Raw genomic sequence first — 57,671 nt, 5'->3', positions numbered from 1 at the left:
CCGTAAGAGCGTTTTTAAATATTTGCTCAAAACCTAAGAACTTGATAACACCGGCATTTACACTTGGATGAAATCTCAAACCGCCTTTATAGGGTCCAAGTGCGGAGTTAAATTCTATACGATAACCTTTGTTTACTTGAATCTCGCCATTGTCATCAACCCAGTTTACACGAAAGAGTATCTGTCTCTCAGGCTCAACAATTCTCTCTATAATTTTGTGATCTCTATATTTTGGATATTTAATCATTAAAGGTCGTAATGACTCAAGTACCTCTTCAGCAGCCTGATAAAACTCTTTTTGAGACGGGCTAGATCTCTTTAAATATTCAAATACTTCTTTAACATACGGCATACAGTTTCCTTACTTTTAAAATATGTAGGGATAATACTCCAAAAATCATTAAAAAAACGTAAATATATGTATGAATTGGGTAGTTTTTATTGACTAAACCTCTATTTTTTAGATAGGCTAGCAGCAAACTGTATTGAATGGGAAGTTATAATAATGAATATATCCAAAGATAGAAAAGATAGATTACAAGAGGCAAAAAGTATTGCAAAAGAGTGGCAATTATACATAGATGAGCATAGAGATTCGACTGAGCATAAGTTTCATGACACTATGGGAAGAATGTTAAAAGATCCAATAAATAAGATATTTTTAATCGAGCTTTTAGATCAGAGCTTTCGTTCAAACAACCCAAGAAGAGTAGCAGATCAGATAGAGTATATTTTTAAGAAGTATAAAGATGCGAGTTTTTTTAGCACTTTTGAAGAGCTTCTTGTACTCTCATTTCGTAAGGTCGGCATATATATGACAAATATCTCTATTCCGATTTTTATAAAATATTTAAGAAACGATATAAAAAATGTAGTAATCCCTGGAGAAGAGAAGTATCTCATAGAGCATATAAAAAAGAGGAAAAAAGAGGGAACAAGAGTAAATGTAAATATAATCGGCGAGATAGTTTTAGGTGAGATAGAGGCGGATGAGAGAGTAAATAAATATATAAAAACTTTGCAAAATCCGCACATAGACTATATCTCCATAAAGATATCTACAATTTTTTCTCAGATAAATCCTCTAGCTCATGATTGGAGCGTTGAGCATGTTTCAAAGAAGCTTGAAAAAATATATAGTGTAGCAATGCAAAACAGGTTTATCGATGTTGATGGTAGAGAAAAAGATAAGTTTGTAAATCTGGATATGGAAGAGTATAAAGATGTTCATTTAACAATCGATGTATTTAAAAAGACACTCTCATTAGAGCAGTTTAAAGATCTTCATGCGGGAATTGTTCTTCAAGCATATCTTCCCGAAGCTTTTGAGCTGGCGAAAGATTTGGTTATTTGGGCCAAAGAGAGAGTAAAAGATGGTGGTGCACCTATAAAGATTCGTCTGGTCAAAGGTGCAAATCAAGAGATGGAGCTTACCGAGGCAAGCCTTAGGGGATGGGAGTGCGTTACATATAGAAAAAAATCTCAAAGCGATGCAAGCTTTAAGCTGATTATGGATTATCTTTTAGATCCAGATATAGCACCGTATGTGCACCTTGGAGTTGCTTCGCACAATCTTTTTGATCATGCGCTTGGAATGCTTATGGCAAAAGAGAGAGGTGTTGAGGAATTTTATAGTGCAGAGATGCTAGAGGGAATGAGTGAGACGGCTTACAGAGTCTTAAAAAAGGAGGGAGTCGATGTCATACTTTATGCTCCGACTGCAACTAAAAAGACCTTCACAAATGCAATAGCTTATCTTGTTAGAAGATTTGATGAAAATACGGCACAGCAGAACTTTTTACGCCATAGTTTTGGGCTTAAAGTAGGTTCAGAGGCTTGGGATACCCTTATAAAAAGTTATGATGATGCGATAAAAGAGATAGCAGATTTAAGATTAACTCCATATAGAACACAAGATAGAAATATAGAGCCGATAAAGCCTGAGGTTGATTTTGATAGCTATGTTTATAATGGTGAGGCAGATACGGATTTTACTCTTCTTCAAAATAAAAAGTGGGCTGACTCTATTGCAAATAAGTATAAAAATATAGCAAAAGAGGGTGGATACCATGTACAGCCCGTAGTCGCCTCAAAAGAGGTAAAGAGTGGTGATGTTGTAGAGGTGATAGATAAATCGCAATATTATGATGGAATAGTAGTCGGTTCATACATAAAAGCAGGTGCAAAAGAGATGCAAGAAGCCGTGAGGGTAGCAAAAAAAGATCCCGATGGGTGGCGAAAACTAGCTTTAAATGAGCGCCAGAGAATACTTATGGACGCCGCACATGAATTTAGAAAGAGAAGGGGTGACCTTATCGGGATTGCAGCTGCAGAGGTAGGAAAGGTTTTTACAGAAACAGATGTTGAGGTTTCAGAGGCTGTAGATTTTTTAAACTTTTATCCATATAGCGCTAGAAAGATAGAGGAGCTAGAGGGTGTACAAACAGCTCCAAAAGGAGTGGGGCTTGTAGTGAGTCCTTGGAACTTCCCTATAGCGATTCCGGCAGGCGGTGTTGCTGCAGCACTTGCAGCTGGAAACACCGTTATACTAAAGCCTGCATCAGATGCGGTTCTTTGCGCACATATGGTTTGTGAATGTTTTTGGAGTGCGGGTGTGAGTAAAAATACGCTTCAGTTTCTTCCATCAAGCGGAGCTTTAGCAGGAGAAGAGCTTGTTACAAATAGAGATATAGATTTTACAATATTTACAGGAGGCGAGCAGACAGCATACGACATGATAAAACTGCGTCCTGATATTCACCTTAGTGCAGAGACAGGCGGTAAAGATGCGACTATAGTCACATCTATGGCAGATCGTGATCAGGCTGTTAAAAATGTCGTAGCTTCCGCATTTAACAACTCCGGACAGAAGTGCTCTGCAACATCACTGCTTGTTTTAGAAGAGGAGTTGTATAGTGATGAGAGTTTCAAAAAAATGCTTATAGATGCAACGTCTTCTCTTGAGGTAGGCTCGGTTTGGGATTTTAAAAATAGAATCGGAACACTTAGCTCAAAACCTTCGGGTAATTTGGAAAAAGCTTTAAGCTTTTTAGATGAGGGCGAAGAGTGGCTTATAAAACCAAGCTACGCAAACAACGACAACCCTTATATGTTAAAACCCTCCATTAGATGGGGAACAACAGTCGGTGACTTTTGTCATATGAATGAACTTTTTGGACCTGTTCTTAGTGTAATGCGTGCAAAAGATTTAAATGATGCTATCAATATTGTAAACTCGACAGGCTACGGTCTGACATCCGGTATAGAGAGCCTTGATAATAGAGAACAGGAGATTTGGAAAGAGTCTTTAAGAGCAGGGAATCTATATATAAATCGTGGTACAACAGGCGCAATAGTGATAAGACAGCCTTTTGGCGGAATGGGCAAATCTGCAATAGGAAGCGGTAAGAAAGCCGGCGGATTTAACTATGTAACGCAGTTTATGAATATAAGAGCAACAGATACTACAGCGAAATCTAAAATACCGGATGAATTAGAGAGGGCAAAAAGGATAGAAGAGGAGTTTAGTTGCTGGTATGAGGAGGAGTTTAGTAAAGAGCATGACTATTCAAATATAAGAGGCGAGAGCAATGTAATTAGGTACTTGGGTGTCAAATCTGTTTTGCTTAGATGTGAAAATAGTGATTTGCTCCATGAGATATTATCATCAATCTCTGCGGCAAAGATTGCAGGTGCAAAGCTTCACATCTCACTCCCTAAAAAGATAGATAGCGATGAGCTTGCATGGCTTATAAATAACTCTAAAGATATTTTGGAAAAAGAGGATATCTTAGAGCTTCAAAATGAGCAGGAGCTGATAGAGTCGATAAAAAAAGTACAAAGAGTTAGATTTTTAAACCCTTCACATGTAGGTAAAACTATCTATGATGCTATAAAAGATGAAGCAAAACAGATAATAAGTGAGCCTTTTGTCTCTCATGGCAGGGTAGAGCTACTTCACTACTTTATAGAGCAGAGTGTTACAGACTCATATCACAGGTATGGTAATTTAGGAGCTAGAGGGTTAACAGAGGAGGCTAATGCCCCTGCCTAAATTTAAAGCCCTCTTGGACAAGAAGAGCTCTTAGTTTATCTCTGGGCTCTCCTTGAAACTCCATCCAACCATCTTTTATAGTGCCGCCGCAGCCTAGTTTTTTCTTTAGCATTTTTAATATAGCTTCAGAATCACTCTCTTGGAGTTGAAACTCCCCAACAATGGTAACAACCTTGCCGCGCCGCTTCTCTTTTTTAAATAATAAAGAGTGCTTGGATGGTTCTAGTATCTCATTTGCAACTACTGTTTTTCGTGGTGACTCTATTTCTGCCCAGCCATCTTCTATATCTGCACCAATAAAGATGTCAAGCTTCTTTCCTCTGCTCATGATATAACAGTTTGCCTCAAGATGCTTATATCTGCACTGTTTAAAGTGTTGTTTTTTACATTTTGTAAAATCTCTTTATAAGATAAAGTCTTGCTGTTATAAAGTATTACAAAAACTTCATCGCCCTCTTTTAAAAAAGTGTTCTCCCCATAAGAGGTGTATCTTGTCGCACCTATGCTAATTATCGCGTCAGTTGGGTATGCACATGCACTTATGTACTCGCTAAGCGGCTCAAGTGGACCAAAATCCTCTTGAGTATTTATCTGCTTTATCATCCAATCAAGCAGTTTCTCATAAAAGTAGCTATAGCCGCTTAGCTCAACATCCTCTCCATATGCATGAACTTCGCCGTCTCTTTTTAAAAAACTGCAGATGGAGTAGCTGTCCATTATGGAGCCTTCACTAAAGCTCTCTATGGCGATTAAGTTATCACTTATGCCCTTAGAGTCAGCTCCCCAGTTCTTTTTATCACTGATTTTGCTGGCACCTGCAACCCTTATGGAGCAGTCGTTATAGGCTCCAAAATGAGTAGGTGTTATTCTAAAGAGCTTGTTCTCTTTGTACTCAAGTTTACATATAAGAGCAACTTCAGGTTCTGCTTGTATATTGAGGCTCTCGTTTGGATGTTTGATAGTAGAACTAGATAGAGGATATGTGTTTAAGATAGCTTTTGCCTCTTTAACAGGTAGAGGCAGGTAAAAAGGGAACATCCCTTTAGGTGCTGCTTCATCTGCGGTAATCACATCTTTAAAATCTTCAAGCTCACCGGCTTGAGCTAAATGAAGCGCAAAGTTGCCGGCAATCCCAAGTCCTAAAAAATTTTTATATTTCACCTTTTTCCTTAGCCTCTGCAAACTCTTCGTAGCTCCCTTTAAAGTCTACATAGCTGCCATCTTCTCTTAGCTCAATTATGCGATTTGCAAAAGCATCTAAAAGTTCACGGTCATGAGAGACACATATAACATTGCCTTTGAAGTTATAAAGAGCTTCTCCGAGTGCGATGATTGCTTCTAAGTCAAGATGATTTGATGGCTCATCTAAAACTAAGAAGTTTCCGCCCTCAAGCATCATCTTGCTAAGCATCATTCTATGTTTTTCTCCACCTGAGATGCTTACAACTGATTTTTCTTGCTGTTCACCGGAAAAGAGCATTCTCCCCAAACAGTTTCTAATCTCTGCAATATCGCGTTTTGGGTCGAACCCTCTTAGCCAATCATATAGAGTTCCATCGCCTTTGATAATGTCAGCCGTATCTTGTGGAAAGTAGCTGCTCTCAATAGTTGCACCCCAGTGAACCTCTCCACTATTAGGTTTTATCTCTTCCATTATTATCTTTAAAAGAGTTGTTTTACCCACACCGTTTGGACCGATTAGTGCAACTTTTTCATCCGGGTCAAATTTGAGATTGATATTTTTAAGAACTTCGTTATCACCATAAGAGTGGTTTATATCAATCAAATTTAGAGCCTCATCGCCCATAACTCTTTTTGCTTTAAAAACAATACTCGGGTCACGGCGAGATGATGGTTTTATATCTTCTATATTTAATTTTTCAAGTTGCTTCTGTCTTGAGGTAGCCTGTTTTGCTTTTGATGCATTTGCAGAGAAACGGCGAACAAAAGCTTCAAGCTGCTCTTTCTCTTTTTGTTTTTTTGCATTATCAAGCTCTTGCTGTTTAGCCATAACATTTGCAGCAATATACCAATCATCATAGTTGCCTGTAAATTCGCGGATTTTTTGATAATCAACATCAAGAATATTTGTGACAACAGCATTTAGGAAGTGTCTATCATGAGAGATTACTACCATAGTCCCCTCATGACGCTGTAGTTCATCCTCTAGCCAGCTGATTGTTTGGATATCGAGGTTGTTTGTAGGCTCATCTAAGAATAGTACGTCAGGTCTTGGATATAGAACCTGAGCTAGAAGTACTTTGAACTTATCGGCACTATCAAGTGTGCTCATAAGTTCATTATGTTTAGTTGCAGGAATCCCTACATTCTCAAGAATTTTTGCTATGTTTACATCATACTCATAAGTAGGGTCTTCTTCAACACAGATAGTCTCAAGCTCTGCAAGCCGATTGTTTACGGCATCATCTTCAAAGTCTCCTGTTGCGTAGATTTCCTCTTTTTCTTTGATTGCATCATAGAGTCTTTTATTTCCATAAAGAACCGCATCAGCAATAGTGAAATTTTCATAAGCGTATTGATTTTGTTCTAAAACCCCAACCTTATTTGTTTTTGGGATTATAACTTCACCCTCATACTCCTTAATCTGACCGCTTAGTATTTTTAAAAAGGTTGTTTTTCCGGCACCGTTTGCACCGATTAGTCCATATCTTTTGTGACGATCTAGTTTAAGGTTTATATCTTGAAATAGAACTCTATTTCCATAACGCATTATTAAATTTTGTACTGTTACCATTGTTCACTCTCGCTTAGGCAAAAAATCTATCTCTGCCTCTTATTTTTCGCGATTATAGCTGATTGTTGTTTAAAGCTTGATTATTGCTAGTCTGTGGATTTGTCTTTTCCGGCATCAAAAGCATTTGTTATATCGCTAGTAATGCTATCTACACCATCATTGAACTCTTTTGCACTACATCCAGATAGTAACAAAAGAGTGATAACTAAAAGAGATAAAAATTTCATATATTTGCCTTATATTTTACTGTGTGGTTTATCCCAAAAATCAGCATCAGGTTTATTTTGATAAGTATCTTTGAGATACTTCTCTTCTGTTCTTTGAATCTCTGCTCTGATGAGATTTACTATAGCTTTTTGAGATGCAATAGGTTCAGGAAGCACGCAATATTCACCATCTGTAAGCTCATCATTAAATTTTTTTTCATCAAAATTTTTCCCTAGATATTTAACGATATATTTTAAATCTCTCTCTGCATTTCCAAGACAAGATGTCGCACCCGGGGATGGTGTCATGTTAAATATTAAACCCTCTCCCGTATAGATAGAGGCTTCCCCAAGCAGGAGTTTTTGCTCATCTTTGTTTAGAACTTGTGGACGAACACCGCCAAAGCCTTTTGCATATCTAAACTCATCGAGTTTTAGAGAGGGAACAATTTTTCTGGCATCTTTTAAGAATAGATATTTATTTAAGAAAGGGATTTCAAAAAGAAAGTTTCTAAAGATATATCTGCGTATATCGCGCTCTTTTAGAAGTTTCCAAAGAGCAATGGCTATATTTTTATCAAATCTTAAAGTTTTAAAGAAATCTAAGTAAGTTCCTTTTTTGTAACGCTCTAGTTTTGGAAGCATTAAAGCAGTCGGACCAAATCGTGTATTTGAATCTGCTAAGACATCAGGATCACCATGAAGAGCCGCAAAAGGGAGTTTTGGATTTTGGATCATATAGACTTTACCATTTAACATCTTTTCATTAGTAATATAAAAACTCCCCGCTACCGGAAGACATCCGAGGTTTAAGCCAAAGCCCATTTTGTGTGCTAAAAACAGAGAGTGCGCACCTGCATCTACAACTACAAAATCAGCATAGAAGGTATCGTTTTTTGTTTTAACGACATACCCGCGTTTTTTACTCTTTTGAATTTTTTCTACTTTTGTATTTAAAAAAAGCTCTAGTTCTACATCTTTTTCTTTTTTTGCATTTTCTATAAATGAGGTTGAGAGTTTTCCAAAATCAACAGTAGTCCACTGATCTTTAGCGCCTATACCTACTATATCCTCTTTGCGTTCATTGCCATCTTCATCAAATACGACACGAGGTTCAAGCTCTTTTAATCTCTCCTTGTCCCAAACTTCAAGATATGGAAAGAGTTCAGAAAACTCTTCATAACGATGCAGTAGAAACTCAACCTCTTTTTTGCCTACTCCCAGAGCCATTTTTTGATGTGAAAATATTATCTTGTTTTGATAGCGGTGTCCTAAGCAGTACTTCTCAACCATCTTTGCCGTACGTTTTGTAATTGCGGCTTTTTGAAGCGTATAGTTTGTCTCAATATCCCCTACATGTATAGTTTGAGAGTTGCTAGTCCCAGAGGAGTTAAGGGTGGCTATATTTTCATATTTTTCTAAAATAGCTATGGATTTTATATCTGTATATCTTGCTAACTCATATGCTAGTGCCGTTCCTGATATTCCGGCTCCGACAATTATTACTTCAAAATTTTTTGTTGCCATTTTATAAATCACCGTTCATTGTTTGACTCTTTTTTAGTTGTATTGTAGCGAATTTAGTATAATATTTTATAATTTTTTAAGCACGAGGTATATATGCAGATTAGAGAGTTGGACTTAAAAGAGCTACTTAGTGTTTATGATGTTGTATCACAACTTCGAACGGAATTAACTTATGATGAGTTTGAAGATCTTATATATGAGATGAGAAGCATAGAGTATAAAATGATAGGAGTTATGGATGATGAAATATTGATAACTTATGCCGGTGTTGCTATTCAGACAAATCTTTATCACAAAAGGCATCTTTTTGTTTTTGATTTAGTTACAGATAAAAAGTATAGAGGTAGCGGATATGGAAAAATGATACTTGAGTACCTACATGACTATGCAAAGATGGGAATGTGTGAAAATATAGTTCTATCTTCGGGGTTTAAAAGAGAAGGTGCACATAAATTTTATGAGCAAAATGGTTTTGAGAAAAAAAGTTTTGTTTTTTTAAAGAGAGTTTGAGTTAGATTTCTTTAAAGATCTAGATTAGAAGATTTACAGGTCCATCACAAGGATGAAACCTGCAAAGTAAAACCTATAACGGAGTTACGTTCTCAGCTTGAGGACCTTTTTGTCCTTCTCCTAGTTCAAAAGTTACCCTTTGACCTTCAGATAAAGAGACGCGACCTGGACCCGTTCTGTTTACTTGGCGAAAGTGTACAAATACATCTTTACCGCCATTTTCTTGTTGAATAAAACCATAACCTTTTTCTTCATTGAACCATTTAACTGATCCGTCTAGCAATTCTGCCATGTTGGAGTACCTCTTTGGTAAAAATTCACTTCTTTTTGGAAGTGGAGTCAAAATATAGGGGAGTCGTTTGTCTAGCAGAATATACTAATAGATGAACTCACACAAATCTTTCATCAAAAACATTATATCAAAAGTTTTTATTTTTACATACAAATTTTTAAACTTTACACAATAAATGGATTTAGCCGATTTATAATGTGTAAATAATGCAAAGGAGTTTGCAATGCAAATATCTTCAAATAGTCAGGTTTTTGAGCCTGCAAAAAAAAGTATAGAGATTAAACCTCTTTTTACCCAGAAGCTTACAAAAGATGAGGCATCAGAGATTAGAGAACAGATAAGACAAAATGCAAATGCTGTAGCTTTTAATTCGACTGCTATACAAGGTGGTATCTCCAAAGAGGATGACCTTTTTAAAAAACAGCATGAGGAGTTTGGAAATTTTTTAACAAGCATTGGATATGATGGAAAACCGATTGCTCAACTCTCAAAAGAGGAGGCATCAGAGCTTGTAAGCGAAGATGGTTTTTTTGGCATAGATAAGACCTCTACTAGAATAGCTGAGTTTGTCATAAACGGGGCAGGTAATGATGAGAGTAGATTTCGTGCAGGGCGTGAAGGGATGATTCAGGGGTTTAAAGAAGCAGAAGCTATGTGGGGAGGGGAACTTCCGGAAATTTCACAAAAAACTATGGCAAAAGCTATAGAGATGGTTGACAAAGCTATGTATGATCTTGGATTTTCAATAATAGATGAGGGTGTTTAATGCTGATTTTGTGTTGAAATATCAGAGTTGTCTGATACTATTTCACACAAAAAAGGAAAAAGAGCATGAAGTATGAGTTAAAAGATGAGTTCATAGAACTCTACAAGCTTCTAAAAGTTTTGGATTTAGTTGACAGCGGAGCAGAGGCAAAAATGATTATAGCTGATGGACATGTAAAAAGAAACGGTGAGATTGAACTTAGAAAAAGAGCAAAAATTGTTTGTGGAGATACTATAGAGATAGCCGATGTAAAGATAGAGGTTGTTTAAATCGTTGTAATAGATTTGATTTTCGTCGTTAAATATTGATATATAAATGGCTCCGGATACTGGATTCGAACCAGTGACCAAGTGATTAACAGTCACCTACTCTACCGCTGAGCTAATCCGGAATATTTGAAGAGTCTTAAAAAATGGTGTCAAAGGAGAGACTTGAACTCTCGACCTCCGGCTTATGAGACCAGCGCTCTAACCAGCTGAGCTACCCTGACATCTTTTAAGAGGCAGAATTATACTTCTTTAAAACTTTAAATAAGCTAAGAAGTTAAAAAAGCCAATCAAAAAGTACAAAGATAATCCAAAAAGTAAAAAAATAGATTAATATCAAAAACATTGACTATAATTAATAAGAAAAGTTTAGTGTAGTCAACTAAAGATGTTGACTTTGTTACCTTTTTTTTGTAATATTGCGCTCGTAAATCATATTATTTAAGGAGTTTAAATGAATTTTCAACCATTAGGCAAAAGAGTCCTAGTAAAAAGAGTAGAAGAGGCAAATACTACGAGTAGTGGTATTATTATTCCTGATAATGCACAAGAGAAGCCTTCAAAAGGCGAAGTGGTGGCTGTTAGCTCCGAAGTAAGCGAAGTTAAGTGCGGGGACTTAGTCGTTTTTGGAAAGTTTTCCGGTAGTGAAATTTCGCTTGATGGCGAGAAGTTTCTAGTTTTAGAGACTGAAGATATTTTTGGAATCATAAAAAAATAAACTAAGATAAGGAAGACAAAATGGCAAAAGAGATAATTTTTTCAGACAATGCAAGAAATTCGTTAGCTCGCGGTGTTGCAAAACTAACAGATGCGGTAAAAGTGACAATGGGCCCTCGCGGACGTAACGTACTTATACAAAAGAGTTACGGTAACCCTGTAATCACAAAAGATGGAGTTTCAGTTGCAAGAGAGATAGAGCTAAAAGATAAATTGGAAAATATGGGTGCTTCACTTGTAAAGGATGTTGCTTCAAAAACTGCCGATGAGGCGGGAGATGGAACTACAACTGCGACAGTTTTGGCAAATGCAATCTTTTCTGAAGGTCTTAGAAACATTACTGCAGGTGCGAATCCTATCGAAGTTAAACGCGGTATGGACAAGGCTTGCGAAGCGATTTTAGCAAATTTAAAAGCATCTAGTAAAGCAGTAAGCGGTAAAAAAGATATTGCACAAATTGCAACAATCTCTGCTAACTCAGATACAGCAATAGGAGACATGATTGCCGAAGCTATGGAAAAAGTAGGGCAAGATGGTGTTATAACTGTTGAAGAGGCTAAGGGTATAGCTGATGAGCTTGATGTTGTAGAGGGTATGCAGTTTGATCGTGGATATTTAAGCCCATACTTTATTACAAATACTGAGAAGATGACAGCTGAGATTGAAAACCCTTGGATTTTACTTGTTGACAGCAAAATCACTTCATTAAAAGATTTGCTACCTGTTTTAGAGCAGGTTCAAAAGAGTTCACGCCCGCTTCTCATAATTGCAGAAGATGTAGAGGGTGAAGCACTCTCAACTCTGGTTGTAAACAAACTTCGCGGTGTTTTAAATATCTCTGCGGTAAAAGCTCCTGGTTTTGGAGATAGAAGAAAAGCGATGCTTCAAGATATTGCTATCTTAACAGCAGGAACGGTTATCTCTGAAGAGACAGGACACACTCTTAGTGGAGCAACAATGGAACAACTAGGTCAAGCTTCACGTGTTGTAATAGATAAAGACAATACCGTAATAGTAAATGGAGCAGGAGAAGCTAGCAACGTACAAAAAAGAATCTCTGAAATCAAAGTTCAGATAGATGCTACTTCAAGCGAGTACGACAAAGAGAAACTTCAAGAGCGTCTGGCAAAACTAAGCGGCGGTGTTGCGGTCATCAAAGTAGGTGCGGCAAGCGAGACTGAGATGAAAGAGAAAAAGGATAGAGTTGATGATGCACTATCTGCTACAAAAGCTGCTGTTGAAGAGGGCATCGTTATCGGTGGCGGAGCTGCTCTAGTACGCGCTGCTTCAAAAGTAAAACTAGACCTTACTGGCGATCAAAAAATCGGTTGTGAGATAATTCTTCGTGCTATAAAAGCTCCACTAAAGCAGATAGCGACAAATGCGGGTTACGATGCAGGTGTGGTTGTTAATGCTGTTGAGAGCGCTACAAATGAAAACATCGGTTTTAACGCAGCAACAGGCGAGTATGTAGATATGTTTGAAGCGGGCGTTATTGACCCACTTAAAGTGGGACGCGTAGCTCTTACAAACGCTACTTCTATCTCAAGTCTGCTTTTAACAACCGAAGCGGCTATATATGAGTTACCTGAAGAAAAACCTGAAATGCCTGATATGAGTGGCATGGGCGGAATGGGCGGCATGGGTGGAATGCCCGGTATGATGTAGTCACTCTTTGACTATGTTATAAATTTTCTATTAATCGTACCCTAAATAGGGTGCGATTTTTAAACTACGATTCTCTAATCACGAGTCAATTTTTCCACAAAATTTTTGTATAAAAAATCTGCATCATCTTCATTCAAAGAGTAATTAAAGTCTGATTCTAATATATATTTAAATTTATCAACACTATCAATAATCAGTTCCTCTTTTTTATCTTTAGATAGTTTTTGAAAACTATTGTTTCTCAATGAAAGTATCTCATTTTCTTTAATGAGTGACAACACTAAATTATTCACAAAAACTGCCTCCGGATGCTTATGGGAATAAAAATGCCCTACTTCAAAATCAATTTCATTATAGTTTTGAAGATCAAATGAATAAAGGATATAGGGAGCATTTTCAGTTATTATCTGAAGTTCATATGATGAATTATTTATATTTTTTATAATGTATGATTTATCTAAAGTTGCTTTTGTGGGAGTATTGCCAAATTTTATAGGTTTTGATGGGGACATATATCCAAACCCAACATCAATAATGTACTCTTCACCTCTATACTTTAAAAGATTAAAGCGATGTGTCTTAGGGGGAGTAATATCTTTTCTGTTGTTTAGGACTCTACCAAAAATAGATTTAACTTCAAACCCATGTGATTTAAGTGTTTCATACATGATTTTGTTGTGCTCAAAACAGTAACCGCCTGCCTTCTTATCAATGAATCTTTGTAAAATATCAGATAAATCTAATGAGAGCTCTTTTTTAAGTAGTACAGAGATACTACTAAACGCAAATGTACTAATATGACTTTTAATTAACAACTCTATGTCACTAAGAGTTTCTATTTTATTCTCAATACCAATGGATGATAAATATTTTTTACTATTCATACTAAGAATGATAACACATATGTGTTTATGCAATACAACGATGAAGGATATAGAATCATTTTTTATGTGCTACAATTAAGAAAAATATTATTTTAAAGTGAGAGTATGATTTGCAAAGAGTGGAATAAGATAGTTATCGTAATCTTTAGCATTGTAATTATGATACTAGCCTTTACTTTTGCCATAGATATAAAAGCAAAAGAGCTAATAGATGAGTCTTTGGCTCAGGCAATAGTAGTATTTGGTAGCGCAAAAGCTTTAAATGCGGTTATATCGCTCGCTCAGGGAACAGAGGTTAATCTCCCTTTTTTAACGGTAACTATTGGTGAAATATTAGATCCCATTAACGATCTTATTGAGCAGTTTTCTGTTGTAATGCTCGCTAGCATGACTTCTTTGGGTATTCAAAAAATATTGATGGCAATTGTGACAAGCAAACTCTATAATATAATCTTGGCTACTTCTCTAATTATTTTAAATATCTGGCTTTTTTTTAGATTCAAAAAGGATGAGAAGGCAAGGTCTCTGTTCTTTAAGGTAACAATAGTTTTGATTTTTTTGAGATTTGCTATACCGTTTATGGGATTTGTAAATGAACTAGCTTATGATAACTTCGTCAAGCCTCAATATAACATAGAGATACTAAACCAAAATATCATTAAGACAAAAGAAGAGGTAAGTAGAGTAACAAACGAGACCATTGGACAAAAGCAAGAGAGCTCTTTTTTTGATAAAGTAGTTGAAAAATTCGGCTCAGATTATTATGATAAAAAAATAGCGGAGTATCAAAATGCAGCTGATAGTTCTAGTGAATATATTGTTGACCTTATAACCGTATTTATATTTCAGACAATGCTTCTGCCACTTGCCTTTTTATTTGTTTTGTACTACTTTATAAAAGGGATATTTAATATCGGAAAAGATTGATTTATTTGTTGTGATTGGTGGAGCTGTGGAGGATCGAACTCCAGTCCGAAACCACGCTACTCCTAACGTCTACATGTTTAGTAAAGTCGTTAAAGTTTAATCTTGCTTCACACAACTTGCAAAGCTACACAAGACGAGCCTCTTAGGTTCGCTTTACGCTCGAGACAGACGTAAAATATATCTACATAAGGGTTATACTTCAAATCCTAGCTATCTAGAGTCACTAAGTGAAGCAGCCCACCTCTTGCGAGGGGTTGAAACTTATGCTACTGCGTAAGCTGGGCGGTAATTTGTATTGTTTGCGTTTAAGCAAGTTGAGCCGCGTAACGGAAATGCTCAGTCCGACATGCAGTTAGAAGCTACTTGATCCCGTCGAAACCAGGTCAGCCCCATGAGTGTAATTATACCAAACTTTTATATACAGACAGTAAAGAAAATAAACTACACGATTACTACACGCCAAAGAGTATATACTTCAAAAAAAAGGAGTAAGAGTTATGAAAAAGTTTATAGCTTCAATGCTGTTATGTGCAAGCCTCTCTTTTGCAGGCGGATTTATGGATATGGGAATGAGTGGTGACTTACATGTGATGCTCTCAAGTGATAAGGTGCTTAGCCAAGGACAAAACAAAATCAAAGTAGAGATAAAAAAAGGCTCTCATGATGGAGCAAGTGTTGCGGCTAATGATGTTCGTATTAAGTTTTTTATGCCTGAGATGCCCGGAATGCCTTACATGGAGTCTAAAGATATTTGTAAAAAAGTGCAAAATTATTTTGAATGTGATGTAAACTTTGCTATGGATGGAACTTGGCAGTATCAAGTATTTATCAAAGATGAGCAGGGTAAAGATTATAAATACAGAGGCAGTGCTAATCTAGGACAGGCTTCTTCGGCGCATCATCATTAAGGGGATTTGCATGAGGATTTTAACTCTTTTTTTAGCTCCGCTACTATGTTTTGGTGCCGAGTTTAGCGAAGTTTTCCAAAAGGCAGTGCTTAAGTCGCCTCTTTTGCGTGCAAAGCAAGAGAAGATTTTAGCCTCACATGAGGCTATAAGAGGCGAAGCGGTATATAAAAACCCCGTTATCTCAATAGGAGCTAATGATTTACTTTTAAATGAGAACTTTTTAAAAAGAGATGTTGAATCTATGCAGACACTATTTGTAGGAATCTCGCAGGAGTTTGAAACCTTTGGCAAGCTTGAAATTAAAGAGGCAATACTTAGAGCTGATACTCTTATTTTGGAGTATGAGTTAGAAGATTTGAAGCTCGATTTATATAAAAAGATGGCTTTAGCTGTGGAGAAGGTGGCTACATTTTCAACTCTTTTAGACTCTTTGGAGCAAAAAAAGGCAAATCTCGAGATATTGCAAAACTACTATGAGAGTAGCATTGACACTCAAGATGGGTTTAAAAAAAGCGTCTTACTGCAAAAGGATATTTTTTTAGTAGAAGATAGAATTTTAGAGCTTCAAGAGAGTGTGCAAAAGGCTAAAAATGAGTTTAAATATCTGGCAAATCAGGATTTTACTGATGTAAAAAAAGTGCAAATTAGTGAAGAGTTTGCCAAAGAAGAGATAAAAAAATCCCCAAAATATAAGATTTTAGAGTTAAAAAGCAGGCAGTTAGAGATTATTGCAAAGCTTGAGCAGAGAAGCAAATACTCAAACATAACCCTCTCTGCTAGCTACAACTATCGTGAAAAGTTTGATGACTACCTCTCTGTATCAACATCTTTTGCACTCCCGATTTACGGCACGGAAGATGCAAAAGTTAGAAAAACACGCTACCTAAAACAAGAGAGCCTTCAAAACACGCAAAACTATCTGCAAAATAGCATTATGGTTTTTGATAACAATCTTGAAAGAGTAGAGCACTTAAGTAAAAGAGTCCAAAATCTTGATGCTATTATAAAGAGGTATAGGGAGCTGCGAGAGTATGAAAATGCAAATATCAAAAACAGCATTACGCTTGAAAAAAATATAGAAAATGAGAATCTACTGCTTGATTTAGAGATAGAGAGACTAAAATATAAACTAGAGATAAAAACTGCTCTCTTGGAGCTTTTTTATATCACGAAAGAGAGTATATGATGAAAACGCTACTTTTAATTCTTTTGATATCTACTTTAGCGCACTCAAAAACATTTGAGCAGGCTTTTAATGTTGAGATTATTAAGCCTAAAATGCAGATGCAAAAAATAACTAAAAGCTACTATGCAACAACCGCTTATGATGAGCAAAAAATCTATGAGGTTGTATTGCGATTTGATGGAAATATTGAGAATCTTGAGGCAAATGAGCTCTATAAGAGCGTTAAAAAGGGGCAGAGACTCTTTGATATCTACTCCAAAGAGATATATACCTTAAAAAAAGAGCTTGAGAGTACAAAAAATCTCCAAACGCTAAATGCAACAATTTTGCAGAAGTTAAAGCTCTATGAAGTTGAAGAAAAAGCAATCGCTTCAAAAGATGCGGCTATCCCTTTTTATAGCAAATATAGCGGAAAAATCATCCAAAAAAATATTTATGAAGGCTCTTATGCAAAAGCCGGCACAACACTCTTGCGTATCGTAGATGACTCCTTGATGTGGGTTGTTGCCAAGGTGTATCAAAAGGATATAGAGTTTGTATATAAGGGCATGAACGCACTTATAGATGTGGAGGGTTTAAGCGAGCCTATCGCTGCAAAAGTAGATAAAATTTATCCAAAAATGAACAAAGAGAATCTAACCTTTGATGTTAGGATGAGTGTTAAAAATTTTAACTCTAAGATATTTCCGGATATGTTTGCAAAGGTGAGTTTTAGCAAAAAAGTAAGCAAAGCGCTCACACTTCCAAAGGATGCCGTGATAAAAAGAGCAGATAAGTTTTATGTCTTTGTAAAAATCTCTCAAAGTGAGTATGAGCCAAGAGAGGTGGGAGCTAAATATATCGGCGGGTACTACCGGATACTTCACGGTTTAGACGAGAGTAGCGAAGTAGCTCAAAATGCGCTCTTTTTGCTTGATAGCGATGCTATAACAAACGGCTCATATATGAGTGAAGAGTGGTGATGAGATGATTGAGAAGATTATAGGTTATAGTGCTAAAAATATATTTTTAGTTCTTATACTCTGTGCATTATTGACGGGTTTAAGCCTTTATAGTCTTAAAAATATCTCACTCGATGCTCTGCCAGACCTCTCGCCTCCGCAGGTGATTCTTCAAGTCTCTTACTCCGGACAGTCACCTAAAATCATAGAAGAACAGGTCTCTTATCCGCTTATCAGCTCTTTGATGTCGTTGCCAAACATCAAGACTATCAGGGCGATGAGTAGTTTTGAAAACGGACTTATATATATCATCTTTAAAGACGATACCGATATATATGATGCAAGAAGCAGGATACTAGAGCAGCTCTCCTCCATCTTGCCGACTCTGCCATCAAATGCAAAAGTGAGCATGGGTCCCGATGCAACGGGTGTAGGTTGGGCGTATCAATATATACTAAAATCAGACAAACTTAATCTTGCCGAGCTTAGGGATTATCAGGATTTTTACTTAAAGTATGGACTACTAGGAGTTGATGGTGTCAGCGAAGTTGCGGCTGTAGGTGGGTTTGTAAAGAACTACCAACTGCTTGTAGATCAAGATAAGATGGTTAAGTATAACATCGGAATCAATGAAATAACAAAAGCTCTAAAAAATAACAATCAAGATATGGGCGGCGGTGTAATTTCACAAAACGGCTATGAAAACATCGTTCAAGCCCGCGGATACGCCACAAGTATTGCAGATATAGAAAATATAACACTCAAGTTAAACGGTGTAGTTCCTCTCAAGCTTAGCGATATAGGAGAACTCTCTTTGGTGCCACAGCCAAGACGCGGAGTTGCCGAGTTTAATGGAGAGGGCGAAGTAGTCGGCGGTATAGTCTTAGTGCGTTACAAAGAGAACACCTATGAGGTGATTAAAAAGATAAAAGCCAAGATAGAGTCCCTAAAGAGCGCAGATGTAGAGATTGTTACTGCTTATGACAGAAGCAAACTAATCGATAGAGCTATAAACACACTTAAAAATACGCTAATCGAAGAGTCGATTATCGTCATTATCATTATTGCTCTGTTTCTCTTTCATTTTAGGAGTGCTTTGGTTGTAGTCATTGTTCTACCGCTAACTGTTTTACTTAGTTTTTGGCTTATGAGCTTTTTTAACATAGGCTCAAATATTATGAGTTTAGGAGGAATTGCCATCGCAATAGGCGCTATGGTGGATGCTTCCATCATCATGATAGAAAATGCCCATAAACATCTAAGCAGAAGTGACGGTTCAAAAAGCAGAGTTGAGATAATAATTGGCTCCTCACAACAGGTTGGGCGTCCTATCTTCTTTGCTCTTATCCTTATCGTTGTCTCCTTTTTACCTGTTTTTGCGCTAGAAGGACAAGAAGCAAGGCTCTTCTCCCCACTTGCTTATACAAAAACATTTGCGATGCTAGTGGGTGCTATTTTATCCATTACTTTGGTGCCTGTTTTGATGATACTGCTACTAAAGGGAGAGATAAAAAAAGAGCAAGATAGTGCTATAAACCGCTTTTTTACATTTTTATATACTCCTGTGCTAAAACTATTTTTAAAGTTAAAGTATCTTGTTATTGTTTTAGCTTTGGCTGCCATGGCATATATATACCCTCTTTATAACTCTCAAAAATGGGAGTTTATGCCGCTTTTAAATGAGCAGGACTTTATGTATATGCCTGTTACTCCATACGGACTTAGTGTTGAGCTTGCCAAAGAGTTGACTCAAGAGACAAACAAGATTATAAAAAGTTTTCCCGAAGTTGATACTGTGTTTGGCAAGGCAGGTCGCGCAAATACAGCAACAGACCCCGCTCCTTTAGCCATGATAGAGAGTATCATTACATTTAAGGATGAATCTCTCTGGAGAGAGGGGATGAGTTATGAGAAGTTGATGTATGAGATGAACAAAGCGCTTGAAGTAAAAGGGCTTATCAACTCATGGACATACCCGATACGCGGCAGAATAGATATGCTCTTAACTGGGATTCGCACGCCTTTGGGGATAAAACTTTACGGAGATGACAATAAAAAATTAGAGGAGATATCCTCGCAAATGGAGCAGAGGCTAAAGAGAAGCCCGCTCACACTTAGTGTCTCTGCCGATAAATCAAACAGCGGCTACTTTTTAGATGTTGAGATAAAGCAAGATGCTCTCTCAAGATATGGCCTCTCAAAGCAGGAGATACTAGATACCATCTCCTTTGGAGTAGGCGGGTTGGGTGTGAGCACCTTTATAGATGGACTCAAACGTCACCCTATCTCAATGAGAGTTGCTTCAGATCAAAGAGATGATATAAAGAAGATAAAAGCGCTAAAGGTTAAAACAAAATCAGGATTTTTACCTCTAGAGATGTTTGCAGATATAAAATACACCGAGGGTCCAAGCGTTATAAAGAGCGAAAAAGGGATGAAAGTCTCCTTTGTTTACATCACGCCAAAGAGCGAGGTGAGTGTGGATGAGTATAAAAAAGAAGCAAGAGCTCTTTTAGAAAATATCGAACTCCCAAAGGGTTACTACTATGAGTTTGCAGGGCAAAGCGAGTACTTAGAGTCTGCAAAAGAGAGGCTTAGTTTTATAGTTCCTATGGTGGTTTTTGCTATTTTTATACTTATATATTTTGCGCTAGGAGATGTAAAAAATTCACTTATCGTCTTCTCAACTCTTCCCTTTGCCGTTTTGGGTGGACTACTCTATGTTGACTTTTTAGGATTTAATCTCTCTGTTGCCGTAATTGTCGGCTTTTTAGCACTCCTTGGTGTTGCGGCAGAGACGGCTATAGTGATGGTTATATATCTTGATGAAGCCCTGCAGGAGAAAGATATATCACACAAAGAGGCTATCATGAGAGGTTCGGCTGGACGATTAAGACCAAAACTGATGACCGTTTTTGCAATTCTTGGCGGACTAGTTCCTATCATGTACATAGATGGAGTCGGAAGCGAGGTTATGCAGAGAATCGCAGCACCTATGATAGGCGGCATAGTAACTTCTGCGATTTTAACACTGCTAATTATCCCTGTTTTATACTCTCTAAGAAAAAGAGTGTAAAATACTCATATGAATATTTTACTACTTGAAGATGATGTTATATTATCAGAAATTCTTTGTGAGCATTTAAGCGAAAAAGGGTTTGTTGTATCGGCTGTTTATGACGGTGAGGAGGCTTATGAGATGATACTCAAAGAACGCTATGATTTGATGCTTCTTGATGTAAACGTGCCGCTTTTAAGTGGTTTTGAGCTACTAAAACTCTTAAAAGAGCAGCATATTACTACCCCTGCCATCTTTATCACCTCACTTGATTCTGCGCATGACCTAAAAAAAGGTTTTGATTTTGGGTGTGATGATTATCTAAAAAAGCCATTTGAGCTCTTAGAGTTAGACGCAAGGATAGAGCATCTTATAAAAGTTTATAATCTAGATGCCGCGCATATGAAAATCGACTCACAAAACTATCTTGACATGAGCACATATGAGCTTGTCAAAGATGGACAAAAGATAAAACTCTCTAAAAAGGATTTTGAAATTATTAGATATTTTTTATCGCAAAAAGATAGAATTATCTCTCATGACGAGCTTGTTGCAAATATCTGGCTTGATGGCGAAGTGCCAAGTGATGCAACGCTAAGAACATATATAAAAAATATCAGAGCGCATCTAGGCAGGGATTTTATAACTACCGTAAAAGGAGTCGGCTATAGAGTTAACATCTAGTGAAAAAAAGTCATTCTGGGGCTTTTTAGGGCTATATCTTAGCTCTTCAATCTTTCTCATCCTATTTATTGCCGTTAGTTTTTACAGCTATGAATCCTCAAAGATTATCTCTATGAAAAAGGAGAAGATGCAAAATTTTGCACTAACTCTCTCCTCTAAAATCATCTCCTCTTATATGCGCTCAGAGCCGCTACATGTAGAGAGCGCTCATGGATATGAAATCACGCTTTATGATGAAAATAGAGTACTTATATATGGCGAAGAGGTTGAAGATATTGCACTAGAGCAGGGCTTTTATACAGATAGGAATTTTGAGTATTTTATAGATCTTAGCCCGCAACTCCATCATGGCGTGAAGTATCTGATACTAAAGAGCAAAAAAACAGACAAAGAGATTTTAAAACTGCTCCAAGAGATACTATTTGTTGCACTTTTTTCTGTTGCCCTTATAGCAGTTGTCGGCTACTTCTTGTCTAAAATGTTTTTAAAGCCCATTCAAAACGAGAGAGTAAAACTAGACAAATTCATAAAAGACTCAACGCATGAGCTAAACACCCCAATCACTGCGATACTTATGAGTATAGAGAGGTTAAAAAAAGAGAGCATCGATGAGAAGATTTTAAAAAGAGTGGACATTAGCGCAAAAAGAGTTCAAAAAATCTACTCCGATTTGACATATCTACTGCTTGAGAATCAACATCAAGAAATAAAGCAGTTAGATATAAAAAAAACCGTAGAAAACGAACTCTCACTTTATGAAGATTTGGCGCTAAAAAAATCTATCTCTATCCATAAAGAGCTCCAAGAGAGCAGTTTTAGTATGGATGAGATAAGTGCTCAGAGACTCTTTGGCAACTTAATATCTAATGCCATAAAATACAACAAACATGGCGGAGAGATAAAGCTAAAGCTCACGGCAGATAAGTTTAGCATCACAAACAGCGGCAAGGGCATAGCAAAAGAGCAGCAAAGCAGGATTTTTGAGAGATTTTATAGAGCTAATGAACATGAGGGCGGTTTTGGAGTAGGCTTAGATATTGTAAAAAGAGTTTGTCAAAGATATAAGATTGATATAGAGATAGAGTCTCAAGAGAGTGGTTTAACTAAGGTTGTATTGAAGTTTTAATAACAATTTTGGGTAGTATATTTTACATAGTCTTATATTTTTAACTATAATGTCTTAAGTTAAACAGACAAGAGAGTAGATATGAGCTGTAACTTTAAACTTTCGATAAGGGAATTATAAATATGGATGGCACTATTATGGTTACGTATAAAATTTTATGTGATACAGATTTAAACACAGAAATATCACTCCAAGAGCTACTTAAAAATGAAAATGTTTTAAAAGCCATAAAATCAGCGTTTGCAAAAGGCACAAGAAATGTTGAATTCTCTTCAAATACAGAAGCGACTATAAAGCTTGAGACAATAAGAAAGGTACATTCTTTTGAAGTCTCTAAAGATGATTACGCTGATTTGCTTTCTCTTGCCGAAGAAGATGCAAGAAACAAAAAATTGTTGAAAAAAGATTGTCAACGCATTGAGTTAGTTGATATTGAAACTATATAGATATTAATTATTTTATAATTATTGACAACATATTAATTATGTCTATGCCTCTGAGTGAATTAAATTTTGATAATGCTGTAGATTATCATTATGATAAATTTCCTCCATCAAATTTAGATTACAAACAATTGATGAATCAATTAGTTTTAGCAACTGATGCTATTGCTAGGTTTAATCAAATATTAAAAAAATGCATAACAGCGAAATCCTTTTAGCCCCTTTACGTAACCAAGAAGCAGTCATTTCTTCACGTATGGAGGGAACAGTCAGTACAATGGATGAAATTTTAAAGTATGAAGCAGATTATAGTGAGAGTGATGACTCCACCTCACAAACAAGAGCTGAAGTAATTGAAACGATTCTTTATTAAAGAGCATTATTGGCATCACAACGAGCAATAACAGAGGGGTACCTCTTGTCAGAGTATATAATAAAATCTGCTCATGAAAAATTATTCTCTTTTGGAAGAGGAGCTGCAAAAACACCAGGTCAATACAAAACAGAACAAAATTACCTAGTTGATAGAACAAAAAGAAATATCCTTTTTATACCAATAAGTCCAATAAAGCTACAAGAAGGTACTGAGAAATTATTTAGCTATATTAAAGACGGTAATGAGCGTATTGGTAGAATGTTGATAACATTAATGTTATGGAATGAAGGTGTCATATCTGCACCGCATTTTTATATTAGTAGCTATTTCGAGGAACATAAAAATGAATATATAGATATAATGAAAAATGTCTCCGCAAATAATGACTGGACACCATGGGTCATATTTTTTTAAAAGCAATTGAAGAACAAGCAATTAGGAATTTAACAATTGCAGAAAATATAAGTAAACTGTACGACAGTAAGAAAAATAAATTTAGCAAAATATTAGCATCCAAATTTAGTGTTCAAGCATTTGATTATATATTTACAAATCCTGTATTTAGAAATAATAAATTTACACAAAATAGTGGTATTCCTACTCAAACAGCAGCTAGATTTACTAGAGTTCTTTTAGAAAATAACTTATTAAAAGTTATAGAAGAACCTTCTGGCAGAAGAGCCGCTCTTTTTGTATTTGAGCCTTTAATGGAACTTGTCAGAGTATAAGAGAAGGATATATAATGGCACTAAAACCAGCAGGCGGAAGATTTTCAAAAAAAAGAAATTAAAAAATGGAATTTGTTGTTAAATCCTCAATTATTGAAGAAAGATATTGATTTTTTTAAAAGAGGTGGTGGCCAATCTCGGAATCGAACCAAGGACACAGTGATTTTCAGTCACTTGCTCTACCGACTGAGCTAATTGGCCGTGAAGTTGTTTAAAAGAGGTGGTGGCCAATCTCGGAATCGAACCAAGGACACAGTGATTTTCAGTCACTTGCTCTACCGACTGAGCTAATTGGCCATCTTTTAAAGAGCGCAATTATATCTTTTAGGGACTGAAAGGAAACTTACAAAGTGCTTTCTTGAATCTTTTTGAAGAGTTCGACGATAGCGGTTTGTTCGAGTTTTTTAATCCTTTGTTCTAGTGAGAAAACGCTCTCATCTTCTCTTAGAGTGAGTCTTTTTTGTAGAAGGATTTCTCCCTCGTCATAGTTTTCATTTACCGCATGGATAGTGACACCGCTCTCTTTTTCTCTGTTTTTAATGACAGCTTCATGGACAAATCGTCCATACATTCCCTCCCCGCCATATTTTGGCAGAAGTGCCGGATGAGTATTGATAATTTTAAAATTTGTTGTTAATTTGCTAGAGAGTTTTTTCATATATCCTGATAAAAATATATATTCGCATCTATATCTCCTTAAGAGTTGTTCTATCTTTTCATCAGGATCTTCGTCTGTTTTTGAGTTGACGACAAAATTGTCAATCTTGTAATTAGAGGCACTTTTAAGGGCATTTGAATCTGGGTTATTTGAGATAAGTAAAACTATCTCTACATCTATCTCTCTATTTCTTGTTGCTTCATACAGAGCGTTGAAACTACTGCCATTATGAGATGCAAGTATTGCTACTTTTATCATCAGAGCTCTTTTATGCTATTTTTAAACAGGTCGCCTCTATGTGCATATGAGTTGAACTCATCAAGACTAGCGGCTGCCGGAGAGAGTAGGGCAACTTCATCTGTTTTTAGATTTTTATCTATTTTTTTAACGGCATCTACTAAATTTTTACATAATTCAAAAGCTATGTTGTACTTTTTTGCCAAAGAGGAGAGCTTCTCTTTATTTGAGCCGATATTATAAATCCTTACACTACAACCCTGCAGATAGACAAGCAGTTCACTCAAATCGACACCCTTATCGTCACCGCCTAAAATAAGATGGACATGATACTCTTTATATCTCTTCATGGCAGCAATAGTGGCATCAAGATTAGTAGCCTTAGTATCGTTAACCCATAGACGGTTTTTGCTATCTCTTAGCTCCTCTTGCCTGTGTGGGTCAACTACAAAGGAGTTAATTTTTTCATACTCTATTTTATCAAAAAGTATTTTATTAACACTCATAGCCAAAATGGCATCAGCCAAAAAAGCACCTTTGAAGTCTATTTTATCTATCTCTATACCAAAGTGTAGTGCTAAATCTTTTTCATCTTTGTAACTAATAACACAAGCCGATGTTTTGATATTCTTGTAAGCTTGGGGAACTATTGCAATTTCTCCCTCACGCATCATGGTAACTGGCTTTAGCTTTGCTTGTATGTACTCGTTTATATCGCCGTGCCAGCTGAGATGGTCCGGTGTTATAGGAAGCAGAACATAGATGTTCGGTGCGGCTTTGTTTGTATAGTGGGTAGTAAAAGAGCTAGTCTCAAGTATCCATAGCGATGCATTTAAATCCAACTCGCCTAGCGGTGTTCCGATATTTCCACCCGCCTCTGAGCCTCTCTCTTGAAGCAGATGCTGCATCATCTGAGTTGTAGTGGTCTTGCCGTTTGTTCCGCTAATCCATACAGACAGAGGTGCACTCTTTGCAAAAACATCATACTCGCTTATGAGGTTTTTTGCTCTTTGTATAAGCGGATTTGAGGGAGGAATTCCCGGGGACGTAATCTCCAAGTCGGAGTATTTTGGGTTAAAATCAGATGAGGGTTTGACCTTAAAGCCGTTCTCATCTATAAATGGTTTTGTACATTTGTCATCATAAAAAATTGCGTTTGGGTAGAGTTTAGTGAGTGCTTTTGTGGTTTTGCCATATCCAAAGAGAGATACTCGTAACATTAGCGAATCTTTAGTGAGATAAGGGCAATAATATTTGAGAGTATAGCGATAATCCAAAACCTAACAATTATCTTATTCTCTGCCCACTGTTTCATCTCAAAATGGTGATGAATCGGTGCCATTAAAAAGACTCTTTTTTTTCTAAGCTTATAGCTACCTACTTGAAGAATGACTGAGAGCGTCTCTATTACAAAAATAGAACCGATTAAAAGAAGTAAAATTTCACTTTTTGAGATAATAGCAAGATAACCTAGAAACGCTCCGATTGTCAGCGAGCCACTATCTCCCATAAAGACCTCTGCAGGGTGGCAGTTATACCACAAAAACCCTGTTAGTGCCCCGATAAGAGCACTTGATACTATTGCCACCTCTCCTATATTTATATTTGGCATAAGCAAGTAAGAGCTCATTACTGCATTTCCGGTTATGTAGATTATGATGCTAAAAGAGGTAAGAGCAATGATAGAAGGCACTGTTGCAAGCCCGTCTAGTCCGTCTGTAAGATTTACGGCATTTGAAGTGGCTATGATAACTACAACCCAGAAGAGAAGCGCAAAGCCGCCCATATCCCAGACAGGATTTTTAATAAATGGTAGATAAAGGTTAGTGCTAAAATCTGAAAAAACATATAGAAAAACTGATATAAAAAGTGCAGAGAGTATTTGAAGAAAAAGCTTTGTTCTAGCTTTTAACCCTGCTAAGTTCTCATTTTTTTTAATCTTTGCGTAGTCATCTTTAAAGCCGATAAGTGCAAACATGACAAGAGTCATAACACCGCCAACAGCATAGATGTTTGAAAACTTTATTGTTATTAAAGATGCAACTATTGTTGCAAAAATAAATACAATACCGCCCATTGTAGGCGTTTTTGCTTTGCCTTGATGGCGCTGGGGTGCCCAGTTATTAATTGGTTGAACGCTAGATGTCCTCTGTGCCCATCTTATAAAACGCGGAAGTAAAAATAGCGTAAAAAAAAGAGCTAAAAAGAAAGCTATTCCAGCGCGAATTGTTATGTATCCAAGTAGGTTTATATGAAAAATTTCTGAAAGCCAATATAGCAAAGTAAGTAGTCCTTATAAATAAAAAATGACATTATAGTATAATTGCATAAAATTTTTGTTAGAAGAACACTTAGTAAAGGAGTCAGAATTGGCAAAAAAGGCTATCTTAGTCATAACCGACGGTATTGGTTACTCTTTTAAAACCCAGTATAATGCATTTTACAATGCTCTAAAACCTACATATGATAAACTATTTAGCAATACACCGTATTCGTTAATTGACACTTTTGGTTTGAGTGTCGGATTGCCTGAGGGACAGATGGGTAACTCTGAAGTAGGACACATGAGTATAGGTAGCGGAAGAGTTTTATACCAAGATTTGGTAAAAATATCTCTAGCTTTAAGCGAAAATAGATTTAAACAAAACAGCGAATTTAAAAATCTTTTGGAAAAATCAAACAGAGTGCATCTTATAGGTCTCATGAGTGATGGGGGTGTTCATTCACATATAGACCATTTTATGGGCATAGCGGATATCGCCTCTGATGAAGGAAAAGAGGTTTTCTTGCATCTTATAACCGATGGTAGGGATGTATCTCCTACTTCTGCAAAAAAGTACTTAGAACAGGTAAACAAGCATGTAGGCAAAAATATAAAAATAGCTACAATTTCAGGGCGTTTTTATACAATGGATAGAGATAACCGCTGGGATAGAGTCAAAAAAGGTTACGATGCGATAGTAACTGCAGAACCAAAAACTACTATGGAGCCTTTAGAGTATATTGACGCTTCATATGCAAAAAATGAGACAGATGAGTTTTTAGAGCCTGTGGCATTTAACGGATATGATGGCATGAGAGAGGGCGATAGCGTCCTTACTATAAACTTTAGAAGCGATAGAATGAGAGAGATTGTAACAGCTATCGCAGATAAAAATTTTAGCGGATTTCAAAGAGAGCATGTTGGTGTAAACCTTGCAACGATTACAGAGTATGATAAGAGTTTCCCTTATCCTGTTTTGTTTAAAAAAGAGGTTCCCAAAAATACGCTCTCAGAAGTAATTTCAAAAGCAGGTCTTAGACAGCTTCATACTGCTGAGACTGAAAAGTATGCGCATGTGACATTCTTTTTTAACGGCGGAATTGAGGAGCCTTATGAGAATGAGACGAGAGTTTTAATCCCTTCGCCAAATGTAAAAACATATGATATGAAGCCGCAGATGAGTGCTCCTGAGGTCGGTGATGTTGTCTTAAAAGCTATGGATGATGAGTATGATTTTGTAGTAGTTAATTTTGCAAACGGCGACATGGTAGGACACACCGGAGATTTTGAAGCTGCAAAGATAGCAGTTAATACGGTCGATACCGAGCTTGGCAGAATTTTACAAAAAGCAAAAGAGAAGGATTACGGAGTTGTTATTACGTCTGATCATGGAAATTGTGAAGAGATGAGAGATGATGAAGGGAATATCTTAACAAATCATACAGTTGGAAAAGTATTATGTTTTATTGAAGCAGATGGTGTTACAAATGTTAAAAGCGGTGCTTTGAATAATATAGCGCCTACAGTTTTAGAACTTATGGGTCTAGATATCCCTTTTGAGATGGATCATAGCTTAATTTAAAAATCAAGGAGAATAGTAATGAAATTTAGCGGGAAAAATGTTTTAGTTACGGGGTCAAGTAGAGGAATAGGCGCAGAGATTGCAAAAACTTTGGCAGGGTATGGACTTAAAGTCTGGATAAACTACAGAAGCGGTGCCGCAGAGGCAGATGCAATCAAAGATGCTATCGAAGCTTCAGGTGGGAGTGCGGCTGTTATCGGTTTTGACGTAAGTAGTGAAGATGCATTTGTAGATGCGATTAAGACTATTATTGATTGTGACGGAGAGCTAAGTTATCTTGTAAATAATGCTGGAATAACTAACGATAAACTAGCTATTCGTATGAAGAGTGAAGATTTTATCTCTGTAATTAACGCAAACCTTTTATCATGTTTTATAGGATGTCGTGAAGCTATGAAAGTAATGAGAAAGAAAAAATTCGGTTCAGTGGTAAATATAGCTTCAATTGTGGGCGAGACAGGAAACGGCGGTCAGACAAACTACTCGGCAAGTAAGGGCGGTGTTATTGCCATGACAAAAAGTTTTGCAATAGAATCAGCTACAAGCGGTATCCGCTACAACACCGTGACTCCGGGCTTTATAGCAACTGAGATGACAGATGTTTTAAGCGATGAGGTAAAAAGCAGTTTTACATCAAAAATCCCGATGGGACGTTTTGGAAATCCTACCGAAGTGGCCCAAGCGACGGCATTTTTGCTCTCAGATCACTCAAGCTATATAACAGGCGAGACGCTCAAGGTTAACGGCGGGATGAATATGGCGTAAGCCAAAAAAACAAGGAAACAGTATGAAGATAGCAGTATCTGCGTGTCTTCTCGGTCATAATGTCCGCTATGACGGCGGAGACAAACATAACAGATTTGTAACCCATGAGCTTGGACGTTACGCTTCATTTGTTCCATTTTGTCCGGAAGCTATAGCCTTTGGCACTACAAGACCATCTGTAAAACTTGTAGAAAAAAATGAGAAGATTCTTGTCATTACAAATGAAGGTGGCATAAATCTAAGTAAAGAGTTGCTGGATAAAGCTAACGAGGAACTTCAAAAAATTATAGATGCAAATCTTAGCGGTATCATATTTAAAGCTCGCTCGCCAAGTTGCGGATTAGGGAGTGCAAAAGTTTATCAAAATAGCAGTTTAATAGACTCAAGCGCAGACGGCATCTTTGCAGCACTATGTAGAGAAAAATTCCCACTTTTACCAATGGAAGATGAGAGTGGACTTGAAGATGAGAATCGTAGAGAAAATTTTATTGTTCATCTTTTTGCTTATAACTCTATAGAGAAGCTAAAAGAGAAAAATAGTATGCACTCTCTAGAGGCTTTTCATGCAAAAAATAAGTTTTTGTTGCAGGCAAAAGATGAGAAACTTTATAGATTGCTCAAAGAGATAGTTCTAAATCATAAAAAACTCCCTTTTGCAGAGCTTTTCTCAAGCTATGAGCATAATTTTAAAGTAGCAATTGCTAAAAAAAGCTCAATCCTTTTAAACCAAACTATTGCAGAGGCATATTTAAGAGAAGTAGAGCTCAAAAACAGAGAAAAGAAATGTTAAATAAAGGCTGATATAAGGGACTCTTTAGTTCAAATTGAACCCCTTTTTATTTTTAAATAGCTAGTTTATTTAAGTTAAATATGCTACAATTACGAGATTTTACACATAAAACATAGGAGCTAGAATGGCACTTTTAGATGATATTAGAGAAGTAGTAGTTGAACAATTAGGCGTAAATGCTGATGAAGTTAAAGAAGACGCAAAGTTTGTTGAAGATTTAGGTGCAGATAGCCTTGATGTAGTTGAATTAGTAATGGCACTAGAAGAGAAATTTGATATCGAAATTCCTGATGATGAAGCAGAAAAAATTCAAACAGTCAAAGACGTAGTTAGCTATATAGAGAATAAATAATCGTCTAAAATCTACTGAGGACTCCTCGGTAGTCGAGTTTTTTTTAAAAATCAGATTTTTATGATTTTTAAAAAGTATTTTATATTTTTTACGGAGATTTTTAATGAGAAGAGTTGTAGTTACTGGTTTAGGCATGATAAATGCAGTTGGAAATGATAAAGATAGTTCTTTCAAAGCTATGTGCGAAGGCAAGTGCGGAATAGATACAATTACTCTTTTTGACCCAGAAAATTACAGCGTGAAAATAGCAGCTGAAGTTAAAGATTTTGACCCCTCGACTGTAATGGAAGCAAAAGAGGTTAAAAAAGCTGATAGATTTATTCATCTTGGATTAAAAGCTGCACAAGAGGCGATGGCTGAAGCTAACTTTGGCGAAGATACGGATATGGAAAGATTTGGTATAAGCGCAGGTTCTGGAATTGGTGGACTTCCATCTATTGAAAAAAACTCTATTATTATTGAGACTAAAGGTCCAAGAAGAATAAGCCCGTTTTTTATTCCCGGAGCTCTTGTTAATATGCTTGGCGGCTTTGTCTCTATAGAGCATGGGACAAAAGGTCCAAATCTCTCAAGCGTAACTGCATGTGCTGCGGGAACTCACGCAATAAGCGAAGCCGTAAAAACTATTATGTGCGGTGGTGCAGATAAGATGCTAGTAGTCTCGGCAGAGTGTGCAATTACAGGTGCGGGTGTCGGCGGATTTGCCTCAATGAAGGCACTCTCTACAAGAAATGATGACCCAAAAGGTGCTTCTCGCCCATTTGACGCAGATCGTGACGGGTTTGTCATGGGAGAAGGTGCGGCAGCTCTTGTTTTAGAGGTGTATGAAGATGCAGTGGCTCGTGGGGCAAATATCTATGGCGAGATTATCGGTTTTGGCGAGAGTGGAGATGCAAACCATATCACTACACCAAGTCTTGACGGCCCTGCGCGTGCAATGAAAGCCGCATACAACATGGCTGGCAGACCTAAACTTGATTATGTTAATGCACATGGAACAAGTACTCCGATAAATGACAAGAATGAGACTGCTGCCGTTAAAGATTTATTGGGTGGAAAGGAGAACTGCCCTCCAATGAGTTCTATAAAAGGGCAGATTGGGCATTGTCTTGGTGCAGCCGGTGGGATTGAAGCCGTTACTTGCCTAATGGCTATGCGTGATGGAATAATTCCACCTACTATTAATTACGAAACACCTGATGAAAATTGTGATCTTGATATTGTTCCTAATGTTGCCAGAAAAGCAGAGTTAAATACAGTAATGAGTAACTCTTTTGGTTTTGGTGGAACAAACGGCGTATTAATATTCAAAAAAATCTAAGTATAAGGATTTAAATTGGCAACATATTTAGACTTTGAGTATAAAATAAAATTTATTCAAGAAGATATTATATCTGCGCAAGTTCGTCATGATGAGCTTGCAGTCGAATCTCTTCAAAAAGATTTAGAAAAAGAGGTCTCAAAGATCTTTAATAACCTCTCCCCTTTTCAAAAACTTCAGTTAGCTCGTCATGCAGATAGACCTTATGCGCTTGATTACATAAATCTGCTTATGAGAGATAAGTATGAAATTCATGGGGATAGACACTTTCGTGATGATGCAGCAATTCTCTGCTACATCGGCTATATAGGAAATGAAAGAGTTATGGTTATCGGTGAGCAAAAAGGGCGCGGAACAAAAAACAAGATAAAAAGAAATTTTGGTATGCCTCACCCTGAAGGTTACAGAAAAGCTCTTCGCGCGGCAAAATTAGCTGAAAAGTTCAATATACCCGTACTAATGCTTATCGATACTCCGGGTGCGTATCCGGGAATAGGAGCAGAGGAGAGAAATCAGAGTGAAGCGATTGCCAGAAATCTACTTGAGCTCTCAGAGCTTAAAACTCCTACAATCTCGATAGTAATTGGAGAAGGTGGAAGCGGCGGGGCACTTGCAATAGGCGTGGCAGATAAGTTTGCTATGATGAGATACTCGGTTTTTAGTGTTATATCCCCAGAAGGTTGTTCTGCAATTTTATGGAATGATCCTGCAAAAGCTGAAGCAGCTACAAATGCTATGAAAATTACAAGTCAAGATTTAAAAGAGCTAGGCTTGATAGATGATATAGTTGCAGAGCCGTTAATCGGTGCGCACAGAGACAGAGATGGAGCTGCGGCTGCGATAGGGGAGTATTTTTTAGAAGAGCTTACAAAACTTCGTGATATTTCTGATGAGCAGAGAATGGAAGCTAGATATAATAAACTAGTAGGTGTTGGAGCATATAGCGAGTAGTTTTATTTTTGGCTCTCTTTTAATAGGGGGTCAAACTTTGGTCTTTTTAGAATTTTCCCCTCTTTTGAAAACTTTATAATATCCTCAACGTTTTTTATATTCTCATTTAAATTTACAATTGACAACTTAAAAAGCTCGTAAGTGGTAAGAACATCGCTCATGGCTCTATGATGTACCGCACTCGGGTTTAAGCCAAATGATTCATTTAGATAAGAGAGCGCATATCTATAAGATTCAATGGTTCTCTCAGCTAAAGATAAAGAGCATAAGCTTCTGTTTAAAAGAGGGGCTAATCCTACCTTTTGCATGCTTTGTGAGATAAATCTATAATCAAATTTTACGTCATGTGCTACAAATACCGAGTCTGCAAGAAAGTTTTTAAACGTAAACATAACCTCTTTTAGAGTAGGTGCATCTTTTGTGTCTTGGGCACTAATTCCCGTTATTTGTGTAATATGCGGATTTATCTCTTTGCAGTTAACAAGAGAGTCAAAAGTATTAATAATCTCACCATTTTTTATCTTAACGGCAGCAATCTCTATTATCTGATGTTTTTCTATTTTTGAGCCGTTTGTTTCAATATCAACTATGCAAAACTCAGCATCTTCTAGGGGGATAAATTTAGTCGCAAAATAGAAGTTTCCCTGCTGTTTTAAAATCTCTAAGCCTTGCGAATGCCAAAGTTGGAGTAAAAGCTCCAAATCTTCATCTATCTGCTCTTTAATTGTTTTAATAGAGAGACCTTTTGAAGAGAGTTTATTAATACACTTTGCATCTAAAGAGAAGTCACTGCTTAGCATTTTTAATAAACTCCTTAACCTTATATGCATCTTTTTTGCCATATGAGAGTTCTACTCCGCTACTAACATCAACACCGTAAAAACCATACTCTTTTAAAGAGCAGAGAATATCTGCATCAAGTCCGCCGGCTAAAACTATCTTTGAGCAATCTATATTTTTAAACCACTCTAGATTTAATCTTTTGCCGCTTCCGCCGTAAGTTTTGCTGTAGGCATCTATTAGTCTATACTCATCACTAAATTTTAAAACATCCCCAGCTTCTTTTGCGCGAATAACTTTTATGTATGGAACAAAAAGTTGCTCGTAAAGCTCTTCTGGGGCTTCAAAATGAATTTGAGCTAAAGTTGCTCCGGCCTCTTGGCAGTAGGAGTTTATAACTTGAGCATCGCTATTTACAAAAAGAGCTACTTTTTCTACAAAAGGAGGAAGTCTTTTTATGATATCTCTAGCCTTGCATGGTGAAATATATCTGGGTGACTCCTCATAAAAAACAAAGCCCAGTGCATCTGCACCTGCTTCTATCGCTATCATAGCATCCTCATATGATGTAATACCGCAAATTTTAGTGCGCATTAGATTTTTAAACTCTCTATAGCTTCTTTTTTATTTGTGTGATTAAATACATAGCTTCCTGCAACAACAATATCTACGCCTGCCTCCTTTAGGAGATGTACGTTTTTATCGCTTACCCCGCCGTCAACTTCTATAAGGCAGTTTGGATTTATCTTGTCTCTCATGGCACTTAGTTTTTTTGCTTTTAAAACTACACTATCAATAAAGCTTTGACCGCCAAAACCCGGGTTTACGCTCATCAGAAGAACCATATCTAAATCCCTAAGCAGATACTCAAGTGCTTCGGGCGGAGTATGAGGGTTTAAAACAATTGCCGGCTTTATGCCAAGAGAGCGAATTTTTTGTATAAGTCTATGCGGATGCTTCTCCTCTTCTATGTGAAAAGAGATATACTCCGGTTTTAGGGGAGCAAAAAGGTCAACAAAGAAAGTGTTGTTCTCTACCATAAGGTGAATATCAAGCGGTTTTGTAGCAGATTTAGCTATAGCGGAGACTACGACCGGACCAATTGTTAAGTTTGGAACAAAATGCCCATCCATAACATCTACATGTACAAAATCACAACCGGCTTCACATATGGCTTCAACATCCCTTTGGAGGTTTCCAAAGTCAGCAGATAAAACGCTTGGAGCTACTTTCATTCATCTTCCTTTACAATTTAAGCGAAATTGTACAATTTTGTATCTTTTATCTTGTTAAGAAAAAGAGAAATTTATCATTGTCAAAAGAGAGTTCTACTTGAACTCCTTTTCTGTTTTCAACAACCTCAAGCAGGCTCTCTACATCTTGATAGGTTCTAGGTAACGTTATATTTACGGATATACCTTCATCAGCTAGAAGGGTTTTTATCTTTCCGCCGACTATGTTTACAAGTTCTGCTAGTGTATCTAAAATCATATCCATATCGTTAGTATTTTTACCAATTAGAAGCTCACACGCCTTTTTTGCAATAGCAGATGGAAAAACTAATACAACCATACCGTCAAGATCACCGTAGTAACCGATAGAGCTTGCAATTTTCCCCTCTTTTTTATCAATAAGGAGGTTTTGGACATTCGCAGACTCTTTGATAGCTTTTGAGTTAGTCATCATCTCTATCGTTGTTGCCGCAGCGTTTATAAATTTTGGAAGCTCTATTACCGTCTCTTTATTTAAGACTCTTTTATTTTTTATATTAGCGGCACTGCTTGCACCTAGCTCTTTTAAAAGCTTTTTGTTTTGCAATATATCATCCATATGGTCATAAAAAAGTATTCCGGCATCTTCCATATTCTCTTTAAAAGTTATGGCTGTTTTGTCAAATTTCATCCCGACAAAGCATATAGTAGCATTATACTCAGCGGCTGATGTTGAGAGTTTAGAGAAGAAGTTAAGAGCATGCACATTCATGCTAATTACCTTATAGGCATCAAAGATAAAAAGCCTAAAACCTACATTAAGCGAGTTATTGTGGTACTCAATATTAAAATTATCATTTATCTCTACATCTAAAAAGGATGATATAGTATAGATAATTGCATTTCCGCTTACTCTAGTGGCAATTTTTTGTCCCATCTGCCCTAAAAAAGTCGAATCTACAGAGTAGTCAAAACTGCTTTTTTTCTCTTTGTACTCATCTAAAGACTTTGCGATTGAGGGAGTATGACCGTTGTCATGTAGCTCTATAGCAATTGCGGAGCGTTGAGATTTATCATCGCTATATATAATTACTCTTTTGTTTTGGTCTTTATAGCTTGATGAAAACAGATATGCAATTTCAAGGCTTTTAAAGAGTGAAAAGTTTATATCCTCTTTGTAAAATCTCCTTATAGCGGCATACTTATTTTGGTCATAGTCACAAAACCCAATTGTTGCACTATTTTTTTTACGAATTTTAGAGAAAAGTTTTATAAAAATATCCAGACCGTTACGGTTGAAGAATATAACTCTTTTAAGAGAGACTAAAATCATATCAGCTTTTAAGTTTATTGCGGCTTCTACATCTTCGACGCTTAAGTAGGTACTTGCGTTATTGCCGTCTAAAAAGCCTTGCGGTGAAAATGTTGCAATTCCGCCTTTTAAAACCGCTTTCATTCAATCTCCATAAGTGATGAAAACTCATCATATATATCAGCGACATACTCAATTTGAAAATCAACAAAATCATTTAATCCGGCTTCGATAAATTTTGGATTTGAGAGTTCATAAAAGAGCAGAAGATGCATCCACTTTCCAAGCATATCTATCTCTTGCTCACCGGATGGTTTTACTCCGGATGCAGCTTGAACTATTTTATAGATATTTTCATTCATCTCCCATTTTTTTGCAATTTGCCCACAAATATCAAAAATATCGACTCCGCAAAGGCGTGTTAAAATAGTATTATAGTCAATTGCTTTTGTAGTTCGCAGAAGGTTTACTTCATCTACTTTCTCATTAAAAAGAGCTTCGGTTACAATGATGCTTGCAGGCAAAAGCGTTATAGCAGCGCATCTATCTTTATCATCTATATTTAGATGCTCGAGTATGTTTTGCCACTTTTTTGATAAGTTTGCCTGAAGCTCGTAAAAGAGTTGAGCGTTTAACTTAAAGAGAGTCCATCTGTTTGGACTCAAAAGAGAAATCATGTAGTTATAGACACTCTGCTGTGAGAGTTGCACGCCAAGTATGCCAAATATTTGAGATATATCGCTGACATCATTTTTAAATCCGTAGATAGGTTTGTTGACAATATTTTTAAGATAGGATTTAAGTGCCATATCACTCTCTGCAACTTTTGCAGCTTTTATTAATTCCCCAAGTTTTAATAACTTAAAAGTTTCATTTAAAGTCTTTGGAGCGGGCGGAATTTTCTCTATGAAACTCTCTATTTTCTCTTTTTTTATCATAAATCACTTACATGCGTTAATTTTCTTTATTCTATCTACAAACGTATAAAACAAATATAAAAGGGATTTTCTGACTCTTTTCGTTATAGCTTTACTTAAGGAGAAGTTTTGTTTAGGATTGATATAATTCGCAACTTTAATTAAACTTAATACAAGGAAGCTAATATGGCAAGAAGATGCGCTATAAGTGGCAAAGGCCCAATGAGCGGAAACAATGTTTCTCATGCTAAAAATAGAACTAAACGTCGTTTTTTGTTAAACCTTAGAACAGTACGTATCACTTTAGAAGATGGTACAACTCAAAAGGTTAAGATATCTGCAAAAGAGTTGCGCACACTTAAGAAAAACTCTTAAGTATAATTAGGAAATTAGCTTGAATCTCCTAGAGAGGATTCGAAAATTTCTACATTGGGAGTCATCTCCCAAACCTCATGTAACACTCAATAGTGAACTCTATTCCCAATTTTTACCTTTTAGAACACCTCTAATATTAGTCCAGATACTTATGCTTATAGGTACTATAGGATACATTTATCTAGAAAATTACTCCATAATGGATGCGATTTTTCAGGCAGGATATACATTTACCACCGTTGGATTTGGTTCTATGAAAGAGGGAGAGTTTTCTCCGGCAGGACAAATTTTTACAGTAACGCTTATTATTTTAGGTTTTACGGTTTTTACCATTGCTATGGGTATTGTTGTTGATGTTGTAAGAAAAGGCGAGCTTAGGAGAATAGTAAAGGAGAGAAGAATGTTGTACAGTATAGCAAGGTTGAAAAAGCACTTTGTAGTATGTTATCACAATGAGTATACACTTGAGGTAACAAAAGAGCTAAGAAAAAATCATATACCTTTTGTTGTCATTGATCCCAGAGAGGAGATACATCAGTGGGCTGAAGAGCATAAATATACTACGTATTTAAAGGCGGAGCCTCATGCTGAGCTGACTATGTTAAAAGCTCATCTCTCATCGGCAAAAGGTCTTATCACTCTCTCTAACTCAATATCTGATAATATTGCCCTTATTGCCTCTGTTAGACTTTTTGAAAAAGAGCATTTTCTGCCAAGACCATATTATGTAATATCTTCAGCAGAGAGTGTAAGTGATGTAGATAAACTAAAAAAACTCGGAGCTGATACAGTAGTCTCTCCTACAAAACTAACAGCTCAAAGAGTAAGCGCAATGGCAGCACGTCCGGATATGGAAAACTTGCTTGAAGAGTTTTTATACAAGAGTGATAATCCACTTAATATGGAAGAGATAGAGGTGCCAAAATATAGCTGGGCAGTTCTTAAAAAACTAAAAGAGACTCATATTAGAGGGACAACAAACACTTCGGTAGTGGGGATTACCAAAAAAGATGGTAAGTTTATAGCAATGCCAAAGGGCGATGTTTTAATAACAAGCGAGTGTAAGCTTCTGGTTGTGGGAACACAGCATGGTATTAACGTAACAAAAGAGCTCTTAAGAAGAAGAGAGAAGCCAAAGGAGCTGAAATTTGTATAATATAATCTACTCAAACAGCGGAGTTTGTGCAAGTGATGGTTTTTTTGCAGATGGTGTGAGTGCAGGGTTAAAAAAAGATGGTGCCAAAGATATGGCATTTATCTACAGTGAAGATGAGTGCGAGGTTGCTTCGCTTTTTACTACAAATAAGATGTGTGCTGCACCGATTAAGCACTTTCGTCAAATGGGTAATTTTAAAACAAACTTTGTTCTTATAAACTCAAAAAATGCAAATGCGATGACGGGCAAAGCAGGTATTGAAGATATAGATGAAGTGCTATCTGCATCTCCAGCGAATGTGAAAAACCCTATCATGAGCTCAACTGGCGTGATTGGTGTTAGGCTTCCAAAAGCTAAAATCATAGAGGGGATGAAACTTTTTGACTTGACAAAAAGAGATTCTGCGGCAGCTGCAAAGGCTATCATGACAACAGATACATTTGCTAAAGAGGTCGCATTTAAAGTTATATTGGAAGATGGAAGTAGTTTTAATATCGGAGCAATTGCTAAGGGTGCGGGGATGATAAACCCTGCAATGGCAACAATGCTCTGTTTTATTACTACTGATGCAAAAGTAAGTAAAGAGGAGATGCAAGAGGCTCTTGATGAGTGTGTAAAGACTACCTTTAATGCCATAAGCGTTGATGGTGACACCTCTACTAACGATACAGTTTTGCTTCTCTCAAACGGCAGAAGCGGTGCTTATGATAAAGAGGCATTTAAAGAGGTACTCTTTAAAGTAATGCACTTTTTAGCACTGGAGATGGTGCGTGATGGCGAAGGCGCTACAAAGCTAGTAACTTACAAAGTAACAGGTGCAAAAGATGATAGAGATGCAGAGATTGCAGCAAAAGCACTCTCTGATTCGCTTTTGGTTAAAACTGCACTCTTTGGAGAGGACCCAAACTGGGGAAGAGTTGCCTCTACAATCGGAGCAAGCGGAGTTGAGGCTTATGAAGAGAAGCTGAGTATCTCCTTTGATAACCTTTGCGTTTATGACAAAGGCAATCTCTACTTTGACGCTGAGATGGAGAAGAAGTGCGCAGCAGTGATGCAGCATAAAAAATTTACCATCTCTTGCGACCTTGGAATAGGCGATGGCAGCTTTAAGGCGTACGGGTGTGATTTAGGGCATGAATACGTTAAGATAAACGCCGACTACAGGACATAAATGTCATTTACAAGAACAAAAGTTACTCAACAACAATAAATGTTACAGGAGGATTGAGATTTGTCACAAAACAATTCAACAATCCTCGATTTCTTCTCAAAATTCCCCAATCAACCATTTGAATTTGTCACAGTCACCGACATAAATATAAAAGAACATCCAAACTACTACAAAGCAATTTTTAGAAACATAAGAACCAATAGATACTTTTCCCGGTTTCTTGTTCCAGAGATGATGAGATACAAATATAAAGTTGGACATATATATACTGACGGTGAGCATGTCGGTCAGAATAAAACTTTACTCAAAGGAGAGTTTACAGTCAATGAAAATATTGATGTAAATCTTGTGCGTTTATCAACTGTTCTTAGTGAAGAAGAGGCTAAAAACATAATAGATTATGAAGATGTAACTAAGTACCTGTTGAGACAATATGCCCATGTAGAAATACAAGACGAATGTACACTTATAATACCGTGCTATACGATAGCAAATAGATTCTACTTCTTATCTTCATCTATGAAACATGCGATTATGAGTGAGACGCTTGGAGAGCTTTATTATGAAGGTAGTTTCCATAATGAAAAAAATGCCAAAGGAGAAACTGTCATAAAGCTGCATATTAAAAAGAAAGCGGGAAAAAAAGACCTGCCTTTTTTATGTCGTTTTATAGGTAATTCTTTTGCAAGAGCAAGACTTGAATATATTTCAAATCAAAAATCTTTAAGTGCGAGCTTTGAGTATCAACAAATCAAGGCGCAATTCCCTGTTAAAAATCCTTTTGAGATATACGCTTCATACATATACCTAGGAGATGATGAAAGAGGTAAGCCTAAGTACTTGGTCCTAAATATACATTCGGACAACTCAGCGCTAGGATTTGAAGAGCTTTACTATAAACAGTTTAGTGCCAAAGCAGACCCTAGAGATATTGGTCCTGAGCAATATAATATTCCCAAGCCGCCTAAGAAAAAGTTCAAAAGAAAAAAGCCTCAAAGAAGCAATAAGATTTATACGGGCACACCATCTAGTGAGTATTTAACATATATCATATGCACAAACGAAGATGAATACTATAAAAACAAAGTACCTATGCATGAAACAACTATCTATTTAGAGAATGAATCAGAACTGCTTGTTGATAATATTCCAAAAACGGTGGGGAACAGTTTTGAAACTCCGACAGCTGACGGAGATAAAGATCTTGGTGAAATTGCCATATCAAATGACCCAGAAGAAAATAATACCGAGAAAAAGATATTTAACCTTGAAAATTTTTATCAGTTTTATGAGGCTTTACTGACTTTTGCATTTGTAGAAGGTTCAGAACTCGTCGGACCGTTAAGTATTAGTAAAATTCAAAATAAAAAACGAAAGTCAACTAAGGCAAAATCATTACTTTATGGTGATGAAAACAAGCAAAGAAGATTTTTGTTTGGAGAGCTTGCTTATGATCAAAAAGCAGTATACATTGTGGAGATAGAGCAAGACAGCAGTTGGGGACCTTCTACTTGGATATTTTTTACATCTGATGATACAGAACCGTATGCTGAAGATGATATGCGAGATATAATTGAGCACTACATTGAAGAGGATTTGCCGTATAAAGACCTTGCTCAGTATGTTGCAAAGAACTACTCTCTTTTATTTGAGCAAAAAGAGCATAAAAAAGGCGATGTTGATGATGATAGTATTGAGAGGTGGTGCGAGAGTGTTTTGAAAAAAATTATTTTGTAATAAAAGATTTGGTTGATTTTTTAAATTCTAATAGTTTGTAAATATTTGTTTTTGTTAAATCATTATTGATAAATAATTTTTTATAAAGTTCATCAAATTTTTCTAATGACATTGCTTTTATATGTGCATGTTCATTTCTTAAGTTAATAATTTCTGAGAGAAATCCAGTTAATTCTGATGTGAAAAATACTCTATTCAAATTTTCTATTTCATCAAACTCCTCAATTGTTTTTGCATCTTTAAGAAGCAAAATAATTCCACCTAGCATTATGCCTTGAAGTTTACTTATATTATTGTGTTCGAATTGATTTAACTTCACTTGCTTTCTATTCTCTAAATCTTGAGTGATACTTCGTCTTGAGTTTGATATATTTGTCCAAGGAGAAGTATTATTACATACATTACTTTTGATTCTTAGAAACCATGAAAAAGACGTATTAAGCTCAAGTTCAACTAGTTTCCATAAACCACTTGCGGGCATAGAATAATCAAAATGTTCAAAGTTTCTAGCTACGTAATAGTTGTATATTGAAGAAGAAGATTTTAAAAACTTTATACTATCTTCCTCTAAAATATCACTATATTGGTCAAGCACTTCTTGAACTTCTGGAGATATTTTCTCTCCTATTTCTTCACTTAATTTTGTTGCTGATTCTAAAAGTGTATTATCAAGTTTTCCAAATATTTCTTCTTTGTTTTCAAGACCCTCCCTGTTTAAAAGTTGAGTTATTAACTCGCTTCTACGAATATCTATTTCACTAGTTAACTTATCAGAACTTCCTTGAATATTTTTTTCATATTTTTCTTTTTCAATCTGCTTTTCAATTTTCTCAAAATCATATTTAAAATCTATACTATTTTTTTCTTTATCAAAGTTCATATCAATTTGTAAAATACCAAAATCAAAATGTATACTTTCATTTTTTGAGATACTAATACTATCTTCACTGCCTAAATACTTTGGATAAATTAAATAAGGTATTGTTCTATAGTCATTATCATCTAACAATGAAGCATCATGTTTAAGTTTTAAAAAATCACTAGATTGTATATCCGCCAATGCATTAATATTTTTCCATTTTGCATCAAAAATAATTTTTAGTTTTTTATCTTCATCTATTAATATATAATCAGGATTAGAACTTCTTTTTTTATCCTCTCCATGCTCTTTTGAAACCAAATTATATTTAGTTGTAGTTTTATTCTCTTTGTCCTTATCAAAGAAAATTTTATACTTTTTATTTTCTGCAAAATCTTTTAAAATTTCATAAACATACCATTCATAGAATGTTGAAGGATTGATAAAAAATGATGTTGTAGTTAAATCATATCGATTGCTAACATACACTTCATTATCTTGATACATCTGCTCAAAACCAAATAAAGATTTGATATCTACTAATAGCTGTTGAGTCTCAGTTTTTGCATTAAATACTTTGAGCATTTTGAGGTTATTGAGTTTTGAAAGAGTGATTTTATAACTTTTATCTACCGTGAATTTGTTGGCTATAAAGCTGAGTACTTTTTTTGCATTATAAACTAAATTTTTTTGATATATTGGATCAATATTGTTTATCCTGTGAGATTTAAAAAACTTTAGTGCATGATATGAAATAGTAGCTATTTGGGAATACAGCATATCTATAGTATGTATTTGATGTATTTTTGTTTTATCAATCTCTTTTATGTTATTGGCTAAATGTAGTTTGTGTTTAATGTCTTGTGATTTGTAGTCAACTTTTACTCTTTTATAGTTTTTGTGATTTTTAAAAAAATGCTCTATTCTATTGAGGATAGCTTCATATTTGTAAAATTCAAATTCGTCAAGTGGCAAATGTGAAGCATTAGACTCATCGTTAATATTGTCAAATGCAAGACTTAAAAGTGAATCAGCTATTCGCTTTGTGTTATCAAATTGGTATTTATTGTTCACTCTGTAGTAATGAAGTAGATAATTTACAAAATCTTTCTCTTTTGTAATGCTATTTTTATTGATAGTCTTTGGTAAAACTATCAACCGATAAATGAAATCATTTTGGTTGAAAATATAATATCCAACCTCATTGTTATACAGCTTGTTAAAAAGATTTTCAAAATGATTTTCGAATACCTTTGTATTTATTCCTTGATTTTCTAAAGCTTGAAAGATATTTTTTTCATTTTCTTGTAGGAATATTGTTTTTACCATCATCAAAGCTCATTTTAAAAAAATGATTTATAAACTTTTTGCTGTAAAATATCTACAATATTCTTATATGATTTGAGTTCCAACTTATCATCATTATAAAATATTTTTAAATATCCTTCTAGTCGATTTGATATATTTTCATCTTTTCTAAACACTTCTTCTAATATAGGCTTTACCTCACTATCAAAGTCTATTTCTCTTATCTCCTTAAACTCAATAATCACTTTTAATAGTGCTTTGTAAAATGCAATTTGACTATCTTCACTGTCTTCTTGTATGTCAAGCCAATTGGCATGACCTATCATATATCTATCAGGATGAGTTTCATTTTTGAATTGTTCTAATATTTGGTTATTTAATTTTTCAAGAAATTTAGACACATCATCAGATTTGAAAATGTATTCACCATTTTCATCTTTTCCTACTTGTTTTCTATTTTTTGGATAGATCTCAATCACATCAAATCTTCTTAAAAGATTATCTTCAATTACTTTTTTATCGTCTCTATAATTTGAAGTACAAAAAATAAAAAGATTTTTAGGAATAATCATTTTGATATTAGTATCGCTGTTTTCAACCAAACTTGGTAGCTCTACATGATGTAAAGTTTTATCGTTTTCTTTAAATTTTTGGTCTATTTTATTAAATAATTCATCATAAGATATTCCAGTGCCATCTGGAATATCTAGCTCGATTGCAGTTCTTTTAGTATCTTCAATAAGATAAATCAAATCTCCGATTAATTCATTCAAACTATTTTCTTGTATCTCTTCAAGTATCAAGACAAATGGTTGTTTTGGTTTATAAATAGCTTTAAAAATATGACTTAAGATAGCCCCCTGTTTTTCTTTATATATTACATTTTGTTTATTGTCAGTTGTTGATATAGATATACCTTGCATAAGATCACTATTTGATGAAGCAGAATGAATATTGATACGAAGAATATTGTTTTGTATTTCACCCATGTTTAGTTTGTCATCATCAAAAATAATATTATCAATAGTTTTACTTTTCCCTGTTCCGGGAACACCTTTTAAAAGAATATTTTTATGTGGAAAGGTTAATTTGCCTTTTAGTGCATTTGAAAACATGAATTTTTCAATTTCGCCTGTTTTCATTGTTTTATCTGCTTGTTTAATATTTAAATTTATACATTTTACGCTTGAGGAAGTATTTAAGTCATCTAATTCTTTAAAAAGATCATTGATGTTATCATTTGAAGCTGCATCATTAATTTTAGTAGCCTGACAATCTTCATTTAATACAAAACTATTGTCTATTAATTCATAACATTCTATTACCTTGATATCTTTTTTTTGCATTATAAAGACATCATTGTCACTTCTAATATAACGATATGTAACATTATAATTTTGAAAGATTGCTTTTCTTTGTGAATCTGTACCAACAAATAGTACAACTCCATCATCTTTTAATACAGTAGAAATTGTTTTGTTTATCTCTGTAATAGTAGAGGATTTATCTTTATAATCATTCATTCTTTTTGTTTTATATTTAATAGAATAATTATTAAAACTATTTGGTAAATCTGTAAGTTCATCTGTAGTATTATCAAATTCTATGGTTATCAGCTTAAAAGTAGAATCAACAGCAAAAGATTTAATTATATAATTTGATGTTTTGTAATAATCTTCAAAAGCATCTTTAATTGGAAGTGTTGTTTTGTACTCAATAATTTTATCACTATCTTGAATGGAAATTTTTCTAAATCTTTCTGTATCGCTAATTGTAGGATTAAATACTAAAAAATCAATCGTTTTCTCATAGCTTAAAAATTGAGTAAAATTTAAAAAATCATTATTTAATATAGTTATTTTTGAATCTAAGTCAATATTTTGATTTGTGACACTTGTTTCAAGATCATTCAAATATATATGGTCAATATTTAACGGTGTATCAAATATTACATGACTAGTTAAATTAGCACTTCCAAAGCAAAGATCCATAATATTTAAGCTGTTACTTAGACTTAATTTGGAGAGATGAATTAACTCTTTAATAAATAATGCTGATTCGCTTGCTTTTTTTGAATCTATATAAAAATATTTACTACCTAAGGGTTTGGGGTCATTTGGATTTTCTTTTGTATTGTTGAAGTTTTCTATTTGTTTATAAATGCTTTCTTTGCTCATCATTTTCTCCAATATATTTCATTAAATGTTTTATGCAAAAGTACTTCATCAATTTTCGCTGTTAAATCACTAATCTTTTCAAAATTGTTAAATTTTTTAGATATATCATCAAAAATACAATTCCAAAATTCAACAAGAATTTTTTGTGTTTCAAATGAATTAACTTTTTTATGAAATGGCACTACTATTTGAATACCAAATTTTGGTAAATCTTTTGGAGTTGGGCGATTTTCACGATTCATATTATATTTGGCTCTCATATTATTAATTTGATTTAGAATAAATAAACTATAAAATTTAATATCATTAGAAAATGATATTACAGTTCTTTCTTGATTTATAAAATACTTATCATAATGAATAAAAAAATTTCTACCAGCAGAACCATCACCGTTATTTGCAAATGAAATATCTGGGTTTTCTTTATTTGGAATGAATATTTTACCTGGATAATTTAATTCACTAACTTTACAAAGGTACTCAGAAGCACCAGAATAAACAGGAAAACCATTTGTTTCTGCATTTTGTAATATTAAATCTTGATTTTTTTCCAATTTCTTTGGAGACAATAAATCAGCCTTTTTAATATCAAAAAAATCTATTTTTTCAAAAGTTATTTCATCTAATTTAATTTCATATCCACTTCTTTTAGCAAACTCATTAAAGCTTTTGACTAAAGTATCATCATGCCTAAATGTAGCAGGGACTAAAGTATTTTTAATTTTTTTAAATATAGGTTGTTGTTGATTCATAGTTTTTCTAAAAACATCAGTATAATTTATTTTCCAAAATTCTAAAAATGCAACTAGAGCTCTTTGAATATCAATTGATTTATACTTTTCACTATAATCTTGCGGGATAGGTATATATTGAGTATCAAAAAAATCTACGGGAACTCTTTTTAAGCCACCTGCACCACGCATTATTTTTTGTGCTCTTTTTCTAAAAAAATCTGCTCTAAACAATAGCCACAATAGTTCAGGTATAAAATTTTTGCATCTAAAAACATGATATTCACTTGAGCCAAAACCTATTCCATTTGTTAAGTTTTTAGCAATAGCAAAATTACCATTTTCCATAGAAGGAGTAACTTTTGTAAAAATCACATCATTCTCTTTAAAATATGTGTAACCATTATAAACTTCAATTATTTTTCTAGTTACAGAAGAGTCCATTATGCCTTTTTGTGCATCTATTTTCTCTAATGGGACAAATGACACATCTATATTTGAGTTTTTTAAAGAAATATCTATCTCGCTTTTTTTTGGATTTATTTCAAAAAATGTGTTATCAGACAAAGAGATTTTCTTAAACTCAACTCTTTCAATATCTAAATCAAGATATTCACCAGACTTATTTTGAAACTCTTTATACTTATCGATAACCTGACTATCTAAAGTACCTATCATCTATTTTGTCCCAAACAATGGATTATTTTGAAACTCATTACACATCTCTTTCATGATAGAATTGAGTTCATTTGTAAGATCATCAAAGCTTAACTCTTCCGTGTCATCTTTGAAACCTATCTCATTTGATATATTTATCTCATATATATCTTTTGAATTTATAAATTTTGATTTATATTTAAACTCTTTTTTACTGTTGATAAGAGTGGCAAGTCTGCGAATATTTTTTACGCTATACGTATTTTTCATCTTATCTTTTGCTTGAGGATGTGGTGAAAAAAGCTCTTCCTCTTTTGTGTCTGCTTTTACTATTGTGATTTTTTCGCTTGGATCACTATCCAAAAACCATATATGCGAACTTATATCTGTATTAGTAAACATTGCATTTGGTTGCTCAAGTACAGCACTTACAAAACCTGTACCAAATATAGCTTTTCGTATCATTGCTTCACTGCTTGTGGCACTACCTGTACTTATAAGCGTAGAAGAGCTGATTATCGCTGCATGAGCATGTTTGTTTCTTCTTTTTTCTGACTTCATCAGATTTATTATGTGTTGCATAAACAAAAATTGCCCATCAGATTTTTTAGGAGTTACTACTTTGTTCTTTTCATCTTTGACTACAAAAAAATCACTTTTTTTGCTGTTCATATTTTGTACTATTTCATCATAGTTATGCTTCCAATCCACGCCGAATGGTGGGTTTGCTATGATGAAGTCGAAGCTTGTATCTCCATTGATTCCATTAGCAAAAGCAGGATTAGTTAAGGTATTGCCATAAGCTATCGTATTTTTAATACCTTGTGATTTTCCATCAAGAGAACTTATTTCTAAAAATATTTTTGCTAAAAGCCAAGTTTGCCCGTGTAACTCTTGTCCATAAACCTCAATATTTTCTATTTTATTTTTATTATAAAAGTAGTGTGCTGATTCCATAAGCATACTAGCCGTCCCACAAGTAGGGTCGTAAATGGCAAGCTTATCATAGCCCTCAGCTTCAAACTTAGAAACCTCACACATAAGATGCACGATAGATTTTTGAGTGAAATGTTGCCCTGTTAAATCACCACTAAGTTTTTTCATTCTTGAAATAGTAGCTTCATACAAGTCTTTGTACTGTTCTTTTGGATAGTCTCTAAAATTTGCCTTATATGTGTAAATGTCAAGTACATTTTCAAGATAATTATTAGGTAGCTCTTGAATGTATCTTTCAAGTTCAAATGTTTTAAAATGATTTAAATAGGTCAAAATATTTTTAGAGGTATCTGGATTATATTTGCTCTCTTGTGTGAAATAATTTAGATTTTGCCCAAGCTTTTCTATATTTTTTATAATATTTAGAAAAGTTTTTTTTGTTTCACCCAAGTCATATTTAGCAAATATTGCATGATCCAAGCCAAAATTATTATTATATTCAAAAGTGAACATAAGCTTGTCATTGTCAATTAGAAGTTTTAAAGCCATAAAAGCCATGATTCTTTGATCATAAGTAGATTCATTAATCCCTATATCCCTAAGGATATCAGAATAAGCCCAGTAGTAATCGCATAGACTTTTTTCAAGAATTTTAGTTCTGTTTGGCATCATTGTCATGTTAACTCCTTTGGTATTCTATCCAAAAATATTTTATATAAAAGAAGAGTATAGAAAATATTTTAAAATTCAAAAATTTATTGCAATTTGTCATATTTTTAAAACTCTTGACAAACAATGCTAATATATAATATTATACACAAAAAATATTTAGTTGTCAAGGATTAATTATATTGTTAAACACTGAATTTAAGCGGAATAGACACTCATTTTATAACCTTAATTATTATTTAGTTGTAAGTATATTTGAGGATAAAAAAATTATATATGATGCACTAGAAGAAAATCTAAAAAATATCATATTACAAAATATCGACAAGCATAAATGTGAGCTTATAGACATCACAATAGAGGAGCAGTCAAAAGTTATAATTCATTTTAGTGCTCCTCCTCATATAAAGCTATCTTCATTTGTAAACAATCTAAAAACCGTGTCTAGTAGGTTAATAAGGAGAGACTTTAAATCTTTGCTTGAAAGAAAAGATATGGGGGCTCATTTTTGGGATATGGAATATCATATTTACACTTGAAGTAGTGGTATTATGATTGTTGAATGAAATTTTTCAAATCATTATCATTGCTCCCGAAATTGCATCCAAACAGTCTTGTTAGGTTCGCTTTATTGACATCTTTACCAATAGACTTTAAATATTCTTCTGCATGTTCCACTTCTTCTTTGGTTACGGTCATGCTATGTGGCAAATACCGAGGTGTGATTTCATTGACACCTTTTTCATACCAAAACGGTATATCTGACATTTTTGTTGTCAAGTCGTGATATGTAAGCTTGTTTGCTTGGATATAGACTTTTAAATTGTGTGGAAAATTTTCAAAAATATACATAATCAACCCAAAAAGCGCTGATTGTGCTTTTGCATCTACTTTTTTAAATATAGGATGGTTGACTTTTTGTTGTTTTGCATCTTTTATGAGTGAAAATAACGGATGTTTTTTTATAAATTGATGTTTACCGTTTAGAAGTATAAGCTTGGATAGTTTTGAAAACACTTCGAAAAATAAAAAAGAGTAGATAGAAGTTTCGCCAAGCTGAATATAGCCGTTTTCTATAGTTTTAAAAATCTTGTTTTGATAGTCAAGACTTGAAATATACTTTTTATGAATTGGCAATTTTCTTCCTTTTTTCAGTTCAAATTCACAGTGGTGGCAGTATGTGTATGGTAGCTTATTTTTATACATCTGCGAGATATCGAGTTTTGTTTCGCAAGAAGGACAATGTTCGTATAAACGGCATTGATGTTTATGACAAATATTGTAAAAAACAACCCGCCATTTTTTTCTAAAGTAGGGTACTTTATCTTCACGCAGGCAGATGGGACAATATTTTTGATGGGTAAAAAATGTAGCCGGATTATTCTCATAGATATTTTCTTGAATATATCCAGAGTAAGTCGTTAGCATTAGGGAACGGATATCTATTTTGTGATGACTTTTTTCTTCAATGATTTTGATCATCTCTGGATCTAAAGTAAGATCGCTTTGGGAAAGAAAAAAAGAGTGGTGTCTGTAGTTTAGATATTGGTTAGTGAAGGTATGCGGATGCGTTTTGTGGGCATAGGCTGTGCGGACTATCCAGGAGGAAAGCAGTTCATCTTCAAGCGGCAGAGGGATGATTACAAAGTTTTCATTTTTTAGTTCCGGAAAGTTTATCTTTTTGATCATATATCTTTGAGATTCATAGTCTTATGAATATTTTGCAGAGTATTAAATCCACACTCTTTTATCTCGTTGATGGTAACTCTCTCGCTGCCAGTTTTTATTGCATATACGGCAGCAGCTTTGATCAGGTTTACAATCTCCCCGATATATCCGTTGCATAGCTCAAGAATCTCTTGTGCATCATCCTTGTTGATGATAGTAGATTGTTTTTTGAGTGGCAGTTTGCTTATTGTAGTGGCTAATAGACTTATATAATCTTTATCCATCTTCCATTTAGTTAGATATTCCGGTCTGTATCTACTGCTGATTTGGTCCTCTGTATTGACAGCACGCAAAGCCTCTTTAACGCCTGCCAAAATTACGGGCATTTTTAGCTTGCTGCTTAAATCTCTTATGGCACTCATTATCTGCTTTTGTCGTGCAGGTGAACCATTTAGTATGTTATGAATCTCATCAATAACTAGGACTCTGACACTTAAGGCTTTAAGGTAGTACTCTACGAGTTTGGCTTTTACATCCAAGGAGTCTCGTGTTTTATAGGGTATATTCAACTGCTCCAAGATAATACTGTAGAGTCTGCTTTCGCTTGGTTCTGTTGGTGAGATGACATATAAAACAGGTCTGCCAATGCCTGTGTATTTATCAAAGAAGTCATCTGCAATCCAATCAGGCTGTTCGCCATCGATATTGTAATCGTAGGGCGGATGCTTCTCTAAAAACTGCTTGAGCAGAGATGTCTTTCCGTTGTTGCTCCCGCCAACAAGCAAGATGCTAATGTACCTGGTCTTGCCATATCCAAAATCGTAAATATCTTCCATCTTTTCTAAGATGTTTTGAGCGATAGGATAGTCAATCCAATACTCTTCATTGATATATTTGATCCTCTCTTCATCAGAGCTGCCAAGTATTTTTTTTGTTTCTTCTGTCAGTTCAATATTCATACGCTACTCTTTAATGTGAAAAGTTTCTATGTTGTCAAAGAGGTCATGAAAAACGTCATCAGTTGGCTTTGTATTTTTTTCTTTTACAACTTGACTCTCTGTTTTGCTTTTTGACTTGATGTCGCTCATTTTAGGTGCTTTGCTTTTTCTCATTTTATGTTTGGCTGTTTTCTCTTTTGCCTGTTTTTCTATATGTGTGAGCCGTTCGTAAGCATCAAAGAGATCATCTTCGTTTGTATCTTTGATGCTATTCTCTTTTAGATATCTCTTGGCTGCATACAGATCCCATACGGTCATATCTGGAGCATGAAGCTTTCTGTAGCTTAACTCAAAATACTCTTTGAGCTCTGGATCAAAGAAATAAAGTTTTTGGATGCTAAGTGGGTCTCTTTTGACTTTAAACTTTAGCTTATTGCCTTGCTCATCATCCCTGTTTATCCAAGTTCTCAGAACATCCGAATAGTACGTAATGCCATCAAGTGTGATACCGTCTTTTTGAACGGTTCGGTAAAATGCAGGCAAGAGAGCGATTTTAATCGTCTCTTGATCTTCTACAATCGGCGGCAAGCCTGTACCCGGATTCTCATCATCGCCAAAGATACCTAAACTGTATTTTTGTCTTGGTGTCATGCCTATTCCATGATGTACACGGTTATGATAAACATTGACGATAAACTCAGTGAGCCACTTTGTTATCTCATCAAGGGTAAAAGTTGCGTTTTTGATGGAATCATACTCAGCTTTTTCGGATATATTAGAAAATGTAGTACCTGGTAAATTATGAATCTCTTTGTTTATGGTCCCAAAAACCCTCTCTACGTGGCTCCCATATTGTGGTCTTCCGACCGGTCTTCGAACCATAGTCATGCCAAATTCGTCACAGACTCTTTGCATGTCAAGCCCAATTAAATCTTTTCCGTTATCAACGGCATATTTGGAAGGAATCCCGTATATTTCCCATTCGCCTTGAACTTCGTATTTTTTTAGAAAATCATCTTTTGGTAAAAAAGCATTATAGAGACATTGGCTCACACTGAAGTATCCAGGTGCTTGCAAAGAGAGATAGAATCCTGCAACCATTCTTGAATACACGTCAATTGCAAGTGTCAAATAAGGTCTGCCAAGAGGTTTTCTTGAGTGAGAGTCAACGAGTATGATATCAAGCGGAGTATGGTCGATCTGATACACTTCCAAAGGAGAGTCTCCCTCTGGATATTCCCCTTCAAAATTTCCATATTTTTCATTTGCTTTTTTTGCACTAAAGCGTTTTTTCAGAGCGAATTTAGGATCGATTATTTTTATTCTATTGCGGACAGTGTTTTCATGTGGAGCGGTTATGTTGAGCTTCTTGCATTCTGCTTTAATTGTGTTGAAGATTTTAGGAAAACCGATTCTTTGTTTGGTAAGATATAGTTCTTCTATAACATCTTCAATGATCTTATTAGTCAAAGGCTCTATGCGACTTCCTTTTTTACCGCGCTTATGTTTGCTTGAGATAAGTGAACTGATTTTTTCTGATTCTTCATAGGTCTTTATCCAACGATAGACTGTCATAGCGGTCACATTGTATTTAGCAGCTACCTCTTCAACTTCGTCACGTGACTTTTTTCTAAAGACGAGCTCTTTAATAGCATCGTATTTCTTTTTTGCCCCACTCCACTCTTCTTCCGTGTAACTGTCTAGCTGAGTTTTTTCCTCTTGAGGCTTTGAGGATAGATCTTGTATTTTTACATTGATAATTTCAGCTTGATTATCTGTTGGAGCTATGGATAGAGTGTGAAAATTGACAGCTTTTAATATGATATGCTCAACGTTATTGTAAAAGACTTTGGAACCGATTGAGAGGTCTAGTTTACTCATGACTTGCTCCTTTTGCGATAAGAGATGACATAGTGATCTTTTGATTCATATTTATCAAGGCAGGGTTTTTGAATATCTCATGCCAAAGATAGGGAAGGATTTGCAATTGTTCAGTTTGATTGGTTGATAAAAGTTCTAAAAATGATTTGATAGAAATGGGCTCAGAAAGCTTATTGATATTCTCTAGTACTTTATTGGTCATAGTTTGACTTTCAGAGATAAAAGCATTTTTATAGAGAAAAATACAGTTTTTGAAATATATTTGGTCTATTTGTGCATCTGTAAATGTTTCAAAGGGAAGTGACATTTGTCGGGAAATCTCTTCTTTTAAAACAGATATCTTATGTTGTAGCTCTTGATCTGAGTCTATATCACTTTGGTATTTAACTTCAAAGATTTTTTTTGAGCCATCTTTATATATCACTAGTACATCAGGGGTATATCTTGTGTTTTTTGCTTTTAGCTTGTATTTGATTTTCAGTGGCTGCTCTTCAAACGAAACAACATCTTTATCAAACTCTAACAACATGAAAAAATCTCTTTCCAAGATTGATTCAAAAGCCAACTGCTTGTTGTTTTTATAACTTTTAAAATATCCGACACAAGAGATGTAACTTTTCTTTATTTTTCTGACTGCCATATAAAAATTATATCAAAATAAAAAATAATTTTAAATGTAAATTTAATAACATTAGTTATTATAAAAATAAATATATTAATCTTTATAAATATATTTTGTAACATTAGTTTATATATTTTTGGAAATAATTTTGACCTGAAGCATAATATAAGTAGTTGCTAAATGCTATTATGGTACAAATATTTATGATAAAAAGTATTTAAAGTGTGAGCAAATGCAAAGGACAATTATCATTAAATACAAATTAATATGGCAAATTCAAATAGTTTAAAATTTTTTTATACCTTCTTCATATCAGTTTAGGTAGAATTAATCACAAAACATATCTTATTTCATCTATGTTAAAGGGATAAAAATGGCTTTACAACTCAATGCAGAACAAAAATATATATTAAAAATTTTTGGTGATAGAACCAAATATATTATTCCTCCATATCAAAGAGCTTATTCTTGGACTGAAAGTGAATGTGAAGAACTTTTTGAGGATTTAAAAACAGCATTTCAGAAAAATAAATCAGAAGGCTATTTTATTGGCAATCTTGTACTTGCAACATCTGTCAGGGATGAATTTGAGGTTATAGATGGACAGCAACGTTTAACAACATTGATTATGTTTCTAAAAGTTTTATGGGCTTTTGATGCAAACAATAGAAAACTCAAAAATACAATTTGGATATTAGATGATAGAACAGATGCAATCATAGAGCAAAGAGTCAAAACAAATATTTTTATAGAAAGGGATTCACAATCTTTTAATGAAGTATTAAGTGAAAATTATCAATATCAAAAGCCAAAAGATAAAAAAGATAAATTTAAAACAAATATCTATTTTTTCTATGAAAAAGTCAAAAATTTAATTTATCAAGATGGGAACGATATAAAAGATTTTATAGATTTTATTCTTTATGATGTTTCATTGCTCCCCATTTTTTCAGAAGGTGAAAATACTGCTAAAGCGAGAGAAAAAGCTTTGAAAATTTTTGAAACTATGAACAATAGAGGGATGCCGCTTGATGATAGTGATATTTTTAAATCAAATCTCTACTATATGGCAAACAGAGATGAAGAACAGGATACTTTTGTGGAACTTTGGAAATCTTTCGATGAACGATGTGAAGCGACAGATGACAAGCTCAAACTTAGAGCGTTTAAGATTTATTCATATATTATAAGAGGTGAGCAAGGGATTAAGAGCTCAGAAATAGGGCTACGAGATTTTTTTGAAAAAATGGAATATTCACCGTTTAAAAAGAAAACATATAAAGAAATTTTAAATGATTTAAGTCGTATCGTTGATGCTGTTGAATTTTTTGAATCAAGGAAACAACAAGCTGATAATGAACTTGCAAAATGGTTTCAACTTATAGATTTGTACACCAATGCTTATCCAAAAGATGCAATAATAGTCTATTTAGTTCAAAATGATTTAAACAGTAATAACAATACTGTAGTTAAGTTTGCCCAATCACTTGTAAGACAATCGTATGCAAAAGGTTCTACGACTTACATTAAGAATGATATGTATGATTTAACGATTAAAATTATGTACAACAAATGGGAAGTATTTTATGATAAAGATTATATTTGTCCAGATGGTTTTGGTAGATTGTATAGAGGGTTTGAACTTTTAGAAAAGTATTTAGATCCAAATCAACTTTCAATATACCCTTATAAATTAAAACGAAGGATGAGTGACACTCCAAGTAAAGAGTCTTGCAACCTTTACAAACAGTTTTTTAGAGGCGAATAATGAAAATTCAAACAGCCGAACTTAAATATTTTAAATTTCATAAAGATTTAACTGTTGATTTTGATGGGAAGAGTTTACTGATTTATGGTGAAAATGGAACAGGAAAAAGTTCTATTTATGAGGCTTTATACTCAAATTTTTATCATCAAAAAAGGTTAGATAAAAATATTGCTTCAAACATACAAGAAACGTATAGATCGAGAGGATGTGAAACAGAAAATTTAGAAGTTAATATTAGCTTTGATGCAGGCAAAGAGTTAAACCGTATCACAGATGAACTTTCTGATTTTAATGTCATGAGAGTAGAAAAAACTGGAAACCAAGCATTTTTCAATTCTATAGAACCAACTATTTACTTTGCGAATGAAAAAGTACTAAATAGGCTTACAAAAGAAAATTTTTACATTGCACTAAATGAGACGCTATTTGAAGATTTTCCGCAGATGAAAAGTCCTTATGCAGGTGCTGATGAAAATCATCATTTTAAGCGCTATGCTCAATTTAGCAATCTAGACACGTTAAAAAAAAAGATAATTGATAAAATTGGCAATGATGATGTTGATGCAGTTAGGACTGAGTTTGAAGATATACTTAAGTCAGAGAACGAATTATTGCAGTTTGTATTTGGACATTTTTTTCCAACTAAAGAAATTAATAAAATTATTAAAAAATTTGATGAAACATTTGAAATTTCCTTTGTAATTACGCCTGCACAATCTGGAAATAGTGAAGTTTTAGAGTTTAATCCACCTACCATAAAAATAAAAATTGATGATATCGAATATGATGGAAAACTTTCACACCATTTCAATGAAGCCAAACTCAAACTTATCGGTGTGGCTATCTATTTTGCTCTTGCTAAAAAATATGAAGCTGAAAATGGTGGATTTAAACTTTTGGTATTAGATGATTTTTTGACGTCCCTTGATATGGCGAATCGAAAATTGATTATGAAGTATATTTTAGAAGAGTTCCAAGATTATCAAAAGCTTATTTTGACCCATAATTTACAGTTTTTTAATATGGCAAGAAAATTGATCAATTTAGATAGTGAAGAAGCTAATCAATGGAAAGTACAAAAACTTTTTGTACACGATCATCAAGCCTTTTTGTACGATAAAGATATTAGCTATTTAACAGATGCAAAGGGTAGCCTTTCAACTGGTGATGAATACTCTGCTGGGAATTTTATACGAAAAGAGTTTGAGAGAATTATTACAGAATTTGAACAACTTTTAGAGTTGGGGAGAGTGGAGGAGTTACAAAAAATTATAGATACTTTAAAATCTGAAGACAAGCATTATATTCGGTCGCACAAAGTAACAAATCGTTTTTATCAGAGTGTGCAAAAAATTTTGGATGATTCTACAAAAAATGAACAAGTTAAAATTAATTGTATTAAATCTTCATTTAACCCATTAAACAAAACAGAAATTGAGTTTACTGAAAAAATTCAAAATGCTGACGGGACAATTTCTAACGAAACAATTAAAGCTCTAATTAAACGAGGTGAGTTTTATAAAAACTTCATCTTAAATCCAACATCACATGATGATGCTAATGCTGAGATATATAAAAAAGAGTGTGAAAATGCCATCAATATTTTACAGTTCTTAAACAAAATTATCACTAATTTAAAAGGTACAAAATATGAATAAATTTTGGCTTCTATGATTCTTTTTTTTAATTAAGCCGAAAATGCTTAATTGTCTACGAGTAACATTAGTTCTTGTAAATGACAACTAAAGCTCCAACCAAGCTATTTCTAAAGCTTTTAAAGCTAAATTTGAGCTAAATTAAAGCTGTAATGAAGCTTTCCAAAAACTTTTTCTTTTCCCTTGTAATACTCTATACTAT

The 57,671-nt window shown here is 34.7% G+C and carries 54 protein-coding genes, 4 tRNA genes and 1 other RNA gene (1 of these 59 running past the window's edge); 30 read left to right on the top strand and 29 right to left on the bottom strand.

All coding sequences use genetic code 11. The annotated features are described in order from the left end of the window. Nucleotides 1-352, bottom strand: partial view of an NADP-specific glutamate dehydrogenase gene (gene gdhA / locus M0Q20_RS02755; RefSeq protein ID WP_295058619.1) — the 5' end (the start) only. Its footprint begins 1,001 nt before the window's first position; the window shows 352 of its 1,353 coding nt (coding positions 1-352); its start codon is at nt 350-352; the stop codon falls past the left edge of the window. A 153-nt stretch (nt 353-505) separates the two neighbouring features. On the opposite strand from gdhA, the gene M0Q20_RS02750 reads away from it, so the two are divergent. Further along, nucleotides 506-4,054, top strand: a complete 3,549-nt coding sequence (locus M0Q20_RS02750) for a bifunctional proline dehydrogenase/L-glutamate gamma-semialdehyde dehydrogenase (RefSeq protein ID WP_295058617.1) — start codon at nt 506-508, stop codon at nt 4,052-4,054. Here M0Q20_RS02750 and M0Q20_RS02745 read toward each other — a convergent pair. From M0Q20_RS02745 to M0Q20_RS02725, 5 genes are all read right to left on the bottom strand, one after another. Beyond that, a complete protein-coding gene (locus M0Q20_RS02745) occupies nt 4,038-4,382 on the bottom strand; it encodes a translation initiation factor (protein ID WP_295058616.1) in 345 nt (114 codons plus the stop codon). The two genes, M0Q20_RS02750 and M0Q20_RS02745, sit on opposite strands and share 17 nt — an antisense overlap. Continuing rightward, nucleotides 4,379-5,215, bottom strand: coding sequence for a DUF5718 family protein (locus tag M0Q20_RS02740; RefSeq protein ID WP_295058614.1), 837 nt, complete (start codon nt 5,213-5,215; stop codon nt 4,379-4,381). Before M0Q20_RS02740 ends, M0Q20_RS02745 begins: the two co-directional genes overlap by 4 nt. Next, on the bottom strand, nt 5,205-6,809 hold the full coding sequence (locus tag M0Q20_RS02735; RefSeq protein WP_295058613.1) for an ABC-F family ATP-binding cassette domain-containing protein: 1,605 nt from the start codon (nt 6,807-6,809) through the stop codon (nt 5,205-5,207). Before M0Q20_RS02735 ends, M0Q20_RS02740 begins: the two co-directional genes overlap by 11 nt. An 86-nt stretch (nt 6,810-6,895) precedes the next feature. Further along, the gene (locus M0Q20_RS02730; protein WP_295058611.1) at nt 6,896-7,036 is read right to left on the bottom strand and encodes a hypothetical protein; all 141 of its coding nucleotides are present in this window, start codon (nt 7,034-7,036) and stop codon (nt 6,896-6,898) included. Between the two features lie 9 nt (nt 7,037-7,045). Next, nucleotides 7,046-8,542: an FAD-dependent oxidoreductase gene (locus M0Q20_RS02725; RefSeq protein ID WP_295058609.1), complete on the bottom strand. Its 1,497-nt coding sequence runs from the start codon at nt 8,540-8,542 to the stop codon at nt 7,046-7,048. A 93-nt stretch (nt 8,543-8,635) separates the two neighbouring features. On the opposite strand from M0Q20_RS02725, the gene M0Q20_RS02720 reads away from it, so the two are divergent. Continuing rightward, nucleotides 8,636-9,052 (top strand): GNAT family N-acetyltransferase, encoded by a 417-nt coding sequence (locus M0Q20_RS02720; protein WP_295058607.1) that lies wholly within the window; start codon nt 8,636-8,638, stop codon nt 9,050-9,052. A 73-nt stretch (nt 9,053-9,125) separates the two neighbouring features. Here the strand turns inward: M0Q20_RS02720 and M0Q20_RS02715 are convergent, their stop codons facing one another. Further along, complete coding sequence (locus M0Q20_RS02715) at nt 9,126-9,344, bottom strand: cold-shock protein (RefSeq protein WP_295058627.1); 219 nt, start codon at nt 9,342-9,344, stop codon at nt 9,126-9,128. 223 nt (nt 9,345-9,567) lie between these two features. On the opposite strand from M0Q20_RS02715, the gene M0Q20_RS02710 reads away from it, so the two are divergent. Both M0Q20_RS02710 and M0Q20_RS02705 read left to right on the top strand, forming a co-directional pair. Continuing rightward, complete coding sequence (locus M0Q20_RS02710) at nt 9,568-10,110, top strand: hypothetical protein (protein ID WP_295058606.1); 543 nt, start codon at nt 9,568-9,570, stop codon at nt 10,108-10,110. 65 nt (nt 10,111-10,175) lie between these two features. After that, the gene (locus M0Q20_RS02705) at nt 10,176-10,379 is read left to right on the top strand and encodes an RNA-binding S4 domain-containing protein (protein ID WP_295058604.1); all 204 of its coding nucleotides are present in this window, start codon (nt 10,176-10,178) and stop codon (nt 10,377-10,379) included. A gap of 47 nt (nt 10,380-10,426) precedes the next feature. On the opposite strand, the gene M0Q20_RS02700 is transcribed toward M0Q20_RS02705, so the two are convergent. Then, nucleotides 10,427-10,501, bottom strand: a tRNA-Asn gene (locus M0Q20_RS02700). Between the two features lie 22 nt (nt 10,502-10,523). Further along, a tRNA-Met gene (locus M0Q20_RS02695) sits at nt 10,524-10,600 on the bottom strand. A 230-nt stretch (nt 10,601-10,830) separates the two neighbouring features. On the opposite strand from M0Q20_RS02695, the gene groES reads away from it, so the two are divergent. Both groES and groL read left to right on the top strand, forming a co-directional pair. Next, complete coding sequence (gene groES, locus M0Q20_RS02690; RefSeq protein ID WP_295058602.1) at nt 10,831-11,094, top strand: co-chaperone GroES; 264 nt, start codon at nt 10,831-10,833, stop codon at nt 11,092-11,094. A 20-nt stretch (nt 11,095-11,114) separates the two neighbouring features. Further along, nucleotides 11,115-12,761 carry a chaperonin GroEL gene (groL, locus tag M0Q20_RS02685; RefSeq protein ID WP_295058600.1) on the top strand — a complete coding sequence of 549 codons (1,647 nt, stop codon included), beginning with the start codon at nt 11,115-11,117 and terminating at the stop codon, nt 12,759-12,761. A gap of 74 nt (nt 12,762-12,835) precedes the next feature. Here groL and M0Q20_RS02680 read toward each other — a convergent pair whose 3' ends face one another. Further along, nucleotides 12,836-13,645 (bottom strand): arylamine N-acetyltransferase, encoded by an 810-nt coding sequence (locus M0Q20_RS02680; protein ID WP_295058599.1) that lies wholly within the window; start codon nt 13,643-13,645, stop codon nt 12,836-12,838. A 105-nt stretch (nt 13,646-13,750) separates the two neighbouring features. Here M0Q20_RS02680 and M0Q20_RS02675 point away from each other — a divergent pair, with 105 nt between their 5' ends. Next, nucleotides 13,751-14,572: a hypothetical protein gene (locus M0Q20_RS02675; RefSeq protein WP_295058598.1), complete on the top strand. Its 822-nt coding sequence runs from the start codon at nt 13,751-13,753 to the stop codon at nt 14,570-14,572. Between the two features lie 15 nt (nt 14,573-14,587). Here M0Q20_RS02675 and ssrA read toward each other — a convergent pair. Continuing rightward, nucleotides 14,588-14,963: a transfer-messenger RNA gene (gene ssrA / locus M0Q20_RS02670) on the bottom strand. A gap of 106 nt (nt 14,964-15,069) precedes the next feature. Between ssrA and M0Q20_RS02665 the strand changes: the two genes are divergently transcribed. The 10 genes from M0Q20_RS02665 to M0Q20_RS02620 all read left to right on the top strand — a co-directional run bounded on the left by M0Q20_RS02665 (nt 15,070) and on the right by M0Q20_RS02620 (nt 24,022). Beyond that, complete coding sequence (locus tag M0Q20_RS02665) at nt 15,070-15,480, top strand: FixH family protein (protein WP_295058597.1); 411 nt, start codon at nt 15,070-15,072, stop codon at nt 15,478-15,480. 10 nt (nt 15,481-15,490) lie between these two features. After that, nucleotides 15,491-16,666, top strand: a complete 1,176-nt coding sequence (locus M0Q20_RS02660) for a TolC family protein (protein WP_295058596.1) — start codon at nt 15,491-15,493, stop codon at nt 16,664-16,666. Continuing rightward, entirely contained in the window at nt 16,663-17,628 is a 966-nt protein-coding gene (locus M0Q20_RS02655) for an efflux RND transporter periplasmic adaptor subunit (protein ID WP_295058594.1), read from the top strand. Before M0Q20_RS02660 ends, M0Q20_RS02655 begins: the two co-directional genes overlap by 4 nt. A gap of 4 nt (nt 17,629-17,632) precedes the next feature. Beyond that, a complete protein-coding gene (locus M0Q20_RS02650; protein ID WP_295058626.1) occupies nt 17,633-20,683 on the top strand; it encodes a CusA/CzcA family heavy metal efflux RND transporter in 3,051 nt (1,016 codons plus the stop codon). A 9-nt stretch (nt 20,684-20,692) separates the two neighbouring features. After that, nucleotides 20,693-21,349 (top strand): response regulator transcription factor, encoded by a 657-nt coding sequence (locus tag M0Q20_RS02645; RefSeq protein ID WP_295058592.1) that lies wholly within the window; start codon nt 20,693-20,695, stop codon nt 21,347-21,349. Nucleotides 21,350-21,476: 127 nt separating this feature from the next. Next, nucleotides 21,477-22,475, top strand: a complete 999-nt coding sequence (locus tag M0Q20_RS02640) for a HAMP domain-containing sensor histidine kinase (RefSeq protein WP_295058590.1) — start codon at nt 21,477-21,479, stop codon at nt 22,473-22,475. Nucleotides 22,476-22,597: 122 nt separating this feature from the next. Further along, entirely contained in the window at nt 22,598-22,921 is a 324-nt protein-coding gene (locus M0Q20_RS02635; protein ID WP_295058588.1) for a hypothetical protein, read from the top strand. A 190-nt stretch (nt 22,922-23,111) separates the two neighbouring features. After that, a complete protein-coding gene (locus M0Q20_RS02630; protein WP_295058586.1) occupies nt 23,112-23,291 on the top strand; it encodes a Fic/DOC family N-terminal domain-containing protein in 180 nt (59 codons plus the stop codon). Nucleotides 23,292-23,336: 45 nt separating this feature from the next. Next, complete coding sequence (locus tag M0Q20_RS02625) at nt 23,337-23,708, top strand: hypothetical protein (RefSeq protein WP_295058584.1); 372 nt, start codon at nt 23,337-23,339, stop codon at nt 23,706-23,708. Further along, a complete protein-coding gene (locus M0Q20_RS02620; RefSeq protein ID WP_295058582.1) occupies nt 23,690-24,022 on the top strand; it encodes a hypothetical protein in 333 nt (110 codons plus the stop codon). The genes M0Q20_RS02625 and M0Q20_RS02620 overlap by 19 nt, the downstream gene beginning before the upstream one ends. Nucleotides 24,023-24,147: 125 nt before the next feature. Here the strand turns inward: M0Q20_RS02620 and M0Q20_RS02615 are convergent. From M0Q20_RS02615 to mraY, 5 genes are all read right to left on the bottom strand, one after another. Then, a tRNA-Phe gene (locus M0Q20_RS02615) sits at nt 24,148-24,223 on the bottom strand. Between the two features lie 20 nt (nt 24,224-24,243). Then, nucleotides 24,244-24,319 (bottom strand) — tRNA-Phe (locus tag M0Q20_RS02610). A gap of 46 nt (nt 24,320-24,365) precedes the next feature. Further along, entirely contained in the window at nt 24,366-24,938 is a 573-nt protein-coding gene (locus M0Q20_RS02605; protein ID WP_295058580.1) for a phosphoribosylglycinamide formyltransferase, read from the bottom strand. Then, nucleotides 24,938-26,137, bottom strand: coding sequence for a UDP-N-acetylmuramoyl-L-alanine--D-glutamate ligase (gene murD / locus M0Q20_RS02600; protein ID WP_295058578.1), 1,200 nt, complete (start codon nt 26,135-26,137; stop codon nt 24,938-24,940). The genes M0Q20_RS02605 and murD overlap by 1 nt, the downstream gene beginning before the upstream one ends. After that, entirely contained in the window at nt 26,137-27,198 is a 1,062-nt protein-coding gene (mraY, locus tag M0Q20_RS02595) for a phospho-N-acetylmuramoyl-pentapeptide-transferase (protein WP_295058577.1), read from the bottom strand. The genes murD and mraY overlap by 1 nt, the downstream gene beginning before the upstream one ends. 88 nt (nt 27,199-27,286) lie before the next feature. Here mraY and gpmI point away from each other — a divergent pair, with 88 nt between their 5' ends. The 6 genes from gpmI to accA all read left to right on the top strand — a co-directional run bounded on the left by gpmI (nt 27,287) and on the right by accA (nt 32,941). Next, nucleotides 27,287-28,762, top strand: coding sequence for a 2,3-bisphosphoglycerate-independent phosphoglycerate mutase (gene gpmI, locus M0Q20_RS02590; RefSeq protein WP_295058576.1), 1,476 nt, complete (start codon nt 27,287-27,289; stop codon nt 28,760-28,762). Nucleotides 28,763-28,780: 18 nt separating this feature from the next. Further along, entirely contained in the window at nt 28,781-29,527 is a 747-nt protein-coding gene (gene fabG / locus M0Q20_RS02585) for a 3-oxoacyl-ACP reductase FabG (protein ID WP_295058574.1), read from the top strand. 22 nt (nt 29,528-29,549) lie between these two features. After that, on the top strand, nt 29,550-30,317 hold the full coding sequence (locus M0Q20_RS02580) for a DUF523 and DUF1722 domain-containing protein (protein WP_295058572.1): 768 nt from the start codon (nt 29,550-29,552) through the stop codon (nt 30,315-30,317). Between the two features lie 124 nt (nt 30,318-30,441). Beyond that, the gene (acpP, locus tag M0Q20_RS02575; protein ID WP_295058570.1) at nt 30,442-30,669 is read left to right on the top strand and encodes an acyl carrier protein; all 228 of its coding nucleotides are present in this window, start codon (nt 30,442-30,444) and stop codon (nt 30,667-30,669) included. A gap of 103 nt (nt 30,670-30,772) precedes the next feature. Next, the gene (locus tag M0Q20_RS02570; RefSeq protein ID WP_295058568.1) at nt 30,773-31,990 is read left to right on the top strand and encodes a beta-ketoacyl-ACP synthase II; all 1,218 of its coding nucleotides are present in this window, start codon (nt 30,773-30,775) and stop codon (nt 31,988-31,990) included. 15 nt (nt 31,991-32,005) lie between these two features. Beyond that, nucleotides 32,006-32,941 carry an acetyl-CoA carboxylase carboxyl transferase subunit alpha gene (accA, locus tag M0Q20_RS02565; RefSeq protein WP_295058567.1) on the top strand — a complete coding sequence of 312 codons (936 nt, stop codon included), beginning with the start codon at nt 32,006-32,008 and terminating at the stop codon, nt 32,939-32,941. Between the two features lie 2 nt (nt 32,942-32,943). On the opposite strand, the gene M0Q20_RS02560 is transcribed toward accA, so the two are convergent. Genes M0Q20_RS02560 through M0Q20_RS02540 form a run of 5 tightly spaced genes read right to left on the bottom strand, consistent with a single transcriptional unit; the run spans nt 32,944 to nt 37,182 of the window. Then, nucleotides 32,944-33,741: a 3'-5' exonuclease gene (locus M0Q20_RS02560; RefSeq protein WP_295058565.1), complete on the bottom strand. Its 798-nt coding sequence runs from the start codon at nt 33,739-33,741 to the stop codon at nt 32,944-32,946. Further along, the gene (locus M0Q20_RS02555) at nt 33,728-34,315 is read right to left on the bottom strand and encodes a phosphoribosylanthranilate isomerase (protein WP_295058563.1); all 588 of its coding nucleotides are present in this window, start codon (nt 34,313-34,315) and stop codon (nt 33,728-33,730) included. The genes M0Q20_RS02560 and M0Q20_RS02555 overlap by 14 nt, the downstream gene beginning before the upstream one ends. Next, nucleotides 34,315-34,956: a ribulose-phosphate 3-epimerase gene (gene rpe, locus M0Q20_RS02550; RefSeq protein ID WP_295058561.1), complete on the bottom strand. Its 642-nt coding sequence runs from the start codon at nt 34,954-34,956 to the stop codon at nt 34,315-34,317. The genes M0Q20_RS02555 and rpe overlap by 1 nt, the downstream gene beginning before the upstream one ends. A 46-nt stretch (nt 34,957-35,002) precedes the next feature. After that, nucleotides 35,003-36,388, bottom strand: a complete 1,386-nt coding sequence (locus M0Q20_RS02545; protein WP_295058559.1) for a chemotaxis protein CheX — start codon at nt 36,386-36,388, stop codon at nt 35,003-35,005. Beyond that, nucleotides 36,385-37,182, bottom strand: coding sequence for an HDOD domain-containing protein (locus M0Q20_RS02540; RefSeq protein ID WP_295058557.1), 798 nt, complete (start codon nt 37,180-37,182; stop codon nt 36,385-36,387). The genes M0Q20_RS02545 and M0Q20_RS02540 overlap by 4 nt, the downstream gene beginning before the upstream one ends. Nucleotides 37,183-37,347: 165 nt before the next feature. Between M0Q20_RS02540 and rpmB the strand changes: the two genes are divergently transcribed. Genes rpmB through M0Q20_RS02520 form a run of 4 tightly spaced genes read left to right on the top strand, consistent with a single transcriptional unit; the run spans nt 37,348 to nt 41,600 of the window. After that, nucleotides 37,348-37,536 carry a 50S ribosomal protein L28 gene (gene rpmB, locus M0Q20_RS02535; protein ID WP_295058555.1) on the top strand — a complete coding sequence of 63 codons (189 nt, stop codon included), beginning with the start codon at nt 37,348-37,350 and terminating at the stop codon, nt 37,534-37,536. A gap of 19 nt (nt 37,537-37,555) precedes the next feature. After that, entirely contained in the window at nt 37,556-38,692 is a 1,137-nt protein-coding gene (locus tag M0Q20_RS02530) for a TrkA family potassium uptake protein (protein WP_295058553.1), read from the top strand. After that, complete coding sequence (gene argJ, locus M0Q20_RS02525) at nt 38,685-39,863, top strand: bifunctional glutamate N-acetyltransferase/amino-acid acetyltransferase ArgJ (RefSeq protein WP_295058551.1); 1,179 nt, start codon at nt 38,685-38,687, stop codon at nt 39,861-39,863. Before M0Q20_RS02530 ends, argJ begins: the two co-directional genes overlap by 8 nt. A 60-nt stretch (nt 39,864-39,923) precedes the next feature. After that, nucleotides 39,924-41,600, top strand: coding sequence for a hypothetical protein (locus tag M0Q20_RS02520; RefSeq protein WP_295058549.1), 1,677 nt, complete (start codon nt 39,924-39,926; stop codon nt 41,598-41,600). Here M0Q20_RS02520 and M0Q20_RS02515 read toward each other — a convergent pair. The 4 genes from M0Q20_RS02515 to M0Q20_RS02500 are packed head-to-tail and all read right to left on the bottom strand — an operon-like array spanning nt 41,590 to nt 48,946. Then, the gene (locus M0Q20_RS02515; RefSeq protein WP_295058547.1) at nt 41,590-43,791 is read right to left on the bottom strand and encodes a hypothetical protein; all 2,202 of its coding nucleotides are present in this window, start codon (nt 43,789-43,791) and stop codon (nt 41,590-41,592) included. The two genes, M0Q20_RS02520 and M0Q20_RS02515, sit on opposite strands and share 11 nt — an antisense overlap. Before the next feature lie 11 nt (nt 43,792-43,802). Beyond that, nucleotides 43,803-45,944 carry an AAA family ATPase gene (locus M0Q20_RS02510; RefSeq protein WP_295058545.1) on the bottom strand — a complete coding sequence of 714 codons (2,142 nt, stop codon included), beginning with the start codon at nt 45,942-45,944 and terminating at the stop codon, nt 43,803-43,805. After that, nucleotides 45,944-47,353 carry a hypothetical protein gene (locus tag M0Q20_RS02505; protein WP_295058543.1) on the bottom strand — a complete coding sequence of 470 codons (1,410 nt, stop codon included), beginning with the start codon at nt 47,351-47,353 and terminating at the stop codon, nt 45,944-45,946. Before M0Q20_RS02505 ends, M0Q20_RS02510 begins: the two co-directional genes overlap by 1 nt. Then, on the bottom strand, nt 47,354-48,946 hold the full coding sequence (locus M0Q20_RS02500) for an N-6 DNA methylase (RefSeq protein ID WP_295058541.1): 1,593 nt from the start codon (nt 48,944-48,946) through the stop codon (nt 47,354-47,356). Nucleotides 48,947-49,119: 173 nt separating this feature from the next. On the opposite strand from M0Q20_RS02500, the gene tnpA reads away from it, so the two are divergent. Continuing rightward, nucleotides 49,120-49,476 carry an IS200/IS605 family transposase gene (gene tnpA, locus M0Q20_RS11035; protein ID WP_366933648.1) on the top strand — a complete coding sequence of 119 codons (357 nt, stop codon included), beginning with the start codon at nt 49,120-49,122 and terminating at the stop codon, nt 49,474-49,476. Between the two features lie 10 nt (nt 49,477-49,486). Here tnpA and M0Q20_RS02495 read toward each other — a convergent pair whose 3' ends face one another. The 4 genes from M0Q20_RS02495 to M0Q20_RS02480 are packed head-to-tail and all read right to left on the bottom strand — an operon-like array spanning nt 49,487 to nt 53,953. Then, nucleotides 49,487-50,626 (bottom strand): TniQ family protein, encoded by a 1,140-nt coding sequence (locus M0Q20_RS02495; protein ID WP_295058539.1) that lies wholly within the window; start codon nt 50,624-50,626, stop codon nt 49,487-49,489. Continuing rightward, nucleotides 50,623-51,564 carry a TniB family NTP-binding protein gene (locus M0Q20_RS02490; RefSeq protein WP_295058537.1) on the bottom strand — a complete coding sequence of 314 codons (942 nt, stop codon included), beginning with the start codon at nt 51,562-51,564 and terminating at the stop codon, nt 50,623-50,625. The genes M0Q20_RS02495 and M0Q20_RS02490 overlap by 4 nt, the downstream gene beginning before the upstream one ends. A gap of 3 nt (nt 51,565-51,567) precedes the next feature. Next, the gene (locus tag M0Q20_RS02485; RefSeq protein ID WP_295058535.1) at nt 51,568-53,424 is read right to left on the bottom strand and encodes a Mu transposase C-terminal domain-containing protein; all 1,857 of its coding nucleotides are present in this window, start codon (nt 53,422-53,424) and stop codon (nt 51,568-51,570) included. Continuing rightward, nucleotides 53,417-53,953, bottom strand: a complete 537-nt coding sequence (locus tag M0Q20_RS02480) for a TnsA endonuclease N-terminal domain-containing protein (RefSeq protein ID WP_295058533.1) — start codon at nt 53,951-53,953, stop codon at nt 53,417-53,419. The genes M0Q20_RS02485 and M0Q20_RS02480 overlap by 8 nt, the downstream gene beginning before the upstream one ends. Nucleotides 53,954-54,419: 466 nt before the next feature. On the opposite strand from M0Q20_RS02480, the gene M0Q20_RS02475 reads away from it, so the two are divergent. Further along, the gene (locus M0Q20_RS02475; protein WP_295058531.1) at nt 54,420-55,814 is read left to right on the top strand and encodes a DUF262 domain-containing protein; all 1,395 of its coding nucleotides are present in this window, start codon (nt 54,420-54,422) and stop codon (nt 55,812-55,814) included. Continuing rightward, nucleotides 55,814-57,472 carry an AAA family ATPase gene (locus tag M0Q20_RS02470; protein WP_295058529.1) on the top strand — a complete coding sequence of 553 codons (1,659 nt, stop codon included), beginning with the start codon at nt 55,814-55,816 and terminating at the stop codon, nt 57,470-57,472. Before M0Q20_RS02475 ends, M0Q20_RS02470 begins: the two co-directional genes overlap by 1 nt. The last annotated feature ends 199 nt before the right edge of the window (nt 57,473-57,671 follow it).

This window comes from Sulfurimonas sp. (assembly GCF_023229025.1).
Lineage (GTDB): Bacteria > Campylobacterota > Campylobacteria > Campylobacterales > Sulfurimonadaceae > Sulfurimonas.
The sequence above is the reverse complement of the archived record's forward strand: the minus strand, read 5'-3'. Positions and strand labels throughout refer to the sequence as shown.

Bases quoted from the DNA above. Each gene is read 5' to 3' on its own strand.
- M0Q20_RS02675 (WP_295058598.1), top strand. From the start codon at position 13,751: ATGATTTGCAAAGAGTGGAATAAGATAGTTATCGTAATCTTTAGCATT.
- M0Q20_RS02470 (WP_295058529.1), top strand. From the start codon at position 55,814: ATGAAAATTCAAACAGCCGAACTTAAATATTTTAAATTTCATAAAGAT.
- groL (WP_295058600.1), top strand. From the start codon at position 11,115: ATGGCAAAAGAGATAATTTTTTCAGACAATGCAAGAAATTCGTTAGCT.
- M0Q20_RS02485 (WP_295058535.1), bottom strand. From the start codon at position 53,424: ATGAGTAAACTAGACCTCTCAATCGGTTCCAAAGTCTTTTACAATAAC.
- M0Q20_RS02560 (WP_295058565.1), bottom strand. From the start codon at position 33,741: ATGCTAAGCAGTGACTTCTCTTTAGATGCAAAGTGTATTAATAAACTC.
- M0Q20_RS02650 (WP_295058626.1), top strand. From the start codon at position 17,633: ATGATTGAGAAGATTATAGGTTATAGTGCTAAAAATATATTTTTAGTT.
- M0Q20_RS02655 (WP_295058594.1), top strand. From the start codon at position 16,663: ATGATGAAAACGCTACTTTTAATTCTTTTGATATCTACTTTAGCGCAC.
- M0Q20_RS02725 (WP_295058609.1), bottom strand. From the start codon at position 8,542: ATGGCAACAAAAAATTTTGAAGTAATAATTGTCGGAGCCGGAATATCA.
- M0Q20_RS02505 (WP_295058543.1), bottom strand. From the start codon at position 47,353: ATGATAGGTACTTTAGATAGTCAGGTTATCGATAAGTATAAAGAGTTT.
- M0Q20_RS02730 (WP_295058611.1), bottom strand. From the start codon at position 7,036: ATGAAATTTTTATCTCTTTTAGTTATCACTCTTTTGTTACTATCTGGA.
- M0Q20_RS02715 (WP_295058627.1), bottom strand. From the start codon at position 9,344: ATGGCAGAATTGCTAGACGGATCAGTTAAATGGTTCAATGAAGAAAAA.
- M0Q20_RS02515 (WP_295058547.1), bottom strand. From the start codon at position 43,791: ATGATGGTAAAAACAATATTCCTACAAGAAAATGAAAAAAATATCTTT.
- M0Q20_RS02680 (WP_295058599.1), bottom strand. From the start codon at position 13,645: ATGAATAGTAAAAAATATTTATCATCCATTGGTATTGAGAATAAAATA.
- M0Q20_RS02510 (WP_295058545.1), bottom strand. From the start codon at position 45,944: ATGAGCAAAGAAAGCATTTATAAACAAATAGAAAACTTCAACAATACA.
- fabG (WP_295058574.1), top strand. From the start codon at position 28,781: ATGAAATTTAGCGGGAAAAATGTTTTAGTTACGGGGTCAAGTAGAGGA.
- M0Q20_RS02495 (WP_295058539.1), bottom strand. From the start codon at position 50,626: ATGATCAAAAAGATAAACTTTCCGGAACTAAAAAATGAAAACTTTGTA.
- M0Q20_RS02555 (WP_295058563.1), bottom strand. From the start codon at position 34,315: ATGCGCACTAAAATTTGCGGTATTACATCATATGAGGATGCTATGATA.
- M0Q20_RS02745 (WP_295058616.1), bottom strand. From the start codon at position 4,382: ATGAGCAGAGGAAAGAAGCTTGACATCTTTATTGGTGCAGATATAGAA.
- M0Q20_RS02660 (WP_295058596.1), top strand. From the start codon at position 15,491: ATGAGGATTTTAACTCTTTTTTTAGCTCCGCTACTATGTTTTGGTGCC.
- M0Q20_RS02750 (WP_295058617.1), top strand. From the start codon at position 506: ATGAATATATCCAAAGATAGAAAAGATAGATTACAAGAGGCAAAAAGT.
- murD (WP_295058578.1), bottom strand. From the start codon at position 26,137: ATGTTACGAGTATCTCTCTTTGGATATGGCAAAACCACAAAAGCACTC.
- M0Q20_RS02705 (WP_295058604.1), top strand. From the start codon at position 10,176: ATGAAGTATGAGTTAAAAGATGAGTTCATAGAACTCTACAAGCTTCTA.
- rpmB (WP_295058555.1), top strand. From the start codon at position 37,348: ATGGCAAGAAGATGCGCTATAAGTGGCAAAGGCCCAATGAGCGGAAAC.
- rpe (WP_295058561.1), bottom strand. From the start codon at position 34,956: ATGAAAGTAGCTCCAAGCGTTTTATCTGCTGACTTTGGAAACCTCCAA.
- M0Q20_RS02710 (WP_295058606.1), top strand. From the start codon at position 9,568: ATGCAAATATCTTCAAATAGTCAGGTTTTTGAGCCTGCAAAAAAAAGT.
- M0Q20_RS02480 (WP_295058533.1), bottom strand. From the start codon at position 53,953: ATGTTGTTAGAGTTTGATAAAGATGTTGTTTCGTTTGAAGAGCAGCCA.
- M0Q20_RS02645 (WP_295058592.1), top strand. From the start codon at position 20,693: ATGAATATTTTACTACTTGAAGATGATGTTATATTATCAGAAATTCTT.
- M0Q20_RS02640 (WP_295058590.1), top strand. From the start codon at position 21,477: ATGCAAAATTTTGCACTAACTCTCTCCTCTAAAATCATCTCCTCTTAT.
- M0Q20_RS02570 (WP_295058568.1), top strand. From the start codon at position 30,773: ATGAGAAGAGTTGTAGTTACTGGTTTAGGCATGATAAATGCAGTTGGA.
- M0Q20_RS02545 (WP_295058559.1), bottom strand. From the start codon at position 36,388: ATGAAAGCGGTTTTAAAAGGCGGAATTGCAACATTTTCACCGCAAGGC.
- M0Q20_RS02580 (WP_295058572.1), top strand. From the start codon at position 29,550: ATGAAGATAGCAGTATCTGCGTGTCTTCTCGGTCATAATGTCCGCTAT.
- M0Q20_RS02540 (WP_295058557.1), bottom strand. From the start codon at position 37,182: ATGATAAAAAAAGAGAAAATAGAGAGTTTCATAGAGAAAATTCCGCCC.
- acpP (WP_295058570.1), top strand. From the start codon at position 30,442: ATGGCACTTTTAGATGATATTAGAGAAGTAGTAGTTGAACAATTAGGC.
- M0Q20_RS02500 (WP_295058541.1), bottom strand. From the start codon at position 48,946: ATGACAATGATGCCAAACAGAACTAAAATTCTTGAAAAAAGTCTATGC.
- M0Q20_RS02635 (WP_295058588.1), top strand. From the start codon at position 22,598: ATGGATGGCACTATTATGGTTACGTATAAAATTTTATGTGATACAGAT.
- M0Q20_RS02605 (WP_295058580.1), bottom strand. From the start codon at position 24,938: ATGATAAAAGTAGCAATACTTGCATCTCATAATGGCAGTAGTTTCAAC.
- M0Q20_RS02490 (WP_295058537.1), bottom strand. From the start codon at position 51,564: ATGAATATTGAACTGACAGAAGAAACAAAAAAAATACTTGGCAGCTCT.
- M0Q20_RS02665 (WP_295058597.1), top strand. From the start codon at position 15,070: ATGAAAAAGTTTATAGCTTCAATGCTGTTATGTGCAAGCCTCTCTTTT.
- M0Q20_RS02630 (WP_295058586.1), top strand. From the start codon at position 23,112: ATGCATAACAGCGAAATCCTTTTAGCCCCTTTACGTAACCAAGAAGCA.
- M0Q20_RS02620 (WP_295058582.1), top strand. From the start codon at position 23,690: ATGGGTCATATTTTTTTAAAAGCAATTGAAGAACAAGCAATTAGGAAT.
- M0Q20_RS02475 (WP_295058531.1), top strand. From the start codon at position 54,420: ATGGCTTTACAACTCAATGCAGAACAAAAATATATATTAAAAATTTTT.
- M0Q20_RS02720 (WP_295058607.1), top strand. From the start codon at position 8,636: ATGCAGATTAGAGAGTTGGACTTAAAAGAGCTACTTAGTGTTTATGAT.
- M0Q20_RS02735 (WP_295058613.1), bottom strand. From the start codon at position 6,809: ATGGTAACAGTACAAAATTTAATAATGCGTTATGGAAATAGAGTTCTA.
- groES (WP_295058602.1), top strand. From the start codon at position 10,831: ATGAATTTTCAACCATTAGGCAAAAGAGTCCTAGTAAAAAGAGTAGAA.